Origin of the sequence: Paenibacillus whitsoniae (assembly GCF_003955665.1) — a bacterium.
GTDB classification, from domain to species: Bacteria; Bacillota; Bacilli; order Paenibacillales; family NBRC-103111; genus Paenibacillus_E; species Paenibacillus_E whitsoniae.
Map to the genome: position 1 here is coordinate 1 of NZ_RXHU01000043.1, position 57,671 is coordinate 57,671.

52 protein-coding genes, 2 pseudogenes and 1 riboswitch (1 of these 55 running past the window's edge) are annotated in these 57,671 nt (G+C 52.4%); of the genes and pseudogenes, 47 read left to right on the forward strand and 7 right to left on the reverse strand.

Annotated features, from left to right (window positions below):
• Both EJQ19_RS31845 and EJQ19_RS15650 read left to right on the forward strand, forming a co-directional pair.
• Nucleotides 1-610: pseudogene (locus EJQ19_RS31845) on the forward strand (hypothetical protein); the annotation flags it as partial.
• 6 nt (nt 611-616) lie between these two features.
• Nucleotides 617-1,168, forward strand: coding sequence for a CvpA family protein (locus EJQ19_RS15650; RefSeq protein ID WP_241242929.1), 552 nt, complete (start codon nt 617-619; stop codon nt 1,166-1,168).
• A 377-nt stretch (nt 1,169-1,545) separates the two neighbouring features.
• Here the strand turns inward: EJQ19_RS15650 and EJQ19_RS15655 are convergent, their stop codons facing one another.
• The 3 genes from EJQ19_RS15655 to EJQ19_RS15665 all read right to left on the reverse strand — a co-directional run bounded on the left by EJQ19_RS15655 (nt 1,546) and on the right by EJQ19_RS15665 (nt 3,214).
• Nucleotides 1,546-2,217 (reverse strand): DUF559 domain-containing protein, encoded by a 672-nt coding sequence (locus EJQ19_RS15655; RefSeq protein ID WP_126142180.1) that lies wholly within the window; start codon nt 2,215-2,217, stop codon nt 1,546-1,548.
• An 86-nt stretch (nt 2,218-2,303) separates the two neighbouring features.
• Nucleotides 2,304-2,681, reverse strand: coding sequence for a cupredoxin domain-containing protein (locus EJQ19_RS15660; protein ID WP_126142181.1), 378 nt, complete (start codon nt 2,679-2,681; stop codon nt 2,304-2,306).
• A 164-nt stretch (nt 2,682-2,845) separates the two neighbouring features.
• Nucleotides 2,846-3,214, reverse strand: coding sequence for a phage holin family protein (locus EJQ19_RS15665; protein ID WP_126142182.1), 369 nt, complete (start codon nt 3,212-3,214; stop codon nt 2,846-2,848).
• A gap of 169 nt (nt 3,215-3,383) precedes the next feature.
• Between EJQ19_RS15665 and EJQ19_RS15670 the strand changes: the two genes are divergently transcribed.
• The 39 genes and pseudogenes from EJQ19_RS15670 to EJQ19_RS15860 all read left to right on the forward strand — a co-directional run bounded on the left by EJQ19_RS15670 (nt 3,384) and on the right by EJQ19_RS15860 (nt 48,570).
• A complete protein-coding gene (locus EJQ19_RS15670; protein ID WP_126142183.1) occupies nt 3,384-5,747 on the forward strand; it encodes an endonuclease MutS2 in 2,364 nt (787 codons plus the stop codon).
• Between the two features lie 94 nt (nt 5,748-5,841).
• On the forward strand, nt 5,842-6,522 hold the full coding sequence (locus tag EJQ19_RS15675) for a PspA/IM30 family protein (protein ID WP_126142184.1): 681 nt from the start codon (nt 5,842-5,844) through the stop codon (nt 6,520-6,522).
• A 91-nt stretch (nt 6,523-6,613) separates the two neighbouring features.
• Entirely contained in the window at nt 6,614-7,033 is a 420-nt protein-coding gene (locus tag EJQ19_RS15680) for a DUF350 domain-containing protein (RefSeq protein ID WP_126142185.1), read from the forward strand.
• A gap of 136 nt (nt 7,034-7,169) precedes the next feature.
• A complete protein-coding gene (locus EJQ19_RS15685) occupies nt 7,170-7,670 on the forward strand; it encodes a hypothetical protein (RefSeq protein ID WP_126142186.1) in 501 nt (166 codons plus the stop codon).
• Nucleotides 7,671-7,791: 121 nt separating this feature from the next.
• A complete protein-coding gene (locus EJQ19_RS15690; protein ID WP_126142187.1) occupies nt 7,792-9,009 on the forward strand; it encodes an MFS transporter in 1,218 nt (405 codons plus the stop codon).
• A 78-nt stretch (nt 9,010-9,087) separates the two neighbouring features.
• Nucleotides 9,088-9,999: a cysteine synthase A gene (gene cysK / locus EJQ19_RS15695; RefSeq protein ID WP_206438434.1), complete on the forward strand. Its 912-nt coding sequence runs from the start codon at nt 9,088-9,090 to the stop codon at nt 9,997-9,999.
• A 187-nt stretch (nt 10,000-10,186) separates the two neighbouring features.
• The gene (locus tag EJQ19_RS15700) at nt 10,187-10,678 is read left to right on the forward strand and encodes an Lrp/AsnC family transcriptional regulator (RefSeq protein WP_126142244.1); all 492 of its coding nucleotides are present in this window, start codon (nt 10,187-10,189) and stop codon (nt 10,676-10,678) included.
• Nucleotides 10,679-10,693: 15 nt separating this feature from the next.
• Nucleotides 10,694-11,896, forward strand: coding sequence for an aminotransferase class I/II-fold pyridoxal phosphate-dependent enzyme (locus EJQ19_RS15705; RefSeq protein ID WP_126142188.1), 1,203 nt, complete (start codon nt 10,694-10,696; stop codon nt 11,894-11,896).
• Nucleotides 11,897-12,036: 140 nt separating this feature from the next.
• Nucleotides 12,037-12,303, forward strand: coding sequence for an aspartyl-phosphate phosphatase Spo0E family protein (locus EJQ19_RS15710; RefSeq protein ID WP_164716573.1), 267 nt, complete (start codon nt 12,037-12,039; stop codon nt 12,301-12,303).
• A gap of 60 nt (nt 12,304-12,363) precedes the next feature.
• Nucleotides 12,364-12,891 (forward strand): hypothetical protein, encoded by a 528-nt coding sequence (locus tag EJQ19_RS15715; protein WP_126142190.1) that lies wholly within the window; start codon nt 12,364-12,366, stop codon nt 12,889-12,891.
• A 33-nt stretch (nt 12,892-12,924) separates the two neighbouring features.
• A riboswitch (cobalamin riboswitch) is annotated at nt 12,925-13,094 on the forward strand.
• A 156-nt stretch (nt 13,095-13,250) separates the two neighbouring features.
• Nucleotides 13,251-14,267, forward strand: coding sequence for an ABC transporter substrate-binding protein (locus EJQ19_RS15720; protein WP_126142191.1), 1,017 nt, complete (start codon nt 13,251-13,253; stop codon nt 14,265-14,267).
• Nucleotides 14,267-15,307, forward strand: a complete 1,041-nt coding sequence (locus EJQ19_RS15725) for a FecCD family ABC transporter permease (protein ID WP_126142192.1) — start codon at nt 14,267-14,269, stop codon at nt 15,305-15,307. Before EJQ19_RS15720 ends, EJQ19_RS15725 begins: the two co-directional genes overlap by 1 nt.
• Before the next feature lie 2 nt (nt 15,308-15,309).
• Complete coding sequence (locus tag EJQ19_RS15730) at nt 15,310-16,086, forward strand: heme ABC transporter ATP-binding protein (RefSeq protein ID WP_126142245.1); 777 nt, start codon at nt 15,310-15,312, stop codon at nt 16,084-16,086.
• Between the two features lie 19 nt (nt 16,087-16,105).
• Nucleotides 16,106-17,335: a nicotinate-nucleotide--dimethylbenzimidazole phosphoribosyltransferase gene (locus EJQ19_RS15735; protein WP_164716574.1), complete on the forward strand. Its 1,230-nt coding sequence runs from the start codon at nt 16,106-16,108 to the stop codon at nt 17,333-17,335.
• 184 nt (nt 17,336-17,519) lie between these two features.
• Nucleotides 17,520-17,726 carry a hypothetical protein gene (locus EJQ19_RS15740; RefSeq protein ID WP_126142194.1) on the forward strand — a complete coding sequence of 69 codons (207 nt, stop codon included), beginning with the start codon at nt 17,520-17,522 and terminating at the stop codon, nt 17,724-17,726.
• Nucleotides 17,727-18,164: 438 nt separating this feature from the next.
• Nucleotides 18,165-18,725: pseudogene (cobU, locus tag EJQ19_RS15745) on the forward strand (bifunctional adenosylcobinamide kinase/adenosylcobinamide-phosphate guanylyltransferase); the annotation flags it as partial.
• Between the two features lie 200 nt (nt 18,726-18,925).
• Entirely contained in the window at nt 18,926-19,933 is a 1,008-nt protein-coding gene (gene cbiB / locus EJQ19_RS15750) for an adenosylcobinamide-phosphate synthase CbiB (protein WP_126142196.1), read from the forward strand.
• Nucleotides 19,900-20,724 (forward strand): adenosylcobinamide-GDP ribazoletransferase, encoded by an 825-nt coding sequence (gene cobS, locus EJQ19_RS15755; protein ID WP_338143335.1) that lies wholly within the window; start codon nt 19,900-19,902, stop codon nt 20,722-20,724. Before cbiB ends, cobS begins: the two co-directional genes overlap by 34 nt.
• Nucleotides 20,725-20,746: 22 nt before the next feature.
• Nucleotides 20,747-21,865, forward strand: coding sequence for a threonine-phosphate decarboxylase CobD (gene cobD, locus EJQ19_RS15760; RefSeq protein WP_126142197.1), 1,119 nt, complete (start codon nt 20,747-20,749; stop codon nt 21,863-21,865).
• A complete protein-coding gene (locus EJQ19_RS15765; RefSeq protein ID WP_241242930.1) occupies nt 21,855-23,477 on the forward strand; it encodes a cobyric acid synthase in 1,623 nt (540 codons plus the stop codon). Before cobD ends, EJQ19_RS15765 begins: the two co-directional genes overlap by 11 nt.
• Before the next feature lies 1 nt (nt 23,478).
• Entirely contained in the window at nt 23,479-24,048 is a 570-nt protein-coding gene (locus tag EJQ19_RS15770) for a cob(I)yrinic acid a,c-diamide adenosyltransferase (protein ID WP_126142198.1), read from the forward strand.
• Nucleotides 24,045-24,986 (forward strand): RluA family pseudouridine synthase, encoded by a 942-nt coding sequence (locus EJQ19_RS15775; protein ID WP_126142199.1) that lies wholly within the window; start codon nt 24,045-24,047, stop codon nt 24,984-24,986. Before EJQ19_RS15770 ends, EJQ19_RS15775 begins: the two co-directional genes overlap by 4 nt.
• Nucleotides 24,987-25,113: 127 nt before the next feature.
• On the forward strand, nt 25,114-25,479 hold the full coding sequence (locus EJQ19_RS15780; RefSeq protein WP_126142200.1) for an arsenate reductase family protein: 366 nt from the start codon (nt 25,114-25,116) through the stop codon (nt 25,477-25,479).
• Nucleotides 25,480-25,485: 6 nt separating this feature from the next.
• Nucleotides 25,486-26,583 carry a site-2 protease family protein gene (locus EJQ19_RS15785; RefSeq protein ID WP_126142201.1) on the forward strand — a complete coding sequence of 366 codons (1,098 nt, stop codon included), beginning with the start codon at nt 25,486-25,488 and terminating at the stop codon, nt 26,581-26,583.
• Nucleotides 26,584-26,610: 27 nt separating this feature from the next.
• Nucleotides 26,611-27,789, forward strand: coding sequence for an aminotransferase class I/II-fold pyridoxal phosphate-dependent enzyme (locus EJQ19_RS15790; protein WP_126142202.1), 1,179 nt, complete (start codon nt 26,611-26,613; stop codon nt 27,787-27,789).
• A gap of 92 nt (nt 27,790-27,881) precedes the next feature.
• Nucleotides 27,882-29,036 carry a DNA sulfur modification protein DndB gene (locus EJQ19_RS15795; RefSeq protein ID WP_126142203.1) on the forward strand — a complete coding sequence of 385 codons (1,155 nt, stop codon included), beginning with the start codon at nt 27,882-27,884 and terminating at the stop codon, nt 29,034-29,036.
• On the forward strand, nt 29,036-30,211 hold the full coding sequence (locus EJQ19_RS15800) for a DNA sulfur modification protein DndB (protein ID WP_126142204.1): 1,176 nt from the start codon (nt 29,036-29,038) through the stop codon (nt 30,209-30,211). Before EJQ19_RS15795 ends, EJQ19_RS15800 begins: the two co-directional genes overlap by 1 nt.
• Before the next feature lie 197 nt (nt 30,212-30,408).
• On the forward strand, nt 30,409-30,597 hold the full coding sequence (locus tag EJQ19_RS15805) for a hypothetical protein (protein WP_126142205.1): 189 nt from the start codon (nt 30,409-30,411) through the stop codon (nt 30,595-30,597).
• Between the two features lie 145 nt (nt 30,598-30,742).
• Nucleotides 30,743-30,970, forward strand: coding sequence for a DUF7667 family protein (locus EJQ19_RS15810; RefSeq protein WP_126142206.1), 228 nt, complete (start codon nt 30,743-30,745; stop codon nt 30,968-30,970).
• Between the two features lie 89 nt (nt 30,971-31,059).
• The gene (locus EJQ19_RS15815) at nt 31,060-34,341 is read left to right on the forward strand and encodes a phospholipid carrier-dependent glycosyltransferase (protein ID WP_241242931.1); all 3,282 of its coding nucleotides are present in this window, start codon (nt 31,060-31,062) and stop codon (nt 34,339-34,341) included.
• Nucleotides 34,342-34,366: 25 nt separating this feature from the next.
• Nucleotides 34,367-34,912: an NADPH-dependent FMN reductase gene (gene ssuE / locus EJQ19_RS15820; protein ID WP_126142207.1), complete on the forward strand. Its 546-nt coding sequence runs from the start codon at nt 34,367-34,369 to the stop codon at nt 34,910-34,912.
• 158 nt (nt 34,913-35,070) lie between these two features.
• On the forward strand, nt 35,071-35,955 hold the full coding sequence (locus EJQ19_RS15825) for a 5'-3' exonuclease (RefSeq protein WP_277600949.1): 885 nt from the start codon (nt 35,071-35,073) through the stop codon (nt 35,953-35,955).
• Nucleotides 35,956-36,199: 244 nt separating this feature from the next.
• Nucleotides 36,200-38,041: a sensor histidine kinase gene (locus EJQ19_RS15830; protein ID WP_126142208.1), complete on the forward strand. Its 1,842-nt coding sequence runs from the start codon at nt 36,200-36,202 to the stop codon at nt 38,039-38,041.
• Nucleotides 38,022-39,554, forward strand: a complete 1,533-nt coding sequence (locus tag EJQ19_RS15835) for a response regulator transcription factor (protein ID WP_164716575.1) — start codon at nt 38,022-38,024, stop codon at nt 39,552-39,554. The genes EJQ19_RS15830 and EJQ19_RS15835 overlap by 20 nt, the downstream gene beginning before the upstream one ends.
• Before the next feature lie 37 nt (nt 39,555-39,591).
• The gene (locus EJQ19_RS15840) at nt 39,592-41,247 is read left to right on the forward strand and encodes an extracellular solute-binding protein (RefSeq protein WP_126142210.1); all 1,656 of its coding nucleotides are present in this window, start codon (nt 39,592-39,594) and stop codon (nt 41,245-41,247) included.
• Nucleotides 41,248-41,401: 154 nt separating this feature from the next.
• The gene (locus tag EJQ19_RS15845; protein ID WP_126142211.1) at nt 41,402-42,328 is read left to right on the forward strand and encodes an ABC transporter permease; all 927 of its coding nucleotides are present in this window, start codon (nt 41,402-41,404) and stop codon (nt 42,326-42,328) included.
• A gap of 67 nt (nt 42,329-42,395) precedes the next feature.
• Nucleotides 42,396-43,265, forward strand: a complete 870-nt coding sequence (locus tag EJQ19_RS15850; RefSeq protein WP_164716576.1) for a carbohydrate ABC transporter permease — start codon at nt 42,396-42,398, stop codon at nt 43,263-43,265.
• A gap of 71 nt (nt 43,266-43,336) precedes the next feature.
• Complete coding sequence (locus EJQ19_RS15855) at nt 43,337-44,935, forward strand: extracellular solute-binding protein (RefSeq protein ID WP_126142213.1); 1,599 nt, start codon at nt 43,337-43,339, stop codon at nt 44,933-44,935.
• 98 nt (nt 44,936-45,033) lie between these two features.
• A complete protein-coding gene (locus EJQ19_RS15860; RefSeq protein ID WP_164716577.1) occupies nt 45,034-48,570 on the forward strand; it encodes a carbohydrate-binding protein in 3,537 nt (1,178 codons plus the stop codon).
• 10 nt (nt 48,571-48,580) lie between these two features.
• On the opposite strand, the gene EJQ19_RS15865 is transcribed toward EJQ19_RS15860, so the two are convergent.
• Nucleotides 48,581-49,435, reverse strand: coding sequence for an AraC family transcriptional regulator (locus tag EJQ19_RS15865; protein WP_126142215.1), 855 nt, complete (start codon nt 49,433-49,435; stop codon nt 48,581-48,583).
• Nucleotides 49,436-49,615: 180 nt separating this feature from the next.
• Between EJQ19_RS15865 and EJQ19_RS15870 the strand changes: the two genes are divergently transcribed.
• On the forward strand, nt 49,616-51,103 hold the full coding sequence (locus EJQ19_RS15870; RefSeq protein ID WP_126142216.1) for a tagaturonate epimerase family protein: 1,488 nt from the start codon (nt 49,616-49,618) through the stop codon (nt 51,101-51,103).
• Nucleotides 51,104-51,177: 74 nt separating this feature from the next.
• Here the strand turns inward: EJQ19_RS15870 and EJQ19_RS15875 are convergent, their stop codons facing one another.
• Together EJQ19_RS15875 and EJQ19_RS15880 are read right to left on the reverse strand one after the other, a co-directional pair.
• Complete coding sequence (locus EJQ19_RS15875) at nt 51,178-51,477, reverse strand: hypothetical protein (RefSeq protein WP_206438432.1); 300 nt, start codon at nt 51,475-51,477, stop codon at nt 51,178-51,180.
• A gap of 53 nt (nt 51,478-51,530) precedes the next feature.
• Nucleotides 51,531-51,824 carry a DUF3055 domain-containing protein gene (locus EJQ19_RS15880; RefSeq protein ID WP_126142217.1) on the reverse strand — a complete coding sequence of 98 codons (294 nt, stop codon included), beginning with the start codon at nt 51,822-51,824 and terminating at the stop codon, nt 51,531-51,533.
• A gap of 197 nt (nt 51,825-52,021) precedes the next feature.
• Between EJQ19_RS15880 and EJQ19_RS15885 the strand changes: the two genes are divergently transcribed.
• Nucleotides 52,022-53,029: an HRDC domain-containing protein gene (locus EJQ19_RS15885; RefSeq protein WP_126142218.1), complete on the forward strand. Its 1,008-nt coding sequence runs from the start codon at nt 52,022-52,024 to the stop codon at nt 53,027-53,029.
• 96 nt (nt 53,030-53,125) lie between these two features.
• Here the strand turns inward: EJQ19_RS15885 and corA are convergent, their stop codons facing one another.
• The gene (gene corA / locus EJQ19_RS15890) at nt 53,126-54,061 is read right to left on the reverse strand and encodes a magnesium/cobalt transporter CorA (RefSeq protein WP_126142219.1); all 936 of its coding nucleotides are present in this window, start codon (nt 54,059-54,061) and stop codon (nt 53,126-53,128) included.
• A 612-nt stretch (nt 54,062-54,673) separates the two neighbouring features.
• Here corA and EJQ19_RS15895 point away from each other — a divergent pair.
• The 4 genes in view from EJQ19_RS15895 to EJQ19_RS15910 are tightly spaced (at most 20 nt apart) and all read left to right on the forward strand, a layout consistent with a single transcriptional unit that may run on beyond the window.
• Entirely contained in the window at nt 54,674-55,645 is a 972-nt protein-coding gene (locus EJQ19_RS15895) for a metal ABC transporter solute-binding protein, Zn/Mn family (RefSeq protein ID WP_126142220.1), read from the forward strand.
• A 20-nt stretch (nt 55,646-55,665) separates the two neighbouring features.
• Nucleotides 55,666-56,433, forward strand: coding sequence for a metal ABC transporter ATP-binding protein (locus tag EJQ19_RS15900; protein ID WP_126142221.1), 768 nt, complete (start codon nt 55,666-55,668; stop codon nt 56,431-56,433).
• A gap of 9 nt (nt 56,434-56,442) precedes the next feature.
• Complete coding sequence (locus EJQ19_RS15905) at nt 56,443-57,378, forward strand: metal ABC transporter permease (protein WP_126142222.1); 936 nt, start codon at nt 56,443-56,445, stop codon at nt 57,376-57,378.
• On the forward strand, nt 57,375-57,671 hold the beginning of the coding sequence (locus EJQ19_RS15910; protein WP_126142223.1) for a metal ABC transporter permease. 585 nt of this gene lie beyond the right edge of the window; 297 of the gene's 882 nt are visible here — the first part of the coding sequence; the start codon lies at nt 57,375-57,377; its stop codon lies off the right edge, out of view. Before EJQ19_RS15905 ends, EJQ19_RS15910 begins: the two co-directional genes overlap by 4 nt.

Here is a 57,671-nt window from a genome sequence, read left to right on the forward strand (position 1 = left end):
AGATGTGTATAAGAGACAGCGTGAAGCGTATGAAGCAAAGCTGGCGGCTGAGCTGGCAGCGGCGCAGGCGGAGCAAGAAGCGGCACTAGCAGAAGCGCAGGAGGCATACGAGATGAAGCTTGCTGCCCTGTCCGAACAGCACAATGCTGAACTTGAAGCTGCCGCGGCCCGTCTCGATGAGGAAGTAACGGTGTTGAATGACATGATGCAGGAGGAAACAGCGAGCAATTTCCGCCGTTTTGAAGATGAGAAAGCAAACATTATCCTCCAATACCAACAGCAGCAATCGAATATTATTCAGCAATTGGAAGCGCAGAGACGCACGGTCATTGAGCAGTACCAGGCTCAGCTTGACGGGTTAATCGCTCAAATTAATGCCGAGCGCAGCGCGCGCGAAGCGCAATTCAAGGAAGAAAAGCAGCAGTTGCTCGATCAGGTCCGCAAGGAGATGGAGACATTGGTGCAGCAGACCGGCGCCGGCGACGAGCATCAGCAGGAACTGTTGGCGGTCAAGGAAGAATACCGGAAGCTGCAAGAGGAGTACCGGAAGCTCCAATCGGAGTACAATGAATGGATTGAGCTTGTAGAAGCCGACAGTCCGATCCGGTAACCGCCTGTGAGCTTGCATACGCTGGACTACGCGCTGCTTGCAATCCTTGTAATCGGACTCTTGCTAGGCTATTTTCGCGGATTCGTTGCTCAAATCGTGTCCATTGCCGGCTTTGTACTCGCCTACTTGGTGGCGTTCTACTTTTACAAAGATACGGCGCCAATCCTGCGAAACGCGATCGCAACGCCGACCTATCAAAACTACGAGCAATACGAGTTCATCGTCAAAGGATTGAACCTGGACACGTACTTCTTTAACGCGTTAGCCTTTGCCGTTCTCTTCTTCGGTGTCAAGATCGCCCTGGTCGTCATCGGTCGGGCGCTGAATATGCTGGCGAAAACGCCGGGCATTAATATGTTGAACCGCTGGAGCGGTGCGCTCCTCGGCCTCGCTGAGGCGTTGCTGATCGTCATTATCGCCGTTAACGTCATGACGATCCTCCCCTCGGACGGCGTGCAGCAATTGATGGCGGAGTCGTCCATCGCGCCTTATCTCATCAACGAGCTGCCGCAGGTGGCCGGTAAGCTCCACGAACTGTGGAAGCAGAAAATCGTCTAACCGCAAAAAGACGCTCCATCCGCCGCAGCAAGGTGGGAGGGAGCGTCTTTTTCGTACTCGAAGCGGCTTCCAGCGCGATGCTCTGTAATAAATAAGATAATAGAGATTACTTATTTGTTTTGTACCTCGCATTTTGAGAAGAATAAGTAATCGAAAATAACTTATTTACCTGAAATCAGCTTGGTAAAGGCCCATATCGATGAAATAAGATATTTCTGTTGTCTTATTCCGCTGCCAATCACCGATTTTTCAGAAATAAGAGATCTTTGATTACTTATTCACGAACGGGTACGCTCGCCCCCCTGCCTTGCCACTAATGGCTACTTTGCCCACGCTTGATTAGTTGCTTTACGTCTGGTTACGAACTTTTCCCATCGTTAGATATCCCAGCCGCGCGCCCCATACTTCCCTGTCAAAGCATACGACCGTATGCGCCTCGAACCGGAAGCGGGCTGCAGCAATCCTAGCTCAACTAGCGAGCGAAGAAGTTTGCCTGCATGGATTCTGCTAGCCCCAAGTCGCTCGGCGACGGCTACAGGCAGCAGCGGCTCGCTAGATTGGGAAGCAATCCGTAGAATCTCCTTTTGCTCCAGAGAAAGCTTCATCCCCCCTTGCCCCTCTCCAAACCAACTGCCCATCATCTGCAGGATGAGCTGCTGACACCGCCGCGGCTTCTCCCGTATGTCGTCATAGGCAAAACGCAGCACTTTCCACCCATCCAGAACCAGATGGTTCTGCCTTGTCAATTGATCTGCGAACTGCCATCGATTCAGTTCTCTATGTTGGGCGCCATATCCGTCAATTTCAATACAGACACGATAATTCCCACGAACATATGCAAAATCCAAATATCGGACGCCGTCCTTAAAATCCGAAACTTCATACTCGGCCTGCAGATCATCAAATCGGCCCATAGCGGGCCACCATACCTGCTCCAGAAATAATTTTTCAGCGTGGCCGTGTCCTTCCAACAGCCGCCGCAGCGCTTCTCCCGACCTCGTTCTCGCCTGCATCTCCATAAATACTTCGTACGCCAAGTCAAATGACATGAGCATCCCTCCATCTCAAACTTAATAAAAAAACCGCCCATCTCCAAAGGAGAGAGCGGTCTGTGTTCTTCACGACCCTATACAACTTATTCAACAACTAGAACAGTTTTCATATCCGCATGCCCTGTACCGCACATGATCGAGCATGTGATCGGGAACGAGCCGGTTTTGTCCGGCGTGAATGTTGCGGTTTTGTTACCATTATTCAAGTTAACATTGAATTCTTTAAGTGCGGCACCATGAACGCCCTGCGAGTTTTCGAGGGTAATCGTCACAGGCTCGCCTTTTTTGACACGATACTCGGTTTGGTCAAACTTGAAATTCGTCGCTTTCAGCACAACCTGCTGACCGGACGCTTGCGCCCCCGCCGTTGGTGTTGCCGCAGACTTGTCCTCTTTATTTCCACATGCTGCAAGGGCGATAGCCAGTGCAATGCCCATGAGTAGAACCAATGCTTTTTTCATAAGGGAACCCCTCCACAATTTGGATTTCCCTTTTATTCTACACGACCTGTTTGCAAAAAGCAGTGACAAACTCGTGAAACAAACGTGGCAAAAAGAAAAGATCGACCCGGCGATGTAGACTCGCAGCAGGCCGACCTTTTTATACGGCAAAGCAGGTTTCCGTATTAACGACGATCTTCTCTTCCTGTCAGCCCTTGTTCGAAAGGGGTTTTGACCGGAATGAACAAGTCGATGATACCAATGACTAACGCAGCTAGTATGGCACCGATAATGCTCGTCGATACATTCGTAACGACAAATTGTGCGGCCCAGATAACCAGCGCGCTAACCAAAAATCCGACGATGCCTCTGCCAAACGGGGTGATTTGCTTACCGAAGATGCCTTCGATAATCCAGGCCGCAATGGCGATCACCAGTGCGAGGAAGAAGGCGCTCCAGAACCCGCCGACGCTAAACCCAGGAACCAACCAACTGACAAACATAAGAACCAAAGCCGAAACGATAAATCTGACCAGATGTCCAAGAAGATGCATGTGTGAACCTCCTTTTCATTTTGGCACTTGATGTAGATTCACAGCTTAGTGTACCCAAGCGGCCGCCGTTTATCGCGGGAGATTCTTCCATATAATCAATGTCTCCGTAGCTAAGCGGCTTCAATTTGGTTTATACTATGGGGTGAAGCGAAGAAAAGAGGTAAACAACGTGAACAAAAAAATTATCAAAACGCTGGAATACGAAAAGATTTTACATAAATTAGCCTATCACGCCGCGACATCCCTGGGAAAAGAAGCGGTCGAAGCGCTCGAGCCGAGCGGCGACTTTGAGCTGGTGAAGCTGCGCCTGCAAGCGACGGACGAAGCGGTCAACGTGGAGCGGTTAAAGGGCAACGCCCCGTTCGGCGGCATTCGCGACATCCGGGCCTCGCTGCACCGGGCCAGAATCGGCGGCATGCTCAATCCGACGGAGCTGCTCGACATCTCGACAACGATGTTTGGTGCGCGCCGCCTGAAACGATTTATCCTCGCCGTCCATGAAGAGTATTCACTGCCTATGCTAAAAGAGAAGGTCGAACTGCTCACGGAGAACAAACCGCTCGAGGATAAAATCAACGCCTGCATCGACGAGAACGCCGTCGTTGTGGACAGCGCGAGCCCCGAGCTCGGCCGCATCCGCAGCGAGCTGCGTACCGGCGAGAGCCGTGTACGCGAGCGCCTGGAGCAGATGATCCGCAACTCGTCCGTGCAGAAAATGCTGCAGGACGTCCTCATCACAATCCGGAACGACCGGTTCGTGATACCGGTCAAAGCGGAGTACCGCTCCAGCTTTGGCGGTATGATTCACGACCAGTCTGCTTCCGGCGCTACGTTATATATTGAGCCCGATGCGATCGTCCAGCTCAATAATAAAATCCGTGAGCTGAAATTCAAGGAAGAAGCCGAGATCGAGAAGGTGCTGCGCGCCCTCACGGCGTTGGTTGCCGAGCAAGTGGATATCCTCGTCTATGACGTGGAGCAATTGGCGGAGCTTGACTTCATCTTCGCCAAGGCAGGACTCGCCCGCGAGCTCAAAGCTTCGCTGCCGCGGCTCAACGACCGCGGCTTTATCAAGATCAAGCGCGGACGTCATCCGCTCATTCCGGCCGACGTCGTCGTGCCGCTCGATCTTGAGATCGGCAACGACTACTCGACGATTATCGTCACAGGCCCGAATACCGGCGGTAAAACGGTATCGCTCAAAACCGTCGGCCTGCTAAGTCTCATGGCGATGTCCGGTCTGTTCGTACCCGCTGAGGAAGGCACGCAGCTTTGCGTCTTCGATGCGATCTACGCCGATATCGGCGACGAGCAGAGCATCGAGCAGAGCTTGAGTACATTTTCCAGCCATATGACGAATATTATCTCTATATTAAGAGATATGACGCCGAAAAGCCTCGTCCTGCTCGACGAGCTTGGCGCGGGTACCGATCCGGCCGAAGGTTCGGCGCTGGCCATTTCCATCCTGGATTACATTCATCAATTCGGCTGCCGCATGATTGCAACGACGCATTACTCCGAGCTGAAGGCTTACGCCTACCAAAAACAGGGCACAATCAATGCCTCGATGGAGTTCGACATCCAGACGCTGAGCCCGACGTACCGCCTCCTGGTCGGCGTCCCGGGCCGAAGCAACGCCTTCGCCATCGCCGAGCGGCTCGGCTTGTCGAAGCGGATCATCGACCATGCGCGCACGCAGGTCGGCGAAGAAGACCAGCGGGTCGAATCGATGATCGCCTCGCTGGAAGAGAATCGGCTCCTCGCGGAGGCCGATCGCCGCAAAGCCGAACAGCTGCGCACAGAGGCCGAAGCGATGCGTAAATCGCTTGAGGCGCAGCAGCTGAAATTCGACGAGCAGCGCGACAAGCTGCTCGAGAAAGCGGAGCGCGACGCGCGTGACGCCGTCGCGAAGGCGCGCCGAGAGGCCGACGAGGTCATCGCGGACCTGCGCCGCATGGCGCTCGAGGAGCGCGGTGCCGTCAAGGACCACCGGCTCGTGGAGGTAAAGCGGCGCCTCGATCAGGCGACGCCGGAGCTGCGCGCGAAGCAGGTGCGGACCGCGAAGAAGAAGCAGGAGACGATCGAGGCGGGCGATGAGGTTCGGGTGGTGAACCTCGGCCAGAAGGGGCACGTCGTCGAGATTGTGAGTGCGACGGAAGCGAGCGTGCAGCTTGGCATTATGAAGATGAAGGTGCCGATTGCGAACTTGGAGAAGCTCGGCAGCGCGCCGAAAGCTGCCACGCAGCAGCCCAAAGCATCATCCTCCGTCAAACGGACGCGCGACGACAACGCCAAGATGGAGCTCGATATGCGCGGCATGAACATGGAAGAGGCGATGATTGAGGCCGATCGCTTCCTCGACGAATCGTTCCTTGCCAATTTCGGGCAAGTATATCTCATCCACGGCAAGGGCACGGGCGTGCTGCGAACAGGTATGCAGGAATATTTGCGCCGCCACAAGCACGTCAAGAGCTACCGCATGGGCAACTACAACGAAGGCGGATCGGGCGTTACCGTGGTCGAGCTGAAATAGACCACAAAATCTTTTTTCTTTTTGAAACCCCGAACGCGAAGTTACGTATGAAAGAGATATAAAAACAGCAATTAATTTTAGGAGGAATACACACATGGGTATTTTCAAAAGACTTCGCGATATGACAATGGCTTCGATCAACGACTTGCTGGATAAAGCGGAAGATCCGGTTAAAATGCTGAACCAATTTCTTCGCGACATGGAAGAGGACATTATGGAAGCGGAAGCTGCGGTAGCGAAACAAATCGCGATCGAGAAGAAATTCAAGCTTCAAGTGGAAGAGTCCGAAGAGATGGTGACAAAGCGGACGGAGCAAGCAATGAAAGCTCTGGAAGCCGGCAACGAAGATTTGGCCCGCCGCGCACTCGAAGACAAGAAAGAGCACCAAACCCGTTATGACGAGCTTAAGAAACAATATGATCTGGCCAAAACGAATGCTGACCAGCTTCGCGCGCAACTGAGCGAAATGAAAGACGAATTTACAAAAATGAAAAACAAAAAAGATTTGCTGATCGCCCGTGCGGAAACAGCGAAAGCGCAAAAGCAAATCAACCAAGCGATGTCCGGCTTCGGTACGGATAACGCGGCGAAAGGCTTCGACCGCATGAGCGAAAAAGTGCTGCAAATGGAAGCTGAAGCACAAGCGAGCGGCGAGATCCGCGCGAAGAACCGCAGTCTTGACGATGAGTTGGACGGCCTGGGCGCAGGCAAAGGCGCGATTGACGATGAGCTTGCTGCAATGAAAGCGAAATTGGCTGAAAAGAAACAATCTTAATGCTATACTAGAACGACCTGCGAGAGACTGAGGAAACTCAGTCTCTACTATCATGTATGGGGATTTTTATACAGGAAGGCAGGAGACGATAATGAACGAAGAGGTGGATGTCTTGCTTAGCAACCCGTATTTGGCGACGCTTGCATTTTTCGCAGTGGCTGTCGTCGCGTTGGTCATTTTCTTGACGGTATTTGAGATGGTAACAAAGTACGACGATTGGGCTGAGATTAAAAAAGGGAACTTGGCCGTTGCCATGGCGACCGGCGGTAAAATTTTCGGAATCTGCAACCTGTTCCGATTTGCCATTTTAAACAATGATACGATGATTCACTCGCTCATTTGGGCGGGATACGGGTTCTTGCTGCTGCTCGTGGCGTATTTCATCTTCGAGTTCTTGACCCCGTTCTTCAAAATCGATGAAGAGATTAAGAACGGCAACCGTGCGGTCGGCTTTCTCTCCTTGATCATCTCCGTCTCGCTGTCGTACGTGGTAGGTGCATGCGTAACCTAGGACAGACAACTTCTTGGAGGCTTGAACGATGAAATACCTGTGGGGGACCCTATTTGCCTTGGCGATTGTTTTTATGGCGATAGGGGTTTATTATGTAATAAAGTATGCATGATGGGAAGTTGTGGAGGATAGAGAAATGAGTGCTCATGAGGAAATCGTTTGTCCTTGGTGTCAGACCGAAATCGTATGGGATCCGGAGATCGGCCCTGAGGATGAATGCCCGCACTGCTTTAACGAATTAAACGATTACCGTACGATTGACTTGAAAGTGAAGCAAACCGGCCAGAAGCTGCGTTTCAATGAGCAGGAGTATGCGGATTCGGAAGAGGACCTGGCGCTGGCGTGGGACGATTCGGACGAACCGCTGGATAAATACGGCGAGAAGGTTCAGCTCATCTCCGACGAACAGGAGGAGGCGCCGGAATGCCCGAGCTGTCATGAGTTCATGCTGCATGCGGGCACAGAGGTGACCAGCGAAACGACGTTTACACCGGTGATTTCGAGAACGCTGGGAAGCGCCTTTTTGACGGGGCCGTATACGTCCGACGTGTACGTGTGTCCTTCCTGTTTTCGTGTGGAGAAAATATTGTCGGATACGGACCGCCTGCTGATGGTGGAGCGCATTAAGGCTGACTAAGCGTTATAGAACAAAAGCCGATTCCTGGCGGAGTCGGTTTTTTTGTGCGCGCATCCTCATATTTTCCCTCGAATGGGGAAGCTTAACTAAAGCTTTTTACCCCGCAAAGAGGAGGAGGCGCATGGAGCAATTGAAGGCAAGCGGCGGCAAGCTGGATTCGCAAGCGATTCTGCTGCTGATCGTGCACACGTTGTTCGGCAGCGCGAATGCTTTGTCCGGTACATTCGTCGGCGTGTATATGTGGAAGGCAAAAAATGATTTTACGATCGTCGGCTGGTTTACGCTTATGACGCATTTGACGATGATGGTGACGTTCTGGCTCGCCGGCAAATGGGTGAAGGAGCATAACAAAATGAACGTTCTGCGCGCGGGCGTTTTTGTATCGGCCTGTTTTTATATGCTGGTGTTATGGCTTGGAAAAGGAAGTGTCAACCACTTTGTATGGCTTGGCATGGTGCAGGGCGTGTCGGTTGGATTTTTTTGGCTCTCTTTCAATGTGGTCTATTTTGAGGTGACGGATCCGGACAATCGCGACAAATTTAACGGCACCGTCGGGCTGCTGGCTGCTGGCGCTGGCATTGTGGCGCCATGGATTTCGGGGATGCTGATTGTCAGCCTGGGGGATCTGGCCGGGTATCGGTTGATTTTTTCCATTTCCCTGGGCATCTTTGTGGCGGGAGTGGTTCTTTCCTTTTTCCTGAAGAAACGGAAAGTGAGCGGCACCTATGAATGGCTGCTGCCGCTGCGAATCTTTCGCTTGGCGGAGACGCCGTGGAAACGGGTGGCAACTGCACTGATGTTTCAAGGCGTACGCGAAGGCGTCTTTGGGTTTATGATCGGCCTCCTCGTCTACATTTCAACGTCGAGCGAGGCGAGTCTCGGGAATTTCGCGCTAATTACGTCGGCCGTTTCTCTTGTGAGCTTCTGGTTGACGGGGCGGTTTATTAAACCCCGCTATCGCAAAATAAGCATGCTGATCGGTTCGGTGATGGTCGTAGCGGCGATTCTTCCGTTTTTTTGGCGTATGTCCTACGGGACGTTGCTGATTTTCGGCATTGGGTCTGCACTGTTCTTTCCTTTGTATTCTGTGCCGATGGTGTCTTCGGTTTTCGATCTGATCGGGGCGGATGAAGAGAGCGCGAAGCAAAGGGAAGAGTACATCGTCTTCCGTGAGCTGTCGCTGAATGTGGGACGTGTGCTGGGCGTGCTGGTGTTCAATCTCGTCATCTCTTGGAGCAAAGCGCCGCTGGTCATCAATGTGCTGCTGCTGGGGATTGGGAGTTCGACGTTTTTTTCATGGCTTTTCATGCGGTGGCGCTTGTCGACTGCGAAATCTTGACATCGGCGCTGTTTACCTGTGACAATGGAAGCAGCTTGCAAGTGGAAAGAGGAGGGGACACCCTTGAAGAACCAAAAAATGTTCAACAGCGTCGCGGAGCTGATCGGGGAGACGCCTGCCGTACGAATCAACCGTCTGGTTGGGCCGGACGATGCCGAGTTATATGTGAAGCTGGAGTATTTTAATCCAAGCGGCAGCGTGAAGGATCGGGCTGCTTATAATTTGATTCACCAAGCGGAGTTGAACGGACAGCTGCAGCCTGGCGCGACAATCATCGAGCCGACGAGCGGCAACACTGGCATCGGTCTTGCCATGAATGCCGCAGCGAAGGGCTATAAAGCCATTCTGGTCATGCCGGACAACATGAGCAAGGAGCGCATTAACCTGCTCAAGGCGTACGGCGCCGAGGTGGTGCTGACGCCGGCCGCCGAGCGCATGCCGGGGGCGATCAAGAAGGCGTTGGAGCTGCAGGCCGGTATCCCGGGCAGCTACATTCCTCAGCAGTTCGAGAATCCGGCGAATCCGAACATTCACCGGACGACGACGGCGCTCGAAGTGCTGGAGCAGATGGAGGGCCGCCTGGACGCTTTCGTCGCCACCTCTGGTACCGGTGGGACGATCACCGGCACAGGCGAGGTTTTGAAGGAGCGCCTGCCGGGGCTGCGCATCTACGTAGTCGAGCCAAAGGGGTCGCCGGTGTTGTCCGGCGGCAGCCCGGGCCCGCACAAGCTTGTGGGAACGAGCCCGGGCTTCGTCCCGGCGATTCTCAACACGAGCGTCTACGACGAGATCGTCCAGGTCGCCGACGAGGACGCGATCCGCACGATGCGCGAGCTCGCGAGCCGCGAGGGTATCCTCGTCGGGCCGTCCGCCGGCGCGTCGGTGTGGACGGGCTTGCAGGTTGCACGAGAGCTGGGGCGTGGCAAGCGCGTGCTGTGCATCGCGCCGGACACGGGCGAACGGTATTTGAGCATGGATATTTGGGAATAGCGGCTGGAGGCCGCCAGGGTGATGAACTCTGGCGGCTTTTGCGCGTTTTGTACACTCTGATGATAAAGAATTTTCAAATATAAGCAAATAATCAGGAAAAGATCAGCAAGCAGGAATTGAATTGGGACGGCAATTCATTGTAAGATGAATGGATGAACGAAAACATTTTGGAGAGGTAGGTTTGACTATGGATGCTTTGAAGCTTAAAATTCTCGAATTACTGAAAGAAGATGCCCGCAGAGGTGCGGATCTGATCGCCACCATGTTGGGTACGACGGAGGCCGAAGTGGCGCGAGCGATAAGCGAGATGGAAGCGGATAAGGTCATCGTCAAATACGCCACGGTTGTCAATTGGAGCAAAGTGGATGATGAGAAAGTTACCGCCCTTATAGAGGTGCAAATTACACCGGAACGCGGACGCGGATTCGATGCGATTGCGGAACGGATTTATTTATATCCTGAAGTAAAATCGGTCTACCTGATGTCGGGCGCGTATGATCTCCTTGTTGAGGTTGAAGGGCACTCACTCAAGCAAGTAGCGGCTTTCGTTTCAAACAAGCTGTCGCCGATCGACCGCGTGCTTTCTACGAAAACGAACTTTATTCTAAAAAAATATAAACAAGACGGCATTATTTTCGAGGATCAGGAAGATGATCACCGGATGCTTGTCTCGCCGTAAGGGAGAGGGATGGCCATGATAAAAGATGAGACACAAGTAACTTCAAGCCCCAAATCCATGAAGGATTACCTTGCACCTGCGGTACGCGATATGAAGCCGTCCGGGATTCGGAAATTTTTTGATTTGGTCAGCAACAGCAAGGAAGATATTATCTCGCTCGGCGTGGGCGAACCTGACTTTTCGACGCCATGGCATGTGCGGGAAGCGGCAGTGCACTCCCTGGAACGAGGCAAAACGAAGTATACGCCGAACTCCGGGCTTCCCGAGCTGCGCGAAGCGATTGCGAACTATTTATATACTTCATTCAAAGTGAAGTATGAGCCAACGAACGAAGTGTTGGTGACGGTCGGTGGCAGCGAAGCGATTGATTTGGCCCTGCGTGCGCTAGTAACGCCTGGGGATGAAATTCTGATTCCGGAGCCGTGCTACATTTCATACTCCCCAATTACGAGCATCAGCGGCGGTGTTCCGGTCGGGATCGAAACGTTCGCGAAGGATCAGTTCAAATTGACGGAGCAGGCTTTGCGCGCGGCCATTACGCCGCGTTCGAAGATTCTCATTCTCTGCTATCCGAGCAATCCAACCGGCGGTATTATGAGCTACGAGGATTGGCTTCCGATTGCCAAGGTTGTCGAAGAGCATGATCTCATCGTCATCTCCGATGAAATTTACGCTGAATTAACTTACGGCCAAAAGCATGCAAGCTTCTCGGCGGTGCCTGGCATGAAGGATCGGACGATTCTCGTCAGCGGCTTTTCCAAAGCGTTTGCGATGACCGGCTGGCGGATGGGCTACGCCTGCGGCCACCGAGAATTGATCTCGGCCATGCTTAAAATTCACCAATACACCGTGATGTGCGCACCGGTCATGGGTCAGGTCGCAGCGCATGAAGCGCTGACGAACGGGCTGGAAGAGAAGGATCGCATGATGGAGTCCTACAACCAGCGCAGACGTTTGATTGTGCGGGGCTTTCGGGAAATCGGCTTCGATTGCCATGAGCCGCAAGGCGCATTTTATGCGTTCCCAAGCATTGCGAAGACGGGCATGACGTCCGAGGAGTTCGCGCAGCGCTTGCTGCATGAAGCCAAGGTGGCGGCTGTGCCGGGCGACGTGTTCGGGCTTGGCGGCGAAGGCCATCTGCGCTGCTCCTATGCGTACAGCGTCTCGCAATTGAATGAAGCGTTGGAGCGAATTGGGAACTTTCTGAGAAAGCTGTAACGGCAAAGATAACCGGCTCCGGCGTCCTTTTATGGACTGGAGTGTGTATGGGCTGATGGCATAGATCTCTTCGAGGATCATGCTTAAAAGGGTGTTCAAATATCCGGAAAACTGGTATGCTAAAGCGAGGAGGGATGAGCATGGCTTTTCTGGAATATCAACTAACAAGCTATCAACGACAGCCGCAAATTTGTGAACAAGACTTCGGTCAACGTTGGTTGAACAGAAGCGCCAAGAAGCACAGTGCCCTCAGCGTACTAGAGGAAGAAATTCATGCGTTGCGGCGGAAAATGGAGCAATTAGTCATGGACGGCCGGGAAATGACATCGGAAGAGGTCGTCTTGCTTAGCACGCAATTAGATCTTAAAATAAATGAATATATGGCCAGCGGAAAGAAAAGTCGGTGAAAACCGGCTTTTCTGCCGAAATAAAGGCCAAAACGGATATGAGGAAGGAATGAACCAAGAATGAAAGCGAAATGGGTACTGGCAGTCATGCTGGGCATGATGCTTGTCCTCTCTGCCTGCGGCGGGCCAAAGGTGGATGTGTCTGTATTTGTCATGGGGCCAAACGGCTTCCCGGCGGAGGCGGCGGAGAAGATGGAAGCGTCGCTGAAATCCAAAATCGGCGAAGTACCTTCGGTGAAGCTGAATACCTCTCCGATTTTCTCCATGGAAAAAATGATCGTCGAGCTGGCGGCCGGCGGGAACGGCATTTTTATTTTGCCGGAAGAGCAGTTTAAGGGGTTAAGCTCGCAAGCGGGCTTCGTATCGTTGGATGAGGTGATTAATCCTGCGGATTACCCAAGCGGCGTCATCGAAGTCCAGGAAGAGGGCAAGCCGGCCGAGAAGCATTTGTACGGCATTCCGCTTGAGGGCAACAAATGGATGAAGGATCAAGGGTACGAAGGCAAAGGGCTCGTCGCGTTTATCCCGGCGAATGCGCCGAAAATGGACGAGGCCAAACAAGTGCTAAAAGTGATTGCGCAAAAATAAAAAAACGTCTATAATCGACCATTAGATTGATAGGTTCATATGTCAGCGATAGGTGCTCAGCCGCACGGTGTTTGTGCGACGAGCTTAAAAGGGAAGCCGGTCAGAGTCCGGCACGGTCCCGCCACTGTAATTCAGCCATGCCCGAGCCGTAAGCTCTTGCATTCGCTGAACAGTCAGATACCTGCCTATTTGTGGTGCGTACGACAATCCTTCGAGGAAAGGATCGCGTTAAATCAGGAAGCGGCTTCTTTTTTCTAGCTGCCTATAACCGCGATTTACGTCTCCTTGATCCGTTTGGGTCAAGGAGTTTTTTTGTCGGATCAATCGAAATCATAGGAGCAGAGAGGAAGAAAAGCAGGATGAAGAAGTGGAACGGGGTTCAAAAGGGGCTTATCGTCTCATTGGCGATGGCGACGATACTAGGCTTGGCCGCGTGCGGCAAAAGCGAGACGAGTATTTCCGATCCGGCGAAGCTGGGCGGCGAGGGGACGAAAGCACCGACAGCGAGCGCATCGCCGGCAGCGGCGTCTAAGAAAACGGTCTACCCGCTGACGGTAAAGGATGCGACGGGCAAGGAATTTACGTTTACGAAGGCGCCGGAGAAGATTGCATCCGTATCGCCGGCTGAAACGGAAGCGTTGTTCGCCATTGGGCTTGAGAATAATATCGTGGGGGTTTCCGATTTTGACGATTACCCGGAAGCGGCTAAATCGAAGCCGAAACTCGGCAGCATTACGAAACCGAACACGGAAGCCGTCATCGCTTCCAATGCGGACATCGTATTCACCGGCGTGTCGATGAAGGCCGATACGGTCGAGAAGCTGCGCGAGATGAAAGTGAACATTTTTAAAGTAGAGCCGAAAACGCTGGATGATGTGATCAAAAACATTCAAATCTACGGCCAGATTACCGATCATCAGGAGCAAGCGGACAAAGTTGTCGCAAAAATGAAAGCGGACATCGAGAAAGTGACGAGTGCAGTTAAAGACGTGAAGCAGGAGAACAAGAAGAAAGTCTATATCGAGTTTGCACCGGGCTGGACGGTCGGCAGCGGCGAGTTCATGGATGAGCTGATCAAGCTGTCCGGCGGTGTTAACGTGGCGACTGCGAAATCGGGCTACTATCAAATTAGCGAGGAAAATATTATTCAACAGGATCCGGGCGTTATTTTGTTTGCGAGCGGTGTCGTAGATTCCAAGACGAAGAAGCCGCTGGAAGACATTATCCGCACGCGCAGCGGGTGGGATGCGATTGCTGCCGTGAAGAACAAGCAAGTAGTGGGGCTTGACCAGAACACGCTAAGCCGCCCAGGCCCTCGTCTGACCGACGGTCTGCTCGCGATGGCAAAAGCGATTTACCCTGAATTGGTGAAATAATGAAAAGAAAATTGTTGCTGGCAGGAGGGGGAGGAGTAATTCTCCTTCTTCTTTCTATTGTGGTAAGCTTATCTATTGGGTCGGCACATCTTCCGATTCCCCAGATTGTCGCAATACTCGGCAAGCATGTGCCTTGGATCGGCAGTCATATCGAAGTGACGTGGCCGAAGTCCTCCGAGCAAATTATGAACCAGGTAAGGTTGCCCCGGGTTTTGCTGGGCGTGCTGGTCGGTGCAGGGCTTTCGCTTGCCGGTGCAGCGTTCCAGGGTGTACTGCGCAATCCGCTGGCGGATCCGTATTCATTGGGCGTATCGTCCGGGGCGTCGGTAGGGGCGGCCTTTATCATTTATTTTGGCCTGCAGGCCGCTTGGCTCGGTCAGTGGTCCATTCCGGTTGCGGCGTTCGGGACGGGGCTTATCACGTTGTTTCTTGTTGTTCGGCTCGCGCAAATGGACGGCAAGCTGAAGATGGAAACGCTGATCTTGTCCGGCGTCGTGATGCAAGCTTTTCTGGGCGCGATTGTGTCCTTCCTGATCTCGATGTCCAAACAGGTGATTAACGAAATCGTATTTTGGCTGATGGGGAGTCTGGCGATGCATGGCTGGGCGTATGTCGGCATTATTTTGCCTTATGTGATTGTTGGACTGATCATTTTACTTAGTTATGCGAGATCGTTGAACCTGTTGGCATTGGGCGAGCGACAGGCGGCGCATCTTGGTGTTCATGTGGAACGGACGAAAGTCATTGTGCTCGTTACCGCTACACTCATAACGGCGGCAGCCGTGTCGGTGGCCGGCGTGATCGGTTTTGTCGGGCTCATCGTGCCGCATCTGGTACGGTTGGTCGTCGGGCCGGATTATCGGCTCATTGTGCCGTTATCCGCGCTGGGCGGCGGCATCTACGTACTGTGGGCGGACACGGTGGCCCGTACGCTGCTCAGCCCTACGGAAATCCCGCTGGGTGTGGTGACGGCGTTTCTGGGGGCGCCATTTTTTGCCTACTTGCTGTATAAGGAAAAAAGGAAGGTCAGAGGCGCATGAGCATGATCGACGTAAAGCAGCTTTCTTATAAAATTAAAGATCAGGCTATCCTGAAGGAGATTAGTTTTCAGGTTGCGGAGGGCGAATTTTTCGGCATTATCGGGCCGAATGGCTCGGGCAAGTCGACGCTGCTTCGCCAATTGTCCGGCGTAGATCCGGTGCGCAGCGGCGAGGTGCGGCTTGGCGGCAAACCTGTCGGCAGCTATTCGCGCAAAGAGCTGGCGAAGTGGCTGGCGGTGCTCCAACAGGACGCGCTCCCGCCTGTCGGATTCACTGTGCGCGAGGTCGTGGAGATGGGCCGTTTTCCTTTTCAAAACTGGCTCGGGGAAGAAAAGGAAGACGCCGACGCGCTCATCACGGCGATTCTGCAGAAGCTGGAGCTGACGGCTCTGGCGGAACGCGCGATTGAACGTCTTAGCGGAGGCGAGCGGCAGCGTGCGGCATTGGCCAAAGTGATGGCCCAGCAGCCGGGCCTGCTGCTTTTGGATGAGCCTACAACGTTCCTTGATATTGGCTACCAAATTCAAATGATGGATTACATTGCGAACTGGCAAAAAGAAACCGGGCTGACGACCGTAGCTGTGCTCCACGATTTGAATTTGGCAGCGCAGTACTGCTCGCGCCTGCTCGTCATTCACGATGGACGCGCCGTTGCAGTGGGGACACCCGAGCAAATTTTGACCAGCGAATTGATTGCTCAAGTATATGGGACGACCCCAATTATTCTGAAGCATCCGGTTAGCGAAGTGCCGCAAGTGCTTCTGCAGCCGGGCCAATAGACGAATGGAGGATGAAGTGATGACTGCAACAAACCAGCTTCAAGCCGTGATTGATCGTATTCAGCCTTTACAGGATGAGGTTGTTCGGCAAGCCGACGACCATTTGAACCAACTAACGAAACCTCCGGGCAGCTTGGGAAAGCTTGAGGATATTGCCAGACAGTTGGCGGGCATTACCGGCGAGGTTATGCCGGTTTTTGAGAAGAAGGCCGTTATTGTTATGGCCGGCGATCACGGGGTGTGCGAGGAAGGCATTTCGGCTTTCCCGGCGGAAGTGACGCCGCAGATGGTGCTGAACTTTCTGGCAGGCGGCGCCGCCGTCAATGTACTGGCACGGCATGCCGGGGCAGACGTTGTTTGCATCGATATGGGCGTGAACGCTGATCTTGAGCATCCGGCACTCCTGTCCCGTAAGGTGCGGAAGGGAACGCGCAATATGGCAAAAGAGGCTGCGCTGACACCAGAGGAAACGCTACAAGCGGTGCTGGCCGGTGTTGAGGTGGTGGACGATCTTGTCGCACAAGGCTATCGGCTGTTTGCCACGGGCGAGATGGGAATCGGCAATACGACGTCCAGCGCAGCAATTCTATGCGCGTTGACGGGGCTGGATGCCGGGGTAGCGGTTGGTCGAGGCACCGGCATCGACGACGCCAAATGGCTGCATAAGATGAACGTGGTGAATCGCGTGCTTGATCTGCACGGCCTGCGTGGGGCGAGTGGTGAGAAAAGCGGTATGGGGAGTGAGGTAAGTGATGAGACGGGCGGCAAGCTAGGTGGCGGGGCAAGAGATGAGAAGAGCGGCGAGATGAGTGGCGGGATGAGTGATGAGACGGGCGAGAAGCTAGGAGATGAGGTAAATGTTGAGAAGAGTGGCGAGATGAGTGGACGTGCGTTGGAGGTGCTGGAAAAAGCGGGCGGCCTTGAAATCGCCGGACTTGTCGGCGTCATTCTCGGCGCTGCGCAGCATCGCTGTCCGGTCGTGATCGACGGCTTCATCTCATCGGCAGCTGCATTGGTTGCCAGCCGACTGGCTCCACTCAGCGCGTCGTACATGCTGGCCTCGCACCTGTCGCAGGAGCAGGGGCATGCGAAGCTGCTGGAAGCAATCGGCCTCAGCGCGATGCTGCATATGGACATGCGGCTAGGCGAAGGCTCTGGTGCGGTTCTGGCGTTTCCGATGATTGAAGCGGCCGGTAAAATCATGAAGGAAATGGCAACGTTTGAAAGTGCGGGCGTGTCTAGGGAGTAACAGCCTGGAGTGAGGTGCGATCGTATGCCTCAGCTGCTCTCCATTCCACAAATCGGATGGGGTGCAGTCAGCGGCGTGAGTACGTTACGGAGGAGGCGTCGCTGCTGCTAACGGGCGCAATAGCGCTTATTTGGTGAAAAAGGCTCTCTTGCGGACGCTAACGGTTGTCACAGAGGCTATTTCCATGAAATCGATTCGATTTGCCTTGATTTCTTTGAAATATGCGTGGTGGCAACCGTTAGATTATAATCAGCTTGCTTTTCGGGACAATAAGCGCGCTGGTATCCGTTACGGCTTTTCTCCACGGCTTCTCGCTATGTTGTTTGGTCAAGCTGCGATCCCCAAAAGTTGTCAGTATAGAAGATTAGCGGAACGTCAGTTCACTATTTGAGCCTAATCATGCTATTCTTAAGTAATAGAGGAACGTAGATACCTTATTCCACCTCAAAACCGATAAATCCCCTTGGATTAGCATAAATAAGGGCTTTCCGTTCCGCTTGGATGCCCCACGCACACTTTTTATCAAATTAGCGTCCTCTCGTTCCGCATCTGTTGAACAACACTAACGTTCGACTGCGGATTTGATCTCATTGCGGCCAGCTACCTAACCTGGCATCCTTGTTCCCCCTATGTTTTGCACATTAGCGGTAACTACTCATACATGCTGGTGGGGTTCTGGAGATTGCGGGATCGGAAGGTGGGAAGGTTGAGCGAGATAAAGGTACTCACAATGCAGCCACCATGCAGTTGTGAGGCATCACAAGGAATGGAAATTTGTGCAGGCGGAACCGAGCTATTGTCACGGTAGTAACAAAAGAGGAGGTTTTTCGTGGCTGTTCTAATAACGGGAGGCGCGCGAAGCGGGAAAAGCGGCTTCGCTGAGCGGCTCGCGATGCATCGCGGTTCGCATGGGATCTATATCGCGACTTCGCAAATATATGATGAGGAAATGCGCGAGCGGGTTAGCCGTCATCGGCGGCAGCGGGAGACGGCAGGCTTCCCGTGGGTGACGCAGGAGGAACCGCTGGGGCTGCTAGAGCTACTGACGTCGAGCGGGCTTGACGGCGGCAACCTGCAGACCGTCGTATTGGTAGACTGCCTGACGCTGTGGCTGACGAACTGGCTGCTCAAGGTGGAGAGTGAGCCGAATTGCGAGGAGCTGGTCATGCAGCAAATCAAGGAGCTGGCGGATGCGGTGTCCTCCTACAGTGGACACTTACTGCTGGTGACGAATGAAGTCGGGGACGGCATCGTGCCGGAGTACCCGCTGGGACGGCAGTTCCGCGACTTGGCTGGCTGGATGAATCAGCGGCTGGCAGAGGTGTGCGAGGAGGTTTTTCTTGTAACGGCAGGCATACCGGTTGAATTGAAAAGCATTGCTTACAGGATCGGGGATGGGGCAGCGACGGGGCAGGCGGACTCACGGTTGCCTTCGCAAGCGCCAGGCTCGCAAGCGCCCGACACGCAAGCGTCTGACTCGCAAGCACCAGGTCCGCAATCGCCAGGCTCGCAAGAGGCTGACACGCAAGCGTCTACTCCGTATACGATTGCACCACGGATGCTTTCTCCGGATCAAAGGCGGTGATCGCCATGTGGATGTATTCTTGGCAGGAACTCTTTGGCATGACGGGAGCCGCCATCCTCATTGACTGGCTGGTCGGCGATCCGAAATGGCCGACGCATCCGGTTATTTTGATCGGCCGCTGGATTCGGTGGGTGGAAGGGAAGCTGTACGGCAAGCCGGCCGATGCCGGCAGCAGCCCGGCCTACTCAGACAAGCAGCTTCGCGCCAGAGGAATTGTGCTGATGCTGTCCACGATCCTGTTGAGCTTTCTTGTCATGGCTGCGCTTGTGTGGATCGCGGACGCCATTCATCCATGGCTCGGCTATGCCGTGTCCACGTGGTTCATCTCCACGACTGTGGCGATCAAAGGCCTGAAGGACGCGGCGTACCTCGTCGCCGTCCCGCTGCAGGCGGGCAACCTCGCGGACGCCCGCAAGTACACCGGCTACATCGTCGGCCGTGACACGGCGGCGCTCGATGAGCCGGAGCTGACGCGCGCCGTCGTGGAGACGGTCGCGGAGAACATCGTGGACGCGGTCGTCGCGCCACTCTGCTACGCCCTGCTTGGCGGCGCGCCGCTCGCCATGCTGTACCGGGCATCGAATACGCTGGATTCGATGGTGGGCTACCGAAATGACCGCTACGGTCATTTCGGCTGGGCGTCGGCCCGCTGGGACGACGCCATGAACTGGATCCCGGCGCGTCTCACCGGGATGCTGCTCGTGCTCGTGGCCCTGGCCAAGCCGGGCCTCTCGGCAAGGCGTGCGGCGGCGGCCGTGCGCCGCTTCGCGCACTTGCATCCCAGCCCGAACAGCGGCATACCCGAGTCGGCGGTCGCCGGCGCACTCGGGATAGAGCTCGGCGGGCTGAACGTGTACGGCGGCGTCGCCAGCGAGCGCGCGCGCCTCGGGTGGCCGCTGCGTCCGCGGACGCAGCGGGATATTAGGTACGCCGTAGAGATGCTCTACGGCGTCAGTTATGTCATGATGGGAGGATTGCTGTGCGCCTTACTCGTCTTTGCATGGATTGGCTGAAGGCGTGCGTCGCCGCCTTTCAGTTCTTGACGCGCCTGCCGATTCCGCTGCAGATCGATTACACCGAAGCGGTGTTTCGGCGCAGCGTTGTTTTTTATCCGCTCGCCGGGGCCGTCATCGGGGGACTGTTGTATGGCGCAGGGGCCTTGCTGGTGCATCTGCTGCCGCCGCTGCCCGCCGCTGCGCTGCTGCTCGCCTTCTGGATCGCCCTGACCGGCGGCCTTCATCTCGACGGGCTGATGGATACCGCCGACGGTGTGCTCAGCCATCGCTCGCGCGAGCGAATGCTGGAAATCATGAAAGACAGCCGCGTCGGCGCGATGGGTGTGATCGTTTGTGTGATGCATGTGCTTGTGAAGCTGTCATTAGTATATACGTGGCTTGAAATGTTGAAGTCAAACGATGGAGGCAGTTGGCGGCTGGGGCTCATCCTTGCGCCGATGTGGAGCCGCTGGTTTATGGTGGCGGCGATTCAAGGCTGGCCGTATGCCCGCAAAGAGGCAGGGCTAGGCAGCCTGTTTCAAAGCGTCACCCCGCGCTTCACTTCAGCTTCGTTGGGCGTAGCCCTGCTCACCACTACGCTTGTGGCGTGCATTGCCGGCCAAGGTGTAAGCGGGATGGCCCAGCTGCTGCTTGGCGCAGCGCTCCTCACCGTGTTTGCAGGCGTCGCGTTCGGCGCTTATTTCGCCCGCAAGCTGGGCGGGCAGACCGGGGATACGTACGGGGCGATCAACGAGCTGCTGGAAAGTGTGATTTTACTAGGATCTATAATCGCTATGCTTCATATTTAGCGTGTGAAAAGGAGACATTGGCATGCTGGAACGATATGGGCACGGCGGCGACCTGTTGACAGCGCAGGAGACGTTCGGCCTACCAAAAGAGCACTTTACGGACTTCAGTTCGAACATGAATCCGCTCGGCCCCCCGGCTTGTGTGCGGGAAATTGTGGCGGAGGGATGGAAGGACATTCACAAATATCCCGATCCTGCGGTTCGGGCCTTACGGGGCAAGCTGGCGCATAAATACGGGGTCGACCCGGAGAGCATCCTGGTCGGCAATGGGGCCGCAGAACTGATCGATCTGATCGTCCGCGTGCTGAAGCCGGAAAGAACGGGACTGGCCAGACCTTCGTTCAGTGAATACGAGGAAGCGGTGCATAAGACGGATGGGAAGCTGCTCAATATTCCGTTGTTAGCCGGGAACGGGTTCGCGCTCGCGGAGTCTGAACTGGATCGCGTCATGTCGCATACGGACCTGCTCTTTCTTGGACATCCGAACAACCCGACCGGCAGGCTAATTGCGGGTGACGTTCTGGACATGCTGCTGCGCAGTAAGCGCAGGCTTGTGCTGGACGAAGCGTTCATGGATTTTATTGAGGATGAGCAGTCACACTCGATGCTTCCGCTTGCCTCGCAAAGCCGCGATCTGATCGTCATTCGCTCCATGACGAAGTTTTATTCGATCCCCGGCATTCGACTCGGTTTCATGGTCGCGCATCCGGAGCTGATTCGCGAGGCCCGCCGGCTGCAAGTGCAGTGGAGCGTGAACGACCTGGCCCAGCGCATCGGCTGTGCGGTGCTCGAGGACACGCCGTTTGAGGAGGCTAGCCGGAGGTGGCTGCGTGAGGAGAAGCCATGGCTCAGCGCACAGCTCGGTTCATTGGGACTCGAAGTCGTGCCGAGCGATGTGAACTTTCTGCTGTTCTCGTTTCCTAAGGCAACGGGGATGACGGCAGCCAATGCGCAGCAGCTTCTGGGACAGCAGGGCATTCTGCTCCGGGACGCTTCCCACTTTGAAGGGCTGGACGAACGGTATTGCCGGGTAGCCGTGAGGCTGAGAGCGGATAACGAAAAGCTGGTTGCTGCGCTCACGATGATATTGGATGCATTCCCCGTCTCTGGGGGAAGGGGAGGTGTTCACCATGAGGCATGAGGAAGGAAATGACGACGTGATGCAAGCGAAACCTACTCAAGCGCAGGCGGCCACACTGATGGTGCAGGGAACTGCTTCCGATGTCGGCAAAAGCATTCTGACTGCGGCGTTGTGCCGCATCTTTGTACAGGATGGCTGGCGGACGGCGCCTTTTAAATCCCAAAATATGTCCCTCAATTCCTATATCACGTATGACGGCAAGGAGATCGGCCGGGCGCAGGGCGTGCAGGCGGATGCGTGCCGTATTCTCGCGACGACGGACCATAATCCCATTCTGCTCAAGCCGAAGCAGGATATGGTCGCGCAGGTTGTTGTGCACGGCAAGCCGTATGCGGACCTGGATGCCCGCACGTACCGGGAGCAATACTTGGCGGTAGCGGAAGGTATCGTCAAGGAGTCGCTGGCTCGCCTTCGCGCAGGGCATGATTTGATCGTACTGGAAGGTGCGGGTAGTCCGGCGGAGGTCAATCTCAAAGATCGCGATATCGTCAACATGCGCCTTGCAGGCTGGGCGGATGCGCCGGTGCTGCTGGTGGCGGACATTGATCGGGGCGGTGTTTTCGCATCGATCGTCGGCACATTGGAAATCTTGACGCCGGAGGAACGGGACAGAGTCAAAGGGTTTATCATTAATAAATTTCGCGGTGATGTCTCCCTGCTGAAGCCAGGACTCGATTGGTTGGAAGCCAAAACCGGAAAGCCGGTGCTCGGTGTGATTCCTTATTTGCCGCAGCTAGGCATCGAGGATGAAGATTCGGCTTCACTTGACAGCAAGCGAAGCATGAAGCAGCGCGAGGTGCGCGAAAAGAGGCAGGATCAGCTGGACATTGCGGTGATTCGACTGCCGAGGCTCTCCAATTTTACGGATTTCGATCCGTTAGAAGAGGAGCCGGACGTTCATTTTCGTTATATTTCCCACTTGTCCGAGTGGGGAACGCCGGATGCAATTTTGCTGCCGGGCAGTAAGAACACGATGGACGATCTTTACCACTTGAAGGAAAGCGGGCTTGCCGCCCGTATTCAGGCATTTGCGCAGGAGGAGCAGGGCCATGTCGCCGGCATTTGCGCAGGATACCAGATGCTAGGGGGGATTTTACACGATCCGGATGGTTTCGAATCCGACCATGTGCGGCTGCGAGGATTGGGCTTACTGCCGACGGAAACCTTTTTCACGCCGGAAAAAAGAACGGTCCGAGTGGCCGGGGTCTCTTCTCTTTTTGCGGAAGACGGAATAGGCTATGAGATTGAAGGGTATGAAATTCATATGGGCCGTACGCGCTATTCTCGCGAGGTCGAGGCGCCGTTTCTGATCACCGAAACCTCGTCAACCCACGGGGAGCGGCATCCTGACGGGGCCGCATCGCTCGATCAGCGGGTGTGGGGAACGTACGTGCACGGCATTTTGCATAATGACGATTTCCGGAGGGCTTGGTTAAACCACATCCGTGCGGGTAAAGGGCTGCCGCCGGCAACGGTGGGCGTTCGTTTCAAAGCGAAGCGGGAGGCGGCCTTCGACCGGTTGGCGGACCATGTGCGGGAGCATTTGGATCTTGCCGCTATCTATGAGATGATAGAACTGCCCTTATCCATACACAAGGAGGAGAAGTGCTAGGATGAAAATTTATACGCGTACGGGAGATGCCGGACAGACGGGGGTTATCGGCGGACGGGTCGATAAGGACGATGACCGCGTTGAAGCTTACGGCACGACGGATGAGCTGAACTGTTTCGTGGGTCAGGCGATGAGTTTTATGGACCCACAGCTGTACCCGGACTTGCTGCCGGATCTGCTGCAGGTGCAGCACGAACTGTTTGACTGCGGCTCCGATCTTGCGCTGCTGAAGCCGGAGCTGCGTCCCTATAAAGTAACGGCGGCGATGGTAGACGCGCTGGAAGCGTGGATTGATAAATACGATCAAGAGACGCCGGATATTACGCGCTTTATTTTGCCTGGCGGAGGAAAAGTCTCCTCTACCTTGCATGTGTGCCGCACCGTGTGCAGGCGGGCTGAGCGCCTTGTCGTTACGCTGGCGCGCACGCAGGAGATCAATCCAGAGGTTCGCCGCTATTTGAACCGGCTGTCCGATTTCTTTTTTACCGTGGCTAGAACCGCGAATTTTCGCGAGGGTGTGCCGGATGTGGAGTATGTGCGAAGCGCAGAGGTGTTCAGACGCAAATCATGAGCTATTACGAGCCTTTAGTGTATATTGTACCGGAGGAAGAAGAGGGTTTCCTTCTCAAAACGGTGCTGCAAAAACGGTTGATGGTGTCCCGCAAGCTGCTCTCCCGCATTAAATTGACCGAGCAGGGCATTATGGTGAATGGAGAGCGGAAGTACATTAACGTCAAGGTCAACGCCGGCGACCGGGTTGAAATTCGCATGGAGGCCGAAGTGTCGGAGGATATTCTGCCTCAGGACATGCCGCTGCACATTTTGCATGAGGATGAGCAGCTGCTCATTCTGGCGAAGGACGCCGGCATCATTGTGCATCCGACGCACGGCCATTACATGAATACGATTGCCAACGGCGTTGTGTATCATTGGCAGCAGATGGGCGTTTCCTGCCGATTCCGGCCGGTTCACCGGCTTGATCAGGAGACGTCCGGCGTGCTTTGCATTGCCAAGAATCCGTATGTGCATCAACAGATTTCCGAGCAGATGATTCGCCACGAAGTGAAGAAAGAATATCTCGCTTTCGTATGGGGCACCGTGGCCGAACCTAAGGGGACGATCACGGGGCCGATCGACCGCGATCCTGAGCAGCCCCATGTGCGCATCGTGACGCCGGACGGCTATTCGGCTGTGACGCACTATGAGGTCGTGGAACAATTTGCGTCCGCAGCACTTGTACGCATTTGGCTGGAGACGGGGCGTACACACCAGATTCGCGTGCATATGCGCCATATCGGTCATCCGCTGCTGGGGGACAAGATGTACACCTTGCCGCAGTTTGAGGCGGAAGCCGAAGGGTTGGAGGCAAGCGGGTGCTTGTCGCGTCAAGCGTTGCATGCGCATAGGCTGGGCTTCCAGCATCCGGGAACGCGCGAATGGACCGAGTATCGGGCGCCGCTTCCAGGGGATTTGTCCGAGCTTCATCGCTGGCTGCAAGAAAAATCGTAAAAATGTAAGAACCATCCCAAATATTGGATGGTTTTTCTTTGCAATTGCTTGACTTTCCTTGTCAATTAGCCCAAAATTTTAAGTAGTTCTGTATTTTTCATCATACCGCATAAAGGAGTACGGCAACATGGCAGTCAAAGTGTATGGTTACGATAAATGTGGAACTTGCCGGAGTACGATAAAGTGGCTGAACGCGCACCAAGTTGAAATTTCCGAGAAGGTTCCTTTATTCGAAACGCCGCCCTCCGCACAGGAATTGGCGGAGCTTCTGGCATTAAGCGGACTTGGGATCAAGAAGTTTTTTAACACGTCGGGTGAAGTCTACAAAGAAATGAATTTGAAAGACAAGCTGCCGGGTATGACGCAGGAGCAGATGTTGGAGCTGCTCGCTTCCAACGGCAGACTGATCAAACGTCCGATCGTCACGGACGGCAAGAAAGTGACAATTGGTTTTAAAGAAGATGAGTTTGAGGGTGTATGGGCGAAAGGGTGAGGCACGTTGGATGAGAAGCGGAACACTTCCCGCAAAAAATCGCCGCTCGCCATTGGCGGTTTCCTCGCTGTTGTCCTTTCGCAAGGCAAGCTGCTGCTTACTGCCCTAAAGTTTGGCAAAGTCGGTGGTGCGATCATTTCGATGTTTGTCACGATCTGGGCCTACGCTTTGCTTGCTCCTCTTCCTTTTGTCATCGGAATTGTGCTGTTAATTCTGATTCATGAACTAGGCCATGTCCTAGCGGCCAGAATGAAGGGTCTTCCCGTGTCGGCTCCCGTATTTATTCCTTTCGTAGGCGCACTTATCGCAATGAAAAAGCACCCGACCAATGCGGCGACCGAAGCGTTTATTGGAATTGCGGGGCCAATTGCGGGCACGCTTGGGGGTGTGGCAGTTTTCGGACTGGGGATGTATTTCGATTCCGGTGTTCTCCTCTCCGTGGCATATGCCTCCTTTTATCTGAATCTGATTAACTTGCTGCCGATTCATCCGCTTGACGGCGGACGCATTGCGACGGCTGTCACCCGCTGGCTGTGGCTGCTTGGGCTGATCGGCGGTCTTGTATTCATCTGGTACCTCGACCAACCGCTTAATAAACTGCTTTTCTTTGTGGTCTGGGCGATGTTCGCATGGGATCTATACAAAAAATTTGTGCGGTTCCGCCACAAGGAGGAAAGAGTTACCGTTTCGACGCGATTTGAGCACCCGGCGAATCATTTGCTTGGGCAGAGCTATGTGATACCTGGCGAAAATCACATGCGAGAACTGGATTTTGCCACCTATTCGGACATCCAGGGAGCTGCGGACGGGCGCCAAACGATTATTATGTATTGGCAAGGGATCGGCTTCGAAGGCCATGCATACATGCCGACGCAATCGCTGATTCGCAAGGTTCAGGTAGTGAAAGTCGACCGCTTGGAGAAAGAAAACGGCTTCTTCCTGGGTCTGCAAGTGCAAGTCGAATATTCACCGCTCGCTGCTGTTAACGACAGCTATTACGAGGTGCCGACCCGTACGCGATGGCTGTTCGGTACCGCTTATTTGGCTCTGGCACTGTTCTTGCTGTACATGATCAGGGTGGTTCATCAGATCGGCATCGCATAACTACACGACATAATGGAGAATGGACAGATGACAATTACAGGTTCACGCCGGCTTAACCAGCTTGGCTCCGCCATCTTTTCGGAAGTGGCGCAATGGAAGAGCGAGGTTATGAAGCAAGGGGTTGACGTCATAGATTTAGGTATAGGCAGCCCGGACCTGCCGCCATCGCAGCGCATCGTAAGCGCCATGGTGGAAGCTGTCCAAAATCCTGCCTATTATGGCTATCCGACTTCGGAAGGAAGCCCCGCATTTCGCGAAGCGGTTGCCAAATGGTACGCTCATCGGTTCGGTGTTGAGCTCAACCCGGCCTCCGAAATTTTAACATTAATGGGCTCGCAGGATGGGCTTGCTCACTTGGCGCTTTCTCTCTGCGATCTGGGCGACATGGCGATCGTTCCGGATCCGGGTTATCCGATATATGCGGCAAGTCTTACGCTGGCAGGAGTAGAACCTTATCTGATCCCGCTGCGTGCTGACAATGCGTACTTGCCTAAACTTGAAGACATTCCGGCTGAAGTGGCTGCCAGAGCGAAATTCATCCTGCTCAACTATCCGAGCAATCCGCTTTCCGCCGTTGCAGATCGCGCTTTCTTTGAAAAGCTTGTCGCTTATGCCAAAGAGCACGACCTGCTTGTCGTACATGATCTTGCCTATTCCGAAATGGCGTTTGACGGCTATAAGCCGATAAGCATTTTGGAAATAGAAGGCGCTAAGGAGGTTGCCGTCGAATTCCATTCTTTATCCAAAAGCTTCAACATGGCAGGCTGCCGAATCGCTTTCCTGACGGGGAACAGCGCCGCTGTCGGCGCATTGAGAACGCTGAAATCGAATATCGACTACGGGGTATTCGGCGCGATTCAAGCTGCCGGTATCGCAGCTTTGGAAGAGGATATGGAACATGATCATTCCGTTTCGGGCATCTATGAGCGTAGACGCAATCTGTTTATTTCGGCCTTGCAGGCTGCCGGTTGGGTGATTCCCCCGCCGAAGGCGACGATGTTTATTTGGGCGCCGATCCCTGCCGGGTGGACCTCTCGACAAATTTCCCGGGAAATGTTGTATCAAGCCGGGGTTGTCGTGATTCCGGGAGATGCGTTTGGAGCGGAAGGCGAAGGGTATGTTCGGATCGCCCTTGTGCAAGAGGAAGACAGATTGCTTGAAGCGGCAAGACGCATCGGGGAATGGCTTCGAGCCACGAAAGAATGAAATATAGCAAGTTTGGTAAAAATAGGAGAATGAGAGAAATCAATTAGAGGTAGTTCAAAAAAATCATTTCACATATTGAAAGGGGTACGCCTATGGATGCGATTTCTTCCCTATCCGAGCTGCTCGCCGATCAGAAACCTTCCTCGTACGTAGAAATTCCGGGGAATTTGGGACAGACGTTCGGGCAAGCGACGATTGCCGCAACATTGCCGATTAGCAAATTATTCTCGATTTATGAGGTAGATTTGGAAGTGCAGCGCGCAATCATTCCGCGCAACTTATCCAAACTCATCGATTACATTAACTTATACCTGGAAGAGCGTCAGCCGATCTATTTTCCAGGCATCATCTTCTCCGCGCGCGGCGCTGGCTATTACGATGAAGACCATCAGGCGCTGCGTTTGCAGCCGATTGAAAAGCTCTATGTCGTAGACGGACAGCATCGTTTGGCCGCTTTCCAACGCATTATGGAAACGCTGCAAAGTCAAATGGCGCGTGCCAAAGACCGCAGGGAGTATGACAAAATGGAAGAGATTACGGAAAAGCTCCGCCGTCTCTATGCATTCCCGATTTCCACGATGACGTATCTGGACATCAACGCCCGTCAGGAGCGCCAATTGTTCTCCGACATCAATAAGCTGCCTCGCAAGCTGGGCGGCAACCTGGCTGTGCTGCGCGACCAACGCAGATTTTATCATGTGGCGGCGACGGAATTGGCGGCCAAGGCGCCTGCGATGCAGAAGCTGACGGTCGACATGTTCTCGGAACGCGGCAAATCGCCGGAGTACTTGTTCTCGTATCACTTGCTGATTGAAATTCTTGTGGCCTTGTTCGAAGGCCGAATGAAATCGGCTGCGCGCAACAACAACTACACCTATGAAGAGAAGGATTTACAGGAGCTGGTGACGTTGGCCGGGCAATATTTTAACGGCTTGCTGAACTACTTGCCTGCACCGTCCAAAGGTGAAATCGTCTGGTCGGAAAATATCCAGATCGCGCTGGCGCTCTTCATGCACGGAGAAGCGACGCTGACCGGCAGCTTCAATCGCTATGCGATGGAGCATATTTTGAAAATTTTACCGCATGTCAATTGGAATGCGATTTACGCTGGCGAAGAGAAGGACCGTTTGCCTCGCCGGACGCGGATCGTGAAAGCTTTTAACCATATCAAATCCTTCTATCAGGATCAGAATGCGTTCCTGATCGGAGACAGCGACAGCTATAAAGAGAAGGAGGACGTGGGCTAATGGAAGGATTGCGCCTAAAAATGACGATTTATCCTTTTTGCGAAAAGTTCGGTCTTGCCACCGTGGCTTTGCGCGTTCAGGATTTGCTTAACTACACGATGATCGATCCGATGGTGCAGCGGAAGCTGAGCAATATGCAGCGCCGTAAAATCTCCACGTACCTGCAGGAGCGCGAGCTTGATCACGTCTTCTTCGGTCCGGTTACGCTGTCGCTGCGCGAAGTGAACCAGCTGTCCAAAGGCGCGAATGAGTTTCTGCTCAGACACGGCTCGAAGCTTTCCATTTTGGATGGCCAGCACCGGATCTTGGCGCTTGGCTATGTGAACGACCAGATGCAAAAAGAAGTGCGCCGTTACGAGAAGAAGCTGGCGATGCTCAAAATCAAACAACGTAAACTCCCGGACGATGCGGACGTGAAGCAGGAAGTGGAAGAAACCGAGGGGACGATCTCTCAGCTCGAAGGACGCCGTCTTGACTTGATGGAAACGCAGCTCGCCGTGCAAATCTATATCGGTCTCACCGAGGACGAGGAGCAGCAACTGTTCGGAGACATCAACTCGAAGGTGCAGCTCGTAAGCAAAGAGCTCGGGCACTCTTTCGACTCGATCGATCCGCTTAACCTTGTCATTCAGCAAGTCGTTGACCATAACGTCTATCTGAAAGCGGCCGGCGTTGAGCGCAGAAGCAATTTGACCTCGTTCAACAAAAACTTTACGTGCTTCAGCTGGCTGTACGCGACGGCGACGATGCTCTTCTCGGGTAGAATGCAGCCGTCCTACGAGCTGCAGCGCAAAATCCGTCACGATCCATCGACGTATGTGGAGATTTTGCATCAGTTCTTCAATACGATCCTGCCGATGATGCCGGAACAGCCGGGCCTTGCGCAGTATACGTCCGCGAACCGTGTGATTCAGGAAAGCATCGCGCTCTATGCAAGCCGCTTCCTGTTCCCGGACGGCGAGTACAACGAGGAGTGGACGAAGTGCCTGCAAATTCTGGACGGCTTCGACTGGTCGCATGACAACGAGGAGCTGATTTACATTTTCGGATCGCTCGATAACGGCAAGATTAACCTGATTCATGAGAAGTCGCTCAAAAAGCATGTCAAGCTCGTCCAGTTTTTCCTGGAAGGCACGGATAACGCGGAGAGCGGCGAGGAAGTCACTTCCGCGTAACGTCACGAGAAAAAACCTTCAGCAACTGCTTAGGCAGGAGCTTGGAGGTTTTTTGCCGTTCTCTAGCAGAATGGCTGCGAGGAGGGGGTACCGCCCATTGAATCTCAAAATATACCATTTCTACTCTCCATTCGTCTATAGCAAATCTAGCGAACTAGAATAGTATATTCTATAAATGTTGAAGGGAGGAATGATAGATGAATTGCTCCGTTTATGCGACTTTGGCTCGAATCGGACTTGGTACAGTGATCACAGTTCATGCAGGCACGACGCCTAACCACACGGGTAAATTTTTGGGCATTGAAAATGGCAACGTTGTTCTGGCTAGCAGCAACACAATCTTCTTTATCAACATCGAAAAAATTGCTGTCGTCCACATTCCTTAATCCTACCAACGGTCAAAGAAGGCAATGAGCGAGTGCGCTCTTGCCTTCTTTTTTTGCCGCCGGGGAGCGGGCAGGTTTCATTCCCGTTTCCTTTGTCCATACTGCTAGTAGTTGAACGAATTGACTGGCGGGGGGCAGACGAGGCATGTTGGCCATTCATCAGCGCATGGCAGAATTGTGGACATTGCGCAGAGGGCGCGAGCTGACGCAAGCGGAGCATGACGAGTTGATGCTCTGCATGGAAGCGAACGCGACTTATGTGTGGAATCGATTGAAGCTGGAAAATTTATCGTTGTGCGCCTCCATGACGGCGGATTATGAGTGGCTGCACGATATCTGCGAGCGGATGGAGAAGCTCGGTCCCAAGCACTGACCTGACGGTCGGTGCTTTTTTCTTTACTTTTCTGGAAGAGTGTGGGCGAGTATAATAGAGGGAGTTATATGAAGCTAAGGAGTTGTCACATGGCAAGCTTGTATAAGCAACAGGAACAACAGGGCTCTGCCTCTTCCGGTATCATGCTGTTCGGCGTCATGCTGGCGGCGGCGCTCTTGCTTCGTTTGTTCGTGGCTCCGATCTGGATCGGCTATGATACCGACGTCCGAACTTTTCTGGCATGGGCTGATCGCGCTTACACCGTAGGCTTAAACGGACTGTATACGAATGCAAAAGATTATTTTCTCGATTACCCTCCGGGGTATATGTACGTGCTTTATATCGTCGGCATGCTCCATCATAAGCTCGCCATTCCTTGGGAAAGCGCAGGCTCGCTGCTCGTACTGAAGCTGCCTGCCATGCTGGCGGACATTGCAACAGCGGTGATGCTCGTTCGCGTGGCGCTCAGCAAGCAGGGCGGTATGCGGAGTTGGGCGCAGGCGCTGGGTCTTGCTGCGCTCTATCTGTTTAACCCTGCCATTTGGTCGAATTCTGCCGTCTGGGGACAGGTGGATTCGTTCTTCATGCTGTTTATTTCGGCTACGCTCCTCTATCAGCAGCGGGGCAAACTGCAGCATGCGTCTTTCTTTATCGCGTTGGCGCTGCTCCTCAAACCGCAGGCGCTGCTCTTCGGCGTATTTCTGCTCATCGACGTCGCCCGTAAGCGCAATTGGATGACGTGGCTGCTGTGCGTGCTGACAGGGCTTGCGACGATGGCTGTCATTTCGCTTCCTTTTGCCATTGGAAGAGGCTATGGCTGGTTAGTCGGCTTGTACTCCGGAACGCTGGCGTCCTATCCTTACGGCTCGCTGAACGCGTTTAACGTGCTGGCGCTGCTTGGGGGCAATTTTATCGATTTGAATCAAACCTTCTTACATATCCCTTACCAGTGGATCGGTCTAGTCCTGATGGTTCTCGCCATGATCTACGTTTGCCTGATTTATTTGCTGGGGTATCAGCGGCGCGGCGCCGTGCTGTACCTATCGTTCCTGTTTATTACGGCGGTCTTCATGTGCATGACGAAAATGCACGAGCGCTACCTGCATTACGGTCTTGTGCTAGCCTTGCTAAGCTTTATTTATATCCGGGATAAGCGGATTCTGTGGCTGTTCATCGGTTTCAGTGCGACGCATTTTATCAATATTGCAGATGTACTGCTGCGCAGCTTTCATCAAGACTATCACATACCGAGATATGACCCGCTTATGCTCACTGTGTCGGCCGCAAATGTGGTACTGTTTATCTATGCATGTCAGTTGGGATGGAGGCTTTTTGTGAAATCAGATCAAGATCGACAGGAGGAACAGCTTGCGACCGCATCGGCGGAGCAGGCGGCTTCGTTAGAGGATATTTCGCAGGAGGGGCAGCGCTCATCGAACGAAACTGAGCCAGGTCCTGTTTCTTTTCGGGAAACGAAGCTGTGGAAATCAATTTTTCAAGGTGAGGAGGGGAGCATAGAAAACGGTGAACGCGGTCGCGGACGGTGGTTCACTCGCAAAGATTGGCTTTATCTAGGCGCACTGGTCGTTGTCTACACGATCATCGCACTGTTCCACCTTGGCGGGCATACGGATCCCAAGACGTTCTGGAAGCCTGCAACGAGCGGAGAAGCCGTAGTTGTGGACCTGGGCAGCTCGCATCAAATTACGCGTATCAATAGCTTTGCAGGTGTGGGGGAAGGGGCTTACTCCTACTGGTTCTCGCAGGACGGCGAGAATTGGCAGGATCAGATCGCTGTGAAGTCCGACCATACGCAGGTGCTCACTTGGCACGCGGAGGAGCCGAAGAAAGAGGCCCGCTATATCAAAGTGGTGATCGACACGCAGGAATCGGCGGCGCTGCATCTGCATGAGATCGGCATTTTCGGGGATGGGCAGACGACACCGCTGCACATTCAGCAGGTGCAAGCATTGAATGTCAACCCGGCTGACGAAGGGGCGCCTGCGAGTCTGTTCGACGAGCCGAAGGATGTGCCTTACAGTCCGACCTATATGAACGGCACGTATTTCGATGAAATTTATCATGCGCGAACAGCCTGGGAGCATTTGCATAAAATCGAGCCTTATGAGAGCACGCATCCGCCTTTGGGCAAAATTTTAATCTCCGTCGGCATCTATCTCTTCGGGCTCAACCCGTTCGGCTGGCGCATTGTCGGCACGCTGTTCGGCGTCGGCATGATTCCGATTATGTATGTATTCGCCAAACGGCTGTTTGGCCGTTCGGAATACGCACTCATTGCCGCATTTTTATTTACGTTCGATTTCATGCATTTCGCTCAGACGCGGATTGCAACGATCGATGTGTATGGCGTCTTCTTCATCATGCTCATGTTTTTCTTCATGTATCGCTATACGACGCGAAGTTTTTATCGTCACAGGCTATGGGCGACGTTAATTCCGCTGGGGCTATCCGGGCTGTTCTTCGGCATCGGCGCGGCTTCCAAGTGGATCGTCATCTATGGCGGCGCCGGACTGGCCGTTTTGCTCGCGATCTCGTTATGGGAGAGATACAGAGAGTATCGATTTGCGAAAAAGCTGCTGCTGAGGCAGGCGAGTACGGAAGAGGAAATCCCCGCTTTGGAGGCGGTGATGGAGGCTGAGCTTTCTCCGGAAGAAAGCGCGCAGTTGCAGCATGTGAAGCGGCGTTTTGTGCCTGGGACGATTTGGACCTTGCTCTGGTGCGTGCTGACCTTTGTGCTTATCCCCGTGACCATCTACACCTTGTCGTACATCCCGTTCATGATGGTGCCGGGCCCCGGCCACGGACTGAAGGATGTCGTGACATACCAGGTGCATATGTATAAGTATCACAAGGATCTCGTCGCTACGCATCCGTTCTCCTCGCCTTGGTGGGAATGGCCGATGATGCTGCGGCCGATCTGGTATTATCAAGCGAAGTTCATGCCTGAAGGCATGCTGTCGAGCATCGTGTCGTTCGGCAATCCGCTCGTGTGGTGGCCTGGTTTTATCGCTGTCCTGTTCTCGCTGTATATGGTGTTCATTAACAAGGATAAGCGTCTGCGTCTGCTGCTGATCGCCTACGGCTCACAATATTTGCCGTGGATCCTAGTGCCGAGACTTACGTTTATTTACCACTATTTTGCGATGGTTCCATTCCTGGTTCTCATCCTTACGTTCTACATTAAGCAGTTTCTGGAAGAAGGCCCCCCGAAGCGGCGCCAATGGGTGCTCGGTTATCTGGGCGGCGTGCTGCTGCTGTTCTTCCTGTTCTACCCGATTCTGTCCGGCATGATGATTCCAGCGAAATATTCATTCTTCCTGCGCTGGCTGCCGGGTTGGAATTTCTTCTAACTATGAAAATGGAGTGTGAACGTTGATGGCTAAAATCGTTATTATTTCCGGCAGTCCGACCCCGACTTCAAGAATTCACGGTGTGATTGAGATTGCCCGCAGCGCCTTCGTACAGGCCGGTTTGGAAGTCGATTGGATCAAAGTACGGGACATCCCTGCCGAAGATCTGATGTACGCTAACTTTGCCAGCGAAGCGATTGTGAACGCGAACAACATCGTAGCAAGCGCGGATGCGGTGCTTGTGGCAACGCCTGTGTATAAAGCTTCTTACACCGGTGTGCTCAAAGCGTTCCTGGACCTGCTCCCGCAAAAAGGGCTCGAACGCAAAGTCGTCCTTCCGATCGCGGTCGGCGGCACACAGTCTCATCTGCTCGCCATTGATTATGCGCTAAAGCCGGTGCTGTCCGCGCTGGGGGCGCAAAATATTTTACAAGGCGTCTTCGTGCTCGATAAGCAGGTCACGTGGGGCGAAGGCGGGCAAGCGATTCTCGATAAGGAAATTACGGAGCGATTGGATAAGGCAGTGCAGGATTTTATTCAGGAAGTGAAGTGGCATACGAGCCGCTCGTAGTTGATTACGACCGCTTCCGGCACATGGTGCTGGCGGCGGTTTCTTTTTTGGCCAGGCGTCAGGTTGGCGGGATTTGTTAATGCCGGGGTTGCATGCGGCATGGTATACTGAGATCATGTGTACATGAAATGAACCGTTAAACGAGGGGAGCAATTCGTTTGTCTGATAAATCTGATACTAAATCTGAATCCTTGCTGCTTGTAGACGGAATGGCGCTGCTGTTCCGCGGTTTTTATGCCACTTCTTCAGGCGGATACATAATGAGAACAAGTGCCGGTGTGCCGGTGAACGGCGTCTATGGCTTTCTTCGGTACATGCTGGATGCTATTCAGACCTTCAAGCCTACGCATGTGGCGTGCTGTTGGGATATGGGGAGCCGCACATTTCGGACGGAGAAGTTCGAGTCTTACAAAGCGAACCGGGGGCCTGCGCCGGAGGAACTGATTCCTCAGTTCGACTTGGTCAAGGAAGTGACGGCCAGTTTTAACATTCCTAACGTTGGCGTCAGCGGCTACGAGGCGGACGATTGCATCGGGACGCTCGCGACACTTTACAGCGCGTCGATGAAGGTGCAGATTTTGACCGGCGATCACGACATGCTGCAACTGGTTAATGAGAACACGGAAGTCATTATTATGAAAAAAGGCCACTCCAACTACATGGTGTATAACCTCGACTCCCTCATGGAGGAAAAGAGCTTGACGCCGCCGCAGATCATCGATCTGAAGGGACTTACGGGCGATACGGCGGACAATTACCCAGGCGTGAAGGGAATCGGTGAAAAGACGGCCGTTAAGCTGCTGAACGAGTATCAGACAATCGACGGCATTCTGGAAAACCTGGCGCAATTGCCAAAAGGCGTGCGCGCCAAAATTGAAGCAGAGCTGGAGATGCTGCACCTCTCCCGCGATCTCGCCACGATTCGTCTCGATGCGCCGATCGCTTGCGCACTGGAAGACTGCAACTGGGCCATGGAGCGCGAGAAAGTCATTAGTAAATTTGAAGAACTGGAATTTAAAGGACTTATGAAATTAATCGGCTAAATGAACAAGCAAGATCCTGGAAGGGGTCTTGTTTTTCTTATTCATCAAATGACGATCGAAATTCTAAAGATTTTATCCATTTACCTAGGGTAATTAGCTGTCTGGTCAGGGTAAAACAGCTAGAATAGGGGCATCGGGCGGCCTAAGCCAACGCTCTAATCACCTACAGGAACCGCTGATAAAGCGGTCGCCAAAGTTTCGTTCGGACACCGTGCAAGTTGGCTCAGGGAGGCTATTCTGCCGCATGAAGCATCGATCGATTATCAATTATATTAATCAGCATTTTAAGGTCAAGCTTATCCTAAGTTTGTCCGTCATCATTATCCTTTGTTCCCTTGTAACCGGTTACGTTTCATACCGGATTAATCTTAATCTATTCGAAAGCGAAATCAGTCGGCAATACGTTCAGACGAGCGAGCAGACGATGGAGCAGATCGGGTTTAAAATTCAAGATATATACCGAATGACCGACTTTGTTTTCTTTCATCCGATGGTCGAGGAAATTGTAAAGGGAATGAATGCGGTTCCCAAAGATGGAGAGAGCGAGGCTTACCGCAACTTCATGTTGGAGCGCGACTTGGCCAACATTCTGCTTCCCCTCAAAAATGAAACGCCGCAAATCCGTGCCCTGTACATCGTCGATCAGCAGGGGAACAATGTCTATTTTAGTCAGGCGGCCGCATCCATTCAGATTAAATTTCCCGACTTCTATGCGCAGATTAAAGGCGGTATGAATCCATCATCCGCGGAAATCGTCTGGCAGCGAACGCTCATTCCCGATACATCGGAACCGTCGGGATTCAAAAGCACGATTGTCGCGGCGCGCGTGCTGAAATCGACGAAGCAACAGACGGAGTATGGCATGATCATACTGATCTTGGATGAATCCTTCTTCAGCAACTCCTTGGAACCGCTTTTGGCGGGAAGAACGACGGGGGCCTACTTGTATGACCAGCATGGGAAACTGCTGTACAGCAAGGAGGCGGCCAATGCGCAAGGCTACGAGCCCCAATTGCTGAAAGCTGGCATGGACGGGCGATTGATTCGGCATATTGGCAATACCGATTACTTGTTTGTCAAAAGCGTGTACGAGCCCCGCTCCTTCACGCTGACCAGCGGCATCTCGCTGGCAGATCTAAAAGCCAAGGGCCGCAGTGTATATCAACTGGCGCTTATCTCCGGGCTTGTCAGCGTTGCCCTAATGGCTATTAGCGTATCGTTCTTTAGCGGCAAAATGCTCCGGCCGCTGCACCAGTTAGTACGTGCGATGCAGCGGGTGAGAGAAGGGAATTTCCGCGAATCCATCCCCAAAACATCGAAGGACGAATTCGCATTTCTGGCGGACAGCTTCAACAAGATGGTTGCAGATATTCAAGCGCTCATCCAAGAAGTCTATGTCAGCAAACTAAGCGAGAAGGAAGCGGAACTAAAAGCGCTGCAGGCGCAGCTCAATCCTCATTTTTTGCATAATGCCTTAAATACCATATATTGGAAAATCATGTTGTTATATGAAGATGCCGAGACGGCCTCGTTAGTCTCCAGTTTGTCAGATTTGTTGAAATACTCCCTTGGCACGATCTCCGCCCCCAGTACGCTAAGGGAAGAACTTAAGCAGATCCGAAACTATATGACGATTCAAGAAGCGCGCTACGGAGAGGAATTAACCGTCTGCCTCGAGGTCGAGGAGGCGATACTGGAGGGAAGCATGCAGCGGCTGCTGCTGCAGCCTTTGGTGGAGAACGTGTTTGTACATGCTTTTGCGGATCAGTCAGAAGACAAGCGTTTGTCAATCCGGGCTAGCCGCGTAGACAGCGAACTTCGCATTGAAATCGAGGATAACGGCTGCGGCATGCCGGACAGAGTAATCGCACAGCTTCACGATGATCGCAGTATACAGGACGACCGGAAAGAGCGGGAAAGCATCGGCATTCGCAATGTGATGAGACGTATTCACCTTGTTCATGGGAAGCCGTACGGTATGGACATTCGACAGTTGGAACAGGGAACACGGATTGTACTTAGACTGCCGTTCGAGCTCGAACTGCGCAAGGAAGGAGAGACACAGCATGCGCATCATGTTGGTTGAGGATGAGCCTTTATTCCGGAAAGGGCTTGCCAAAATGATAGCAGGATCAGGGACAAGATGGACCGTCTGCGGAGAAGCGGAGAACGGTCAGGTTGCGGAGCAGATGATTCCGGAACTGCAGCCGGATCTGGTGATGACGGATATTCGCATGCCTGCGATGGACGGACTCCAGCTCCTTAAACAAACGAAGGCCCGTTTTCCTTCCATCGAGTTTATTGTGATTACGGGGTATCAGGATTTTTATTATGCCCAGACTGCGCTGCGCAGCGGTGCACTGGATCTGCTCGTTAAGCCCTGCAGCATGCAAGATATTTTTGATGTTCTGCACAAAGTGGAAGTGCTGCTTGCGGAGCGAGAGGCTGTCGCCCGTCAAGCGGCGAGTGACAAGCAATTGCTCTTGGAAAATACGCTTCGAGCGGTTATGCTGCGCTTTCCCTACGCATTGGGCATGCTGGAAGAGCTGAAGGGCATGCCCGATTCGTATCGGTTGCTGATGATCCAGATCATGGATTTTTTCCCGGTTCATCGCGCCTACCGAAAGCAGGATGTTTCTTTGCTGCAATTCTCAGCACTGAACATTATAGGGGAAATGATGGACATTTTCGGCATCACGGGAACCTTGCTGGGCATAGAGTCAGGGCGGTTCGCTCTCTTGTTCGATGCGTCTGCAGACGAGGAGCCATTCGTAGAGGCTGCTTGCCGAACTGTGCAGCAATTACTCGGATTGCCGATGAGCGCGGCATGTTCCGACCTTGTTGGAGAGTGGACACAGCTGCCGGATGTCTACGAGTCATTACTGGAGAAGATGAAAGCGTCAATTTCCGTAGATAAGGCGAATGGACAAGAAGCGGCTTTGGCAATTAATCGGGCCAGACAGCAACTGATTAGTGCTCAACTGGCTGCATTCTTTTCTTCCGGGCAAATTGACGCCATGAAATCGTATTTGGAACAGCATGCGTTAGAAATTAGCAGCATCAATGAGGAAGCTTGGCGGATCGAAGCCTTATCGCTTAGCTTTGCGCTGCAGGATACGATGCGCAAGCAATTTGGACAGGAGTCGGACTCGCTTTCCTTGACGGATCGGATCAGCAAGCTGCACGATTGCCATGGGAAGGATGAAGCCGGGGCATGGATGAAGGAAGAACTGGAGCGGTTTTGGACCGCTTTTCAAGCGTGGCAGAACAGACATAGTGCCGGCGCCATTTCACGAGCAGTTCGCTATATGCAGGAGCGATATACCGAATCGCTGTCGCTGCAGCAGGTAGCCGCTCAGGTACATTTGAACGCAACCTATTTTAGCCATGTGTTCAAGAAAGAGACCGGCTTCAGCTTTGTTCAGTATCTTCTTGAGATGCGCATGGAGAAGGCGAAGCAATTGCTCGCAAACACCGATATGAACATTACAGAAATTTCAGGTGCAATTGGGTATGACCTGCCCAATTACTTTGCTAAATTGTTCAGACAGTGTACAGGGCTCTCCCCAAAGGAGTTCCGGAAACAAAATCAGATATGACTGAGGCGAACAAGTCTTCAGGAAAAGAGGCGTCTGGATGATCAAAGGATGCAGATCCGCAGCGTTACTTGTATTGCTTGCTGTGGCAAGTGCTGGATGTGGGGCGGGCGACGGCCGGTTGCCAGTGCCTTCACAGGGTGCGGCCAAGCGGGGGAGCATTACCGTAAGCATTTATGACCGAGGTATTACCCCAGCCAGTGAGGGGACCGTCGATAACAACATCATGACGAGATGGATCAACGAGGCTGGCCCTGTCGATGTCAAATTTATTCCGGTGTCACGCACCCAATCGGAACAGGGGCTCAATACCTTATTTGCTGCTGAGAAAGCGCCGGATTTGATTTTGGAATATGCACCGCAAGTCAAAAACACACTGATTGACCGAAAGCTGATTCAGCCGATAGAGGGCATGATTAAAGCTTATAGTACCGAATACAAAGAGCTGCTGCGTAAATATCCGATTTTGAAAAGAGTAGGAACCGGCGCCGACGGTCAGTTGTACCAGTTTGGCCGTATTAACGAGACGATTCCGCAGCGCGGCGTCTTTATCCGGAAGGACTGGCTTCAAAAACTCGGGTTGAATATACCGAAGACGACGGATGAGCTCTATCTCGTAGCTAAAGCGTTCGCTGAACGGGACCCGGACGGGAACGGCAAGAAAGATACATACGGCATCGCGATGTCCTACAATTCCGGAGCCATCCTGGATGAGATGTTTGGTGTGACTTACCCTGATTATGTCGTCAAGAATGGTGAGCTTGTTCACGGCTGGGATCATATTGAGGCGGTCACGGCGTTTAAGAAAAGGCTGTACGAGGAAGGAATTGTGGACAGAAGCTATTTTACGGACAAGACGGGGTCAAGGGCGAAGTATGATTTCCTAAATGGCAAGACAGGTATCTTCATGGAACAGTTTAACGTTCCCGTCACTTTCTTAACCGATTTTTACATGCCCTTGTTAAAAAATGTGCCGGAAGCGGATCTAGCCATCATGCCGTATCCGGAGACGCCGGTCGGACGATTCAACCCCATTTTTGTGAATCCGGTTCAAATGACGGGGGTTGTGAATGCCAAGGCCAAAGATCCGGAGGCCGTCATGAAGTATGTCGACTTCGCTTCCTCGGAACGATTTATGAAAACGATGTACTACGGCTTTGAAGGCATTCATAGCAAATCGGAAGCCGGCGTCTGCCCGCAAGTAACGGATCTGATGAAATGGAGAACAGAATTCAACTATGCCTCTGGCGACTTTGCGATGCTAGCTTCGCCAATCCTTGCAGGCAACTGTTATTATGGCACGAGGAAATTAAGCAATGACGATCCGCTGCAAAAGCGCGTCAAGGAGATGTTCGAACGAAACTCTCTGAATGTAGATTTCAATTTGCAGACAGCCGGTCCGACGCATTCGGAGCAGATGCCCCAACCGCCGAAGGAGCTTCAGCAGATCCTAACGGATATGACGAGGCACGTTGGCTCGATGGAAGGGGACATCTGGATAAAGGCTGTCCTAACGCCGGGATACTCACCGATGCAGGCTAGGCAGGATGCAGTTGCTGCATGGGAGTCGGCCGGAGGTGAAAAAGTGGATGAGTGGTACCGGAAGTTCTACGCCACTGACAAGTCGAAAATCATCCTGACAGAGGATATTTACCGTATCTTCCAGGAACAGCGTGCTGCACAGAACGCGAATTAATTCAGAAGGAGAAAGCCCCCAAGTTCGGGGCTTTTTTTTATCGAAGAATGTCCGACTTCCAAAAATCGTATCCATTTCTCCAAAGTTCTTAGATGTTCGTTCTGATAGAAAAACGTAAACTAAGATCAAGCAACAAGAACAAGAGGTGAATGCGATGGGAGCAAGGCAGTCAAGCTGGAAGCAGGGGCTTCGTTATGTGAATCGGAACAAATATTTATACATACTGTTAGCCCCCTGCGTCCTCTATTTTTTAATTTTCAACTATGTTCCAATGTACGGCATCCTGATGGCTTTTAAGGACTTTAACTTCTCTAAAGGCATTCTGGGCAGCCCCTGGGTTGGATGGGACAACTTCAGGTACATGTTCGGACTCAGCGATTTTTACAAAGTGTTCTGGAATTCGCTCTATTTAAGCTTCTTGCGGCTTGTCTTCGGATTCCCGTTTCCGATCCTGCTGGCGCTGTTTCTGAATGAGATTCGAAGCCTCGCTTATCAAAGAGCGGCCCAGACACTGATCTATCTGCCTCATTTCATCTCATGGGTCGTTATAGGGGGCATTCTTGTCAATTTCCTTTCACCGACATGGGGAATCGTCAATATTGTCTTGGCGAAGCTGGGGATGGAGCCTATCTTCTTCCTGGCAGATGAAAATTATTTCAGACCCATTGTTGTGCTAAGCAACATTTGGAAAGAGTCCGGCTGGGGAAGCATTATTTATCTGGCCACGATTGCAGGCATTAACTCGGAACTGTACGAGGCCGCCAGTATCGATGGAGCGAATCGCAGACAGAAGCTGTGGTCGATTACATTGCCGGGCATTAAATCGACGATCATCGTGCTGTTCATCCTGCGGCTCGGTCAAATGATGGGCAACGGATTTGAACAAATTTTTGTCTTGCAAAATCCGATGAATCTGGGCGTTTCCGAAGTGTTTGAAACTTATGCGTATCGCGTCGGTATTCTAGGCGGCAGGTTTTCTTTCGGCACCACAGTTGGACTATTTACATCTGTCATCGGTCTGATTTTCCTGCTAATCGGCAACAAAATCGCCAAGCTGATGAAAGAAGACGGTATTTGGTAAAAGAGGCTGATGCCGTCTGCAGGCATGTTGGTAGTCTGCAGGAATCCGCCAGAAAGGGGTAATTGCATTGAAAATCAGATCGATCGGAGACAAGCTGTTTGACGGGGTCAACTATACATTTATTACCTTGTTTTCTCTAGCTTGCTTGTTTCCTTTTTTTTACGTCGCTTCCTTGTCGGTCATGCCGTATTCGGAGTACCTCGACAATCCGCTGAAATTGATTCCGAGCCATCTGGAATTCGGCGCATATAAGCAAATTCTCCAAATGCCGCTCATGTGGTCAGGGTACAGAAATACCCTCCTCATCACTGTCATTGGCGTAGCATTGAATATTGTTTTGCTGCTCATATCGGCGTACCCGTTGTCCAAGAAAGATCTGAAGGGCCGCAATACCGTGTTAATGTTTATCACCTTCACGATGTTTTTTAACGGTGGACTTATTCCAAACTTCTTCCTTGTCAAGACGTTGCATCTATACAACACGCTATGGAGTATGATTTTACCGGGTGTACTAGGTGCCTATAACCTGATTTTGATGAAAAACTTTATCGCTGAAATTCCCACGAGCCTGGAGGAATCAGCCAAGATCGATGGAGCCAATGAAATTACGATTCTAGCTAGAATTATCGTGCCGCTCTCCAAGCCGGCGATCGCCACATTCGTTATTTTTCATGCCGTAACCCAATGGAACACGTTCTTCTCCGCGATCATCTATACATCCAAAAGGGACTTATGGCCGCTCATGCTCATATTGCGTGACATGGTGGTCGATGATGGCGGCATCGCGAAGGACATCATGGATACAGGATCCGGTGTCACCGTATTTACCATTAAGATGGCGATCATCATCTTCGCCACGCTGCCGATTATTACCGTCTATCCGTTTCTGCAGCGGTTTTTCATGAAGGGCTTATTAGTCGGTTCGATTAAAGGCTGACTACGATTCACTCGTTTACGTCTGCCTAATCGGGCAGTTGTAATACAACCAATTCTAAGGGGAGTGCAAATATGAAGAAAAAGATGGCTCGACGTGCGGCAATGACAGCAGTAACGCTCACATTGATCGTCCCTCTTGCAACAGCTTGTGGAGACGGGAATTCGGGGAATGCATCAGGTTCTTCTTCGCCAAATGCGAGTTCCGGGACTGGCACAGGGGCAACGTCAAAACCGGCGGCGCCTGTTACGATTAAAATGTTTAACCGTGTTAATGCAGGCATCGTTCTGGAGAACAATCCGATTGTGACTGAAGCGGAGAAGCTCGCGAATGTCAAACTTTCCATCGAAGCGCCTCCGATCAACAACTATGTGGATAAGCTGCAGGTTTTAATGGCTTCCGGCGATCTGCCCGATCTAGTCTATAACTGGGGCGGCGCCGACACCAATATGGAAACGTGGGCGAAGAATGGCCTGCTCACGCCGCTTGACGACCAAATCGCCAAATATCCGAATCTGATGAAAAACATTACGAAGGAAATGTGGGACGGCGTCAAGTCGGTGAACGATGGCAAGACGTATATTATTCCGCGACCGAATGTTGTCAATCACTGGGGCTACCTGATTAACCAGCAATGGCTCGATAAGCTTCAATTAAAAGCCCCGACGACACTGGAAGAATTCACGAACGTCTGCAAGGCGTTTGCTAAGAATGACCCTGACGGCAACGGCAAAGCCGATACGTATTGTGTCAGCTTCTCGAACCCGACGCTTGGCAACAATTCCATATGGAACGCATCGAACTTCCTTGCATCCGCATTCAGTCTTCCAATTGTAAACGGGGCCAAGGATAAGGATGGCACATATAAAATTCGCGAGAAAATGTCCGGATACATTCCTTATCTGACGTATCTGAAACAATTGAACGACGAAAAACTGATCGATCCCGAGTTTCTGATCAACAAAATCTATGTTGACCAAGAGAAGCAGAATCAGGGCAAAGTCGGGATTATTTACGGGCACCAGTATGCGGTTATGGCCAATCTGTCCAAAGATAAGGAGTCGGATAAAAAGTTAACGTACCATGCTGTTCTTAAGGATAGCCAAGGTGTAGCGTCCGACTGGGTCGTACCTGCAACGTGGGGAGGCTGGATGATTCCCAAGTCCACCAAAAATGTAGACGCGGTTCTGAAGTTCCTGGATTGGGGCAACACAACAGAAGCGAATACCTTGTTTCAAATCGGCGTAAAAGGTCAGACATACGACAGTTATGATGCGGCGACGAAGAAAATCGTCCGTACGGCGGATCAGTCGGCTAAGCTGGCAACACTTACGAGCACATACATGACGATCGCCAACGCGATTGACGGCAGTGCGGCTACCATTGAAGGAGCGGATACGGAAGAGCGGCTCGCCAAGTACAAGACGCAATCCGATGATGCGCTCAAACAAATGAAAGTGATCAATATTCCAGCAGTGCGGTCACCGAAAATTTTGAACCTGAACAACGCGATTCCGGATCTCGTGAAGAAGAAGGACGATCAGGAGATGAAATACATCACAGGTGCGATTTCGCTGCAGCAGTTCCAAGACTTCCTTGATAAAGAATGGTATCCGGCAACGGCTGATGCTGAGAAGGAGTACGTTGACTACATGAACAAAGTAGGTAAATAATGATATCCTCCCTTCCCGATTCGTTCGGGGAGGGAGTGCATGTTATTTTCTACAAGCGGATTTGTAAGCGCTTTATTACAAAGAGAAAGGTCGTGTACATGATGAAAATAAGAAAGATAAGCTTGCTGTTGAGCGTTTTGATCTTTATATCGCTAGTGTCCAGCTGGATGCCAGTCGCTAGGCAGCTAGGCGTCCAGACGGCAGAAGCAGCCGCATCGCTGGCAACCAAATCGGGAAATACGTGGACGCTTGAAAACGATGTGCTGCGGGCCGTAATCTCTTTTTCAAACGGCAGTATCCAGATGACCAGCTTCTACAACAAAGAAGCGGGCAAAGAATATTTGACGGGGAGCGGGGAAAATTATTTATTTTATTATAACTATGGAGGCAGCGATCTCTATGCCAATGACGGCGGATGGACGTTAGGTACCAGTACGATTACGGACATCTCCAAGTTTGGGACAACGTGGGGCAAGCTAGTGCAGATTCCGATCACCCGAAGTACGCCGCAGAACCTCACGGTAACGCTGAAATTTGAAATCTACAACGACCGTGCCGGACTTAAATATAGCAATTTTATTAAAAACAACGCATCTTCCGAAAAAACCATTACAAATTCGGATATCATTGCGCTCAACTTTCCGAATGATCCTCATACCATCCACTATGCTCCTAATATGACGTGGTATAGTACGACAGGCTCACTTGCGCCGAATGAAGGCCGTAATGCCGTCGTCAATTATAATACGGGGGACGGCTGGGTCATACAACCGGAGATGAACTGGAAAACCGAAGGAGCCCCCAACCGTCTTCCTTTTGCGAATGTGAATGTGTGGAGCGGCATTTCCAACGTTAAAGTATCCACGAATGCCGAAGCTGTGCAGTTGGTTCTGTTTCCGGGCGAAGAATTTGAGTACATTTCTGTGGATATGACCGTTTTCAAAGGGGACGTTCTGGACGGAAAGATGGCGATGGAAGAGCACTTCCGTAAAAGATACAAATATCATGATGTCACGTCCGTGGCTACGACGAATGATTGGGATTGGCTTGGCAAACGAACGGATGCCTATTACCGGAATACCGTAATTCCGAAAGCGGTGCAGTCGGGCATGGATATGATCATGCTGGATGATTTATGGAATACGACTAGAGATACGACAACGCCGGTCAGCAGTTTTACAACGAATCTCCCCTCCTTGACGGATTATATTGTATCGCAAGGGATGCGATTCGGACTATGGTTCAGCATGACAGGCGACAACCACAACCTGGGTAGGGATTTGGCTGATCCGGCCAATATCGAATTCAAAAGGAGCCAAGTCGAAGATTTCATGATTCCGCAGTACCATTTGTCTCATCAGATGATTGATTTAACGGAATTTTGGCCCAATCCCTCTGCGACCTCAACATCGCATCCAAGCGACAGCGTGTACCGGAAGAACGTGCTCGTCCGAAATTACTTGAATGATCTCGTCTCACGCCATCCAGATTTTCTCGGCAAATTAACGAGTGAAGTGGATCTGTACCCGACTCAAGGGGATCGGAACATTGGCTTGCTTCATATCGCTGACAACGGCTTTGTCTCATCCAAAGGCGACGTCGATGATAAAATGAAAATCGCCATGTACAGCTTCGGTTACTTGCCTATGAATTCCGTGTACTATGGCGGTTCTCCGACAGGTAAGATGGAGGATTACTACTCCCTGATGCTGGCAAGGGTGATTAAGTTCAATACCGATCCCGGAACTTGGAGCGCGTCGGGCATGGATTTGCTCAAGAAGTTCAATGATTGGCGAAAAAATCCGCGGATTAAAGCACTGACTGATCAAACGACGAGGCCGATTTATGCAGGTCCGAACTTCGATACATCCGGTCCTTTTGCTTGGATGTATATGCCCGACGATAAAAGCAAGGCGCTCGTGATTGCGACAGCAGCGGGAGAAACGGGAGTCGCTAACGATGTGACCCTAAATATGCGATGGTTGGACAGCAATAAAACCTATCTTGTTGAAGATATTACAATGGATGACAATGGCACCTCCACGTACAAATACAAAGGAAGATTTACAGGGGCCCAGCTGAAGTCACCGGGGTTTAGCGTTAATTTGGCTGAGAACACCTCGAGGGGCAAGGCTTTGTGGATCCAAGAAGACAACGGAGCCGGTATGCAAGTCCTGTATGCGGACGAGAAAATTACGTCATACACGCAAAATCCTGGTTCGTCCAACCTGACAGTGAATGTCACTGGCACTGCAAATACAACAGGCAATATCATTGTTTATGATAGGACGGCACACAAAACGGTGACTGGCAGCGTAACGATCGGCGCAAATGGAACAGGCAGCATAACGATGGAATCTGGTACCAAATATGAGGCGGAAACGTTGACTACCGCAGTTTCAAGTGGAGACAGCTACGCACTGGGGAACGATTCAGCCGCCAGCGGAGGTTCGCTAAGTTACGGCGGATTCGATTCAGTGGGCGACTGGTTGAAGTATACACTCAATGTTCCGTCAGCGGGCACCTACAATGTGAAGATTCAGGTTAAAAAGCATCCAAGCCGTGGCATCGCTCAGCTTTACATCGACGGGATCGCTCAGAGTACTCCAATCGACGAGTACGCTGCAAACCAAGGGTACGTGGAGTTGGATTTGGGAGCGGTCACGTTTAACTCCGCAGGGAATAAGGTATTCCAATTCCAGATCACGGGTAAAAATACCGCAAGTTCCGGTTACGGACTTGCGACCGACTACATTCGGCTGACGTACCAATCGCCCGATGTCATTTTACCGCCTGCGGTTCCAGAGCCCGTTAAATTCGAGGCGGAGAGTCTGGCCACAACCGTTTCCGCAGGTGGTTCTTTAACAATAGGCTCCGATTCTGCAGCAAGCAATAAGGCCCTGGCTTACTCTGGCGCGTCCGCTGTTGGCGACTGGGTGCAGTTCGCGGTCAATGTACCGGCATCTGGAACCTATAACGTCAAAGTGCAGGTTAAAAAGCACCCCAGCCGAGGAACGGCTCAATTATACATCGATGGAGCTCCACAAGGTGTGCCGATTGATGAATATCAGAGCACGCAAGGTTATGCTGTCGTCGATTTGGGCAATGTCACGTTCAGTTCACCGGGGAACAAGCCGTTTAAATTCCAAGTGACGGGTAAGAATGCGAGCAGCAATGCCTACACGCTGGCGACAGACTATATCTCATTGACCAAGCAGCCGCTTCAATACGAGGTTGAAAGTCTTAGTACGTCAGTTTCAGCCGGAGATTCGTTTACGCTGGCCAACGATGCGTCTGCCAGCGGAGGTGCACTCAGCTTCGCAGGTTTTAATGGCGTGGGTGATTGGGTTCAATATGCAGTTCCAGTTCCGGACGCAGGGACGTACTCCATAAGCGCAAGGGTCAAAAAGCATCCTGATAGAGGAACAGCCCAGCTTTATATCGACGGGCTTGTTCAAGGCAATCCGCTAGATCTTGCCCAAAGCGTGCAAGGCTACGAAGTAGTTGGATTGGGAGAGGTGACGTTCAGTTCATCGGGCACCAAGCAGTTCAAGTTTCAGATTACAGGAAAAGATCCAAGCAGCAGCGCTTATACGTTGGCATTCGACACGTTGGTATTGACAAGAATGAATTGATTAAAGCTGATTAATGCTGCAAACGTTCAGCCTGTTGCCGATACCGCAGAGGCGTCATCCCCGTCAACTGCCGGAAGACGCGGCCGAATTGCACCAGGGAGCCGAATCCTGCGAGTTCGGAGACTTCGATGACCTTGAGCTTCGTAGTGACTAGTAGACGCTGCGCTTCTTGGACACGGACGATGTTCAAGTATTCGACGAAAGAGAAGCCGGTAATTTCCTTGAACATTCGGCTTAAATAGGCGGGGGAGATGTCAAAATGCTCGGCAAGCTCTTCCAGTCGCAGCGGGCTGTCAAAGTACGTGTTGATATGCCGAACGATGGTTGAAATTTTGCGGTGCAGCGGGGAGACATGCTCGGGCGAAGCGACGGGCTGCGTCTGCACGAAGCGGGCGGTAAACAGAAGCAGCTCGGTCAAATAATGGCGAATGGCGAAATCCTGTCCGAGCATCTCATCCTTCGCTTCGTGCAGCAGCTTGTCCAAGATACCTTCCACGGCGCGACGAGCAGGGAGATCCAGTCGCAAAACCGGTGAAGCGTGGGTGAAGGCTTGCAGTAGAAAAGGCGCTTCGTTCACAGTAGGCGCGATTAAACTTTCCGCGAAGTTGATGACAACGCGCGCGTGCCCCAATTTTTCCGAGTCGGAGGTGGCGTGGAGGTCGCGCTGATTTATCAGGACGAGATCGCCGGGCAAAATAAGATAAGAGCGGTCGCGGATAAAATACATCCGCTCCCCTTCGTATAAATAGTACAGCTCGAACATATCGTGCATATGCTGGGTCCGCTCGAACGAACCGGTGCGGTGAATATGCTGTATGTAAAAAGGCCCCTCATTTTCGTTGCCGTACGTAATTGTGCCGGACATGGCAGGAACGCTCCTTCACAATTGATTGATCTTCTCATCCTAGCATATGTGAGTGCAAAATATGAATAGTTTTGTGCAAATATAGGAGGATATGATGAGAAAACTTTCTTCGCTTGCGATATGATAAGCCTATACACGTATTGAGTAAACGCTTATGACCTTTGAGGAGGAAAATAAAACATGCTGCAACTTATCGAAGCTGTTCGTTCTGGAAATGTCGCGGATTTCAAAGCCGATGGCATTAAAGTTTACCCGGCCTCGCTGACAACTGTAGGGGGCACTACCCTTGCAATCGCACGCACACCGGAAGGGAAAAAGTTGATCCTGGTTGGCGAAGGCGAGTTATTCGATCAACTGCAAGGCGAAGAAACGGCGGCTGGCTCGAAAGTGGCTCCGCTGTCCCACGCGAATCGTTTGACGCTGAACCGCTTCCTGCCATACACAGCGCCGCAAGCTTTTGGCACAAAAGTTGCGACAATGGGTCTTGGCGACCGTCTGGGCATTGCCAGCCCCGGCCACATCCAGACGCTTCGCGGCAAGGACATCCGTCCGGTGCTTGCGCAGCAAAGTATCCGCGAGCTGGCCCTGACAGGCCGCACGTATGAAGATGTGCTGGATGCAGCGGCTTACGCCGTGCTGCAGGAAGGCTACAAAGATGGGTACGGCGCCGACGGCGACCACTTGAAAAAAGAAGCAGACATCGAGTACGCGCTGCGCCTCGGCTTTACAATGCTGACGCTCGATTGCTCGGAGTACATCGATAATACGATTGATCCACTTAGCGAAGCGGAAGTGGATGCCAAATACGCAGCGCTGCCTGCGGAATTGCGCAGCCGTTACGAAGAGCGCTACCTGGCGACCGCGCCGAACGTGCCTGGCGCATCGCTGAACTACACCGCGCTCGCGCTGAAGAAAGACGTGCTGATCTATGACGCGGCGATCAACTTTATGGAAGCGATCTACCGCCGCTATATCGAGAGCTTGGATCGCGAAGTCGACTTCGAGATCTCGATCGACGAAACGGCAACGCCGACTTCGCCTGAGGCCCACTACTTGGTGGCGAACGAGCTGCAAGCGCGCGGCGTCCGCATTTTCTCGATGGCGCCACGATTCTGCGGCGAATTCCAAAAAGGTATCGACTACATCGGCGACATCGCGCAGTTTGAGCGCGAGCTGGCGAGCCATGCGGCGATTGCGGTTCATTTTGGCTACAAACTCAGCATTCACTCCGGCAGCGACAAGTTCAGCGTGTTCCCGCTGATCGGTCAATATACGAACGGTCTGTTCCACATCAAAACAGCCGGCACGAACTGGCTTGAAGCCGTGCGCGTTGTGGCGCAAGTGAACCCGGACCTGTACCGCCGCATGCATCAGTACGCGCTGGATCATTTTGAAGAAGCGACGGCTTACTACCACGTCACGACCGATCTGAGCGCGATTGCTCCGCTGAGCGAAGTGTCGGACGCACAGCTTCCGGAATACATGAACGAGAACAATGCGCGTCAACTTCTGCACATCACGTACGGCTTGCTGCTGCAAGCGAAAAACGCAGACGGCAGCTTCACATTCGCAGATGAGTTCTTCCAAACGTTGGCGGAGCAAGAGGACGTGTTCGCCGCAGGCTTGCGTGCGCACATCGGCCGCCACTTGGAGCTGCTTGGCAAGTAATTCAGCTTTCAAAGACAAAGACGCTTCCAATCCGATAGGGGTTGGGAGCGTCTTTGTCTTGAACGGCTGTATCGCTACAGGTCCTCTTCGGACTGCAGCGTATCGTCTTCGCCCGGGTACCCGCGCGGAATATCTTTGTGCAGCTCTTGATTTTCGTAAGAGTAAGCTCTTGTCCAATGCTGCTCTTCCCGCCACGGCGTGCTTTTGCCCAGTGTTTCATAGGCAATGCTCGTCCCATAGGGGCCTTCCGGAAACTCTTCCGGAATCAAGTTGTTGCGCTGCGATTCGACCGATTTGAAATCGGTGTAAGGTAAGCGGTCTTCCGAAATATAGCCTGGGAGATCGGGGAGATGAGCGCGTTTCTCTTTGCGCATAGCTAAGCCTCCTTCGTGGTTAGGGTCTTAGTCCAGTTTCCCCCGCGGCAGCCTTAAATATCCGTAAAGTGAATGGAGCCGATGACTTCGGATAAAAATTCAGTCAACTCCTGCGCTTGCTCTTCGTTGAGTTTGAAGGCGTATTCGAGGTACCCCTCTTCCGCCAAATCGTCCGGTCCGATCACCGCGCTGCGGCCGGACTGCAGGTCGATGACCATCTTTTTGCCGTAGTAGCGGGTTGTCGTCATAATGGCCAAGTCGAAGCGGTGCAGGGCTTTTCCGATAAAGCAGACGAATCGGGTCGTCGTTTCTTCCTTGTGATCATATAAAAAGTCAAATTCACTCATTGATAAGTCCTCCATGCTTCCTAGTATGTAAACCATTATACCCGATGTCGGCCCGTCTACAAAACAACTATTGCGCCCATCTTACAGACATGGTATGATTTGGTTATTGGAAAAAGGGAAGCACCTTTTCTGCCGAGAGGCGGGAGAGGTGCTTTTTCGTTTTTCTACGCTAAATTCATTGTTTGGGAGGTCGTCGTATGAATATTGTATTTTTGAACACGTTGGAGCGGGGGACTGGCAACCAGGAGGCTTGTAAGGCGCAAGTTTCGATTGGAGAGGAGCAGGGCGTATGGAGTGTGCATTGGCAAGATACAGATGCCGGGACGGAGGAAGAGCCTGTTCTCTGGTACCAGGGGATCAGCTGGGATGAGATGCTGCACGTATTCCGTCAGGGCCTGCGGGAAAAAATGAAGGACGGCTATCGACCGCTTGTTCAGACGGAAGTGGAGCTGTCGCAGGGCATGTCAAACAAGGCGCGAGCGTCTCAGATGCTCAGTTATTACTGCGAGGAGCATCCGAATGAGGAGGTTTTTGAAGCGCTGCGCACATGGCGGCGGGAGCAGGCCGCAAAGGAGAAGAAGGCGCCGTATATTTTGGCGACGAATCGCGTGCTGCGCATGCTTTCCGTCTTTTTGCCGCAGACGAAGGAAGAATTGCTGCAAATTCCCGGATTTGGCGAGCAGAAAGCGGCAATCTATGCCCACGATATTTTGCAAATTACGATGCCCGCAGTTCGCATGCATGAATTCCCTTTGGACTGGGTGATGAACGTTGTGGATTTGGTGAAATTCGAGGGCTGGCTGCTCGCGCAAAAAGAGCAAAAGCTGCGCATGGAGCTGGACCGCGAGGTCAGCAAGCGCAAGGTGCTGGAGGTCGTCTCCGGCGGCGGGACGCTAGCCGATTTGCAGGTAAGTCTCGATATGCCGCGGCGAGAGCTTCTGCTGTGGGTCGAGGAGCTGGATAAAGAGGGCTACGATATGGAGCCTCTGGTTGAAGCGGAGCTGGTCTCGATCCCGGAAGAGGAGCAAATCAAAGCGTGGCAGGCGTTCGAAACGGGCGGCGACCGCTATCTGAAGCCGGTGCTGCAGCGGCTGACAGGGGAGGCGGAACTAAAAGGCAAGGAGCTCGATCGCGCATATGAATGGCTGCGGCTGCTGCGCATCCGTTTCCGCCGCGAGAAGATGTCTGCGCAGGCGGCGAGTTAAGTTTGAGGTTTGCGCGTACCGCTGACGGGCGGCAAAAAGGCTCCCTGCGCAGCCCATCGAGCTGCGGCAAGAAGCCTCTGTAAAGGAACGAGGGCGTCATAGCCACTCTTTTTTGCGGAATAAAATGTACATGGCGATACCGAGGAAGCCCATGAAGGCGAGAACGAATTCATCGCCGTGCGCGACATGCAGGCCGAGAATGTTATCGAAGTTCATACCGAATACGCCTGTGATAAAGGTCAGCGGCATGAAAATCGTCGTTAGCGCGGTGAACACACGCATGATTTCGTTCGCGCGGTTGGCAACGCTGGACTGATAAGCTTCTCGTAAGTTCCCCATGAGATCGCGCAAGGTATCGAACGTGTCGACGATTTTGACGGCATTTTCATAAACGTCGCCGAAATATTTTTGGAGCTGATGATCGATGAGCCGCAGCTCTTTTCGATTCAGCGTGCCGATCACGTCGCGCTGCGGAACGAGCACTTTCTTGAGCCACAAAATTTCGGAGCGAAGCCCGATAATTTCACTCAGGTGCGTTTTCTTGGTGGCGACAAGAATGTCTTCCTCCAGCTTCTCGATTTTCGCTTCGATTCGGTCGCCGACTGCTACATAGTTGTCGACGACAAGGTCGACAAGGTGATATAAGAAGCGATCTGCGCTGTTGACTTCCTCTTCCCAGAGGAAAGGTTTCAGAGCGCGGAGTTCATTGATTTTTTGCCGAGTAACGGTAATGATGAGATGTTTGCTTAAGAAAATATTAAGGCCGCGCAGAAAAATTTCTTCGTCGTCGAAACGAATGCTGTTAATGACAATAAAATAATGGGAATCGTAAAATTCAATTTTCGGACGCTGCTCTTCCTCGCTCAGACAATCTTCCACCGCCAAATCATGCAAATGGAACAAGGGCTGCAGCAGCTCCAAATCCTCAATGCCTGCGTCAATCCAATAAAACCCGTGCTCCGGCGGAGATATGGCCGTAGTCACGTCTTCCACCAGCGTAAAAATACCGTTTTGAACCAACCGTGTTTTCATCTGTCCACCCCTTTGAAGCATGGAAGCAGCAGCCGGTTATGTTCATACCGGGTCGTCAAAAGGCTCAGGATGAAGGAATAACCGACTGCGTTCCTACGCTATGAAATTGTTGAAAAGCGCTATAGGTGCAACTCCTCGGGTCTCCGTCCAACCGTAATGCCCTCCTTTTGTTTCACATATCAGATCGTGTATCCTCGAAGTGGCTTTATGCCATCAGTAAACGCTCCGTTCGAAAGACGAAGAAGCCGATTATCTTTGCGTGTCGAATACTTGTCTAGTATACCCGTTCATATATTGCGTTTCAAGCCAAAAAGCGTGCGGGGACTGGGCGAACTTCTTGATGTGTTAACGTATGGGAAAATACATCAAAATGTGAATAAAAACGTTGCCGAATCAGCGGGGCTCTGCCAAAGAAATGGAATCATTTCTTTGACAGAGTTTTTTTAATTGTGCCTTTCATTGGCCTGGTGGAGCACAATTTAGAAAAATAAAACATAAATATTGCATTAGGGAAAAACTTTTGTATATAATTTAAAATGTAGTGTAAGGGAAAATAGTTTGTACACAGCGAAATATTTGTCCTTTTAAAAACATTTTGAGGAGTGGTTCGAAATGAAGTTGGTTGGGACATTACGCAATGCGATGACGAGACTTGTATTGACGGTCGGTACGGTAGTCTTTGCGTTAGCGCTTACTGCCTGTGCATCTCAAGAAACTGCCGGCAAGCAAGGGGGAGAACAATCGGGCAAAGTTCAGGCTGCGGCAACTATTGGGATGATAACGGATATAGTGAAGCATGTTGGAGGAGAGCATGTTGAGGTGACTGGAATTATGAAGGCGGGTGTTGACCCGCACCTGTACAAAGCCTCCGAGGGGGACATAGGCAAGTTTGACAAAGCGGACATCATTTTTTATAACGGATTGCATTTGGAAGGTAAAATGGGAGAAATTCTTGAGAAGATGGCGAAAAACAAACCGACTGTTGCCGTATCGCAACATATACCCGCCTCCAAGCTGCGTGCTGGCGATCCCGAGCAAGGAACAGAGCATGACCCTCACATCTGGTTTAATGTCCAGCATTGGATGACGGCCGCCGAGACGGTCAGAGATGAACTGACCAAGTTTGATAGTGCTCATGCGGAAGCCTATAAGAAGAATGCGGAGGCATACTTGAAGGAATTGAAGGAATTGGACGCCTATGCCAGAGAACAGATTGCAACGATCCCTGAAGGACAGAGGGTGCTTGTAACGGCACATGATGCGTTTGGATATTTTGGCGATGCCTATTCAATTAAAGTAATGGGGCTACAGGGCATTAGCACGGCCTCGGAGGCGGGCTCAAAAGATGTGACAGAGCTTCGCGACTACTTGGTGGCTAACAAGATCAAAGCTGTCTTTATCGAATCCAGCGTCCCCCGGAAGTCGATCGATGCCGTCATTCAAGGCGCCAAGGAGAAGGGACATACCATTGCGGTTGGCGGTGAGCTATTTTCTGATGCGATGGGAGATGACGGGACGAAGGCAGGCACGTATGTCGGTATGGTACGTCATAATGTCGATACCATCGTTCAGGCATTGAAATAAGAGTAGAGGGGTAATCTCACATGATGTCTTCACCGTTATCTGTTCAAGGTCTCTCCGTTGCCTATCATAAAAAACCTGTCATTCGGGACGTTTCCTTTGAGACACCCGCAGGGAAGCTGATCGGTATTATCGGACCGAACGGCGCCGGTAAATCCACACTAATTAAGGCGGCGCTTGGGCTCATCCCAAAACTTGCCGGGGAGGTTAGCATTTTCGGGAAGCCATACCGGGAACAGCGCAAGCTTGTCGGTTATGTCCCGCAGCGCGAGTCTGTTGACTGGGATTTTCCGACCAATGCGCTGGATGTTGTTATGATGGGCCGTTACGGCCATCTTGGCTGGTTTCGTCGTCCAGGTGCGGAGGAAAAAAGGATCGCATTGGAATGTCTAGCAAAAGTAGGGATGGCCGATTATGCTGATCGTCAGATCAGCCAGTTGTCCGGGGGACAACAGCAAAGGATTTTCCTAGCCAGAGCTTTGGCGCAAGATGCGAACTTGTATTTTATGGATGAACCTTTCGTTGGGGTTGACGCCGCTACGGAGAAGGCGATCATCACGCTCCTCAATGAACTGAAAGGACAAGGAAAGACGGTTCTGGTGGTTCATCATGATCTTGCCACAGTCAAGGAATATTTCGATTGGGTGATGCTGCTCAATGTGAACCTGATGGAGTTCGGTCCCACTAGCGATGTATTTACATCACAGAACTTGCAGCGAACGTACGGCGGCAGGCTGGTTATTTTGGAGCGTACGGATAACGATAACGCTATGCTGGAGCAGACGAGGTGAGTTAATTCTATGCATTCCATTTTGGAAGTACTGTCCGATCCTAACCTGCGTTGGATTCTGATGGGCTGTATGTTATTGGGACTTAGCAGCGGAGTAATCGGTTGCTTCGCCTATTTGCGCAAGCAATCGCTTATGGGGGATGCACTTGCGCATGCTGCACTGCCTGGCGTATGTATCGCTTTCATGGTGACTGGCTCAAAAGCGATCTTCGGTTTCCTTGTCGGTGCGGTAGTGGCGGGGGCTGCCGCGACGCTTGCAATCGGCTTCATCACCCGCTATACACGTATCAAGCAGGACGCTGCCATTGCGGCGACATTATCCGTGTTCTTCGGATTTGGCATTATGCTGTTAACGGAAATTCAACATAGCGGAAAAGGGAATCAGAGCGGCTTGGATAAATTCCTTTTCGGTCAAGCGGCGACAATGGTGGCCACCGATATATACACCATGGCTATTATTTCTATCCTTCTTATAAGTGTTTGCGCTCTTCTGTTTAAAGAGTTTAAGCTGATCAGCTTTGATCCCGGATTTGCAAAGGGGCTCGGGTATCCGGTTCCACTGTTGGAACAAGGCATTATGCTTCTGATTGTAATCGCTGTCGTTGTCGGCATCCAAGCGGTCGGCGTCGTATTAATGGCGGCTCTGCTCATAACACCTGCGGTATCGGCACGTTATTGGACAGAAAATTTGGGGATTATGGTCATTCTCGCTGGGGGGGGCGGAGCGCTTTCCGGTGCAGCGGGAACGCTGCTTAGCACAATGGGGAATAATTTGCCTACAGGCCCGATCTGCGTTCTAAGCGCTACAGCGCTATTCATGGTTTCCATTGTATTCGCCCCCCGCAGAGGGTTGCTTTCCAAGCTATTGACTCGACTTGCTGTAAGAAGACAGGTTGTGCTGGAAAGCAGTACGGGGACAGGGACCAGAAAGGAAGAAACGGCATGAATTCATTTCTCGTCATTTTAACAGGGATACTGGCAGCCTGTGCGTGCAGTGTAGTCGGTTGTTTTCTCGTATTGCGGCGCATGGCGATGATCGGCGATGCGATAAGCCACTCCGTGCTACCGGGGATTGTCATTGCCTTTCTAGTTAGTGGAAGTCGAGACTCCGTAGTCATGATGCTGGGGGCGGCAGTGCTTGGCCTGGTCACTGTATTGTTGATACAGTTGTTTCATCAGAGCGGCGTACAAGCGGATGCTTCAATCGGTGTTGTGTTTACAGCAATGTTTGCCGTCGGC

What these genes read in the sequence shown, in the direction of transcription:
- EJQ19_RS15655 (WP_126142180.1), bottom strand. Translation starts at nt 2,217, where the DNA reads ATGTCATTTGACTTGGCGTACGAAGTATTTATGGAGATGCAGGCGAGA.
- EJQ19_RS15660 (WP_126142181.1), bottom strand. Translation starts at nt 2,681, where the DNA reads ATGAAAAAAGCATTGGTTCTACTCATGGGCATTGCACTGGCTATCGCC.
- EJQ19_RS15665 (WP_126142182.1), bottom strand. Translation starts at nt 3,214, where the DNA reads ATGCATCTTCTTGGACATCTGGTCAGATTTATCGTTTCGGCTTTGGTT.
- EJQ19_RS15675 (WP_126142184.1), top strand. Translation starts at nt 5,842, where the DNA reads ATGGGTATTTTCAAAAGACTTCGCGATATGACAATGGCTTCGATCAAC.
- EJQ19_RS15680 (WP_126142185.1), top strand. Translation starts at nt 6,614, where the DNA reads ATGAACGAAGAGGTGGATGTCTTGCTTAGCAACCCGTATTTGGCGACG.
- EJQ19_RS15685 (WP_126142186.1), top strand. Translation starts at nt 7,170, where the DNA reads ATGAGTGCTCATGAGGAAATCGTTTGTCCTTGGTGTCAGACCGAAATC.
- EJQ19_RS15690 (WP_126142187.1), top strand. Translation starts at nt 7,792, where the DNA reads ATGGAGCAATTGAAGGCAAGCGGCGGCAAGCTGGATTCGCAAGCGATT.
- cysK (WP_206438434.1), top strand. Translation starts at nt 9,088, where the DNA reads ATGTTCAACAGCGTCGCGGAGCTGATCGGGGAGACGCCTGCCGTACGA.
- EJQ19_RS15700 (WP_126142244.1), top strand. Translation starts at nt 10,187, where the DNA reads ATGGATGCTTTGAAGCTTAAAATTCTCGAATTACTGAAAGAAGATGCC.
- EJQ19_RS15705 (WP_126142188.1), top strand. Translation starts at nt 10,694, where the DNA reads ATGATAAAAGATGAGACACAAGTAACTTCAAGCCCCAAATCCATGAAG.
- EJQ19_RS15710 (WP_164716573.1), top strand. Translation starts at nt 12,037, where the DNA reads ATGGCTTTTCTGGAATATCAACTAACAAGCTATCAACGACAGCCGCAA.
- EJQ19_RS15715 (WP_126142190.1), top strand. Translation starts at nt 12,364, where the DNA reads ATGAAAGCGAAATGGGTACTGGCAGTCATGCTGGGCATGATGCTTGTC.
- EJQ19_RS15720 (WP_126142191.1), top strand. Translation starts at nt 13,251, where the DNA reads ATGAAGAAGTGGAACGGGGTTCAAAAGGGGCTTATCGTCTCATTGGCG.
- EJQ19_RS15725 (WP_126142192.1), top strand. Translation starts at nt 14,267, where the DNA reads ATGAAAAGAAAATTGTTGCTGGCAGGAGGGGGAGGAGTAATTCTCCTT.
- EJQ19_RS15730 (WP_126142245.1), top strand. Translation starts at nt 15,310, where the DNA reads ATGATCGACGTAAAGCAGCTTTCTTATAAAATTAAAGATCAGGCTATC.
- EJQ19_RS15735 (WP_164716574.1), top strand. Translation starts at nt 16,106, where the DNA reads ATGACTGCAACAAACCAGCTTCAAGCCGTGATTGATCGTATTCAGCCT.
- EJQ19_RS15740 (WP_126142194.1), top strand. Translation starts at nt 17,520, where the DNA reads ATGAAATCGATTCGATTTGCCTTGATTTCTTTGAAATATGCGTGGTGG.
- cbiB (WP_126142196.1), top strand. Translation starts at nt 18,926, where the DNA reads ATGTGGATGTATTCTTGGCAGGAACTCTTTGGCATGACGGGAGCCGCC.
- cobD (WP_126142197.1), top strand. Translation starts at nt 20,747, where the DNA reads ATGCTGGAACGATATGGGCACGGCGGCGACCTGTTGACAGCGCAGGAG.
- EJQ19_RS15765 (WP_241242930.1), top strand. Translation starts at nt 21,855, where the DNA reads ATGAGGCATGAGGAAGGAAATGACGACGTGATGCAAGCGAAACCTACT.
- EJQ19_RS15770 (WP_126142198.1), top strand. Translation starts at nt 23,479, where the DNA reads ATGAAAATTTATACGCGTACGGGAGATGCCGGACAGACGGGGGTTATC.
- EJQ19_RS15775 (WP_126142199.1), top strand. Translation starts at nt 24,045, where the DNA reads ATGAGCTATTACGAGCCTTTAGTGTATATTGTACCGGAGGAAGAAGAG.
- EJQ19_RS15780 (WP_126142200.1), top strand. Translation starts at nt 25,114, where the DNA reads ATGGCAGTCAAAGTGTATGGTTACGATAAATGTGGAACTTGCCGGAGT.
- EJQ19_RS15790 (WP_126142202.1), top strand. Translation starts at nt 26,611, where the DNA reads ATGACAATTACAGGTTCACGCCGGCTTAACCAGCTTGGCTCCGCCATC.
- EJQ19_RS15795 (WP_126142203.1), top strand. Translation starts at nt 27,882, where the DNA reads ATGGATGCGATTTCTTCCCTATCCGAGCTGCTCGCCGATCAGAAACCT.
- EJQ19_RS15800 (WP_126142204.1), top strand. Translation starts at nt 29,036, where the DNA reads ATGGAAGGATTGCGCCTAAAAATGACGATTTATCCTTTTTGCGAAAAG.
- EJQ19_RS15805 (WP_126142205.1), top strand. Translation starts at nt 30,409, where the DNA reads ATGAATTGCTCCGTTTATGCGACTTTGGCTCGAATCGGACTTGGTACA.
- EJQ19_RS15810 (WP_126142206.1), top strand. Translation starts at nt 30,743, where the DNA reads ATGTTGGCCATTCATCAGCGCATGGCAGAATTGTGGACATTGCGCAGA.
- EJQ19_RS15815 (WP_241242931.1), top strand. Translation starts at nt 31,060, where the DNA reads ATGGCAAGCTTGTATAAGCAACAGGAACAACAGGGCTCTGCCTCTTCC.
- ssuE (WP_126142207.1), top strand. Translation starts at nt 34,367, where the DNA reads ATGGCTAAAATCGTTATTATTTCCGGCAGTCCGACCCCGACTTCAAGA.
- EJQ19_RS15830 (WP_126142208.1), top strand. Translation starts at nt 36,200, where the DNA reads ATGAAGCATCGATCGATTATCAATTATATTAATCAGCATTTTAAGGTC.
- EJQ19_RS15835 (WP_164716575.1), top strand. Translation starts at nt 38,022, where the DNA reads ATGCGCATCATGTTGGTTGAGGATGAGCCTTTATTCCGGAAAGGGCTT.
- EJQ19_RS15840 (WP_126142210.1), top strand. Translation starts at nt 39,592, where the DNA reads ATGATCAAAGGATGCAGATCCGCAGCGTTACTTGTATTGCTTGCTGTG.
- EJQ19_RS15845 (WP_126142211.1), top strand. Translation starts at nt 41,402, where the DNA reads ATGGGAGCAAGGCAGTCAAGCTGGAAGCAGGGGCTTCGTTATGTGAAT.
- EJQ19_RS15855 (WP_126142213.1), top strand. Translation starts at nt 43,337, where the DNA reads ATGAAGAAAAAGATGGCTCGACGTGCGGCAATGACAGCAGTAACGCTC.
- EJQ19_RS15860 (WP_164716577.1), top strand. Translation starts at nt 45,034, where the DNA reads ATGATGAAAATAAGAAAGATAAGCTTGCTGTTGAGCGTTTTGATCTTT.
- EJQ19_RS15865 (WP_126142215.1), bottom strand. Translation starts at nt 49,435, where the DNA reads ATGTCCGGCACAATTACGTACGGCAACGAAAATGAGGGGCCTTTTTAC.
- EJQ19_RS15870 (WP_126142216.1), top strand. Translation starts at nt 49,616, where the DNA reads ATGCTGCAACTTATCGAAGCTGTTCGTTCTGGAAATGTCGCGGATTTC.
- EJQ19_RS15875 (WP_206438432.1), bottom strand. Translation starts at nt 51,477, where the DNA reads ATGCGCAAAGAGAAACGCGCTCATCTCCCCGATCTCCCAGGCTATATT.
- EJQ19_RS15880 (WP_126142217.1), bottom strand. Translation starts at nt 51,824, where the DNA reads ATGAGTGAATTTGACTTTTTATATGATCACAAGGAAGAAACGACGACC.
- EJQ19_RS15885 (WP_126142218.1), top strand. Translation starts at nt 52,022, where the DNA reads ATGAATATTGTATTTTTGAACACGTTGGAGCGGGGGACTGGCAACCAG.
- corA (WP_126142219.1), bottom strand. Translation starts at nt 54,061, where the DNA reads ATGAAAACACGGTTGGTTCAAAACGGTATTTTTACGCTGGTGGAAGAC.
- EJQ19_RS15895 (WP_126142220.1), top strand. Translation starts at nt 54,674, where the DNA reads ATGAAGTTGGTTGGGACATTACGCAATGCGATGACGAGACTTGTATTG.
- EJQ19_RS15900 (WP_126142221.1), top strand. Translation starts at nt 55,666, where the DNA reads ATGATGTCTTCACCGTTATCTGTTCAAGGTCTCTCCGTTGCCTATCAT.
- EJQ19_RS15905 (WP_126142222.1), top strand. Translation starts at nt 56,443, where the DNA reads ATGCATTCCATTTTGGAAGTACTGTCCGATCCTAACCTGCGTTGGATT.